49 protein-coding genes and 3 pseudogenes are annotated in these 49,778 nt (G+C 45.1%); 16 read left to right on the top strand and 36 right to left on the bottom strand.

Going from position 1 to position 49,778, the window contains the following annotated elements:
* Nucleotides 1-74 precede the first annotated feature (74 nt).
* Nucleotides 75-1,271: pseudogene (locus DK423_RS09280) on the bottom strand (MFS transporter); the annotation flags it as partial.
* A gap of 350 nt (nt 1,272-1,621) precedes the next feature.
* On the opposite strand from DK423_RS09280, the gene manX reads away from it, so the two are divergent.
* From manX to DK423_RS09265, 3 genes are read left to right on the top strand one after another with little or no spacing between them, the layout of a single operon-like run.
* Nucleotides 1,622-2,620, top strand: coding sequence for a PTS mannose transporter subunit IIAB (manX, locus tag DK423_RS09275; RefSeq protein ID WP_005558264.1), 999 nt, complete (start codon nt 1,622-1,624; stop codon nt 2,618-2,620).
* An 11-nt stretch (nt 2,621-2,631) separates the two neighbouring features.
* On the top strand, nt 2,632-3,435 hold the full coding sequence (locus DK423_RS09270; RefSeq protein ID WP_005558262.1) for a PTS mannose/fructose/sorbose transporter subunit IIC: 804 nt from the start codon (nt 2,632-2,634) through the stop codon (nt 3,433-3,435).
* Between the two features lie 14 nt (nt 3,436-3,449).
* Nucleotides 3,450-4,286: a PTS mannose transporter subunit IID gene (locus tag DK423_RS09265; protein ID WP_005558260.1), complete on the top strand. Its 837-nt coding sequence runs from the start codon at nt 3,450-3,452 to the stop codon at nt 4,284-4,286.
* A gap of 180 nt (nt 4,287-4,466) precedes the next feature.
* Here the strand turns inward: DK423_RS09265 and DK423_RS09260 are convergent.
* The 5 genes and pseudogenes from DK423_RS09260 to DK423_RS11415 form a co-directional block, all read right to left on the bottom strand.
* Nucleotides 4,467-6,067: pseudogene (locus DK423_RS09260) on the bottom strand (HsdM family class I SAM-dependent methyltransferase).
* A 101-nt stretch (nt 6,068-6,168) separates the two neighbouring features.
* The gene (locus tag DK423_RS09255; protein WP_005558251.1) at nt 6,169-7,341 is read right to left on the bottom strand and encodes a restriction endonuclease subunit S; all 1,173 of its coding nucleotides are present in this window, start codon (nt 7,339-7,341) and stop codon (nt 6,169-6,171) included.
* Nucleotides 7,342-7,509: 168 nt separating this feature from the next.
* Nucleotides 7,510-8,019 (bottom strand): hypothetical protein, encoded by a 510-nt coding sequence (locus DK423_RS11420; protein ID WP_005558249.1) that lies wholly within the window; start codon nt 8,017-8,019, stop codon nt 7,510-7,512.
* 36 nt (nt 8,020-8,055) lie between these two features.
* A complete protein-coding gene (locus DK423_RS09250; RefSeq protein WP_231102128.1) occupies nt 8,056-9,981 on the bottom strand; it encodes a DEAD/DEAH box helicase family protein in 1,926 nt (641 codons plus the stop codon).
* 21 nt (nt 9,982-10,002) lie between these two features.
* Complete coding sequence (locus tag DK423_RS11415; protein WP_061885946.1) at nt 10,003-10,512, bottom strand: type I restriction endonuclease; 510 nt, start codon at nt 10,510-10,512, stop codon at nt 10,003-10,005.
* 304 nt (nt 10,513-10,816) lie between these two features.
* Here DK423_RS11415 and DK423_RS09245 point away from each other — a divergent pair, with 304 nt between their 5' ends.
* Nucleotides 10,817-11,863, top strand: a complete 1,047-nt coding sequence (locus DK423_RS09245) for an extracellular solute-binding protein (RefSeq protein ID WP_061886533.1) — start codon at nt 10,817-10,819, stop codon at nt 11,861-11,863.
* Nucleotides 11,864-11,930: 67 nt separating this feature from the next.
* Here DK423_RS09245 and DK423_RS09240 read toward each other — a convergent pair whose 3' ends face one another.
* The 11 genes from DK423_RS09240 to DK423_RS09190 form a co-directional block, all read right to left on the bottom strand.
* Complete coding sequence (locus DK423_RS09240) at nt 11,931-12,359, bottom strand: F0F1 ATP synthase subunit epsilon (RefSeq protein ID WP_005558240.1); 429 nt, start codon at nt 12,357-12,359, stop codon at nt 11,931-11,933.
* A gap of 41 nt (nt 12,360-12,400) precedes the next feature.
* On the bottom strand, nt 12,401-13,774 hold the full coding sequence (atpD, locus tag DK423_RS09235) for a F0F1 ATP synthase subunit beta (protein ID WP_005558238.1): 1,374 nt from the start codon (nt 13,772-13,774) through the stop codon (nt 12,401-12,403).
* A gap of 16 nt (nt 13,775-13,790) precedes the next feature.
* On the bottom strand, nt 13,791-14,660 hold the full coding sequence (gene atpG, locus DK423_RS09230; protein ID WP_005558235.1) for a F0F1 ATP synthase subunit gamma: 870 nt from the start codon (nt 14,658-14,660) through the stop codon (nt 13,791-13,793).
* A gap of 15 nt (nt 14,661-14,675) precedes the next feature.
* The gene (gene atpA, locus DK423_RS09225) at nt 14,676-16,217 is read right to left on the bottom strand and encodes a F0F1 ATP synthase subunit alpha (protein WP_005558233.1); all 1,542 of its coding nucleotides are present in this window, start codon (nt 16,215-16,217) and stop codon (nt 14,676-14,678) included.
* A 12-nt stretch (nt 16,218-16,229) separates the two neighbouring features.
* On the bottom strand, nt 16,230-16,778 hold the full coding sequence (gene atpH / locus DK423_RS09220; protein ID WP_061885983.1) for a F0F1 ATP synthase subunit delta: 549 nt from the start codon (nt 16,776-16,778) through the stop codon (nt 16,230-16,232).
* A 13-nt stretch (nt 16,779-16,791) separates the two neighbouring features.
* The gene (gene atpF / locus DK423_RS09215) at nt 16,792-17,262 is read right to left on the bottom strand and encodes a F0F1 ATP synthase subunit B (protein ID WP_032996784.1); all 471 of its coding nucleotides are present in this window, start codon (nt 17,260-17,262) and stop codon (nt 16,792-16,794) included.
* A 49-nt stretch (nt 17,263-17,311) separates the two neighbouring features.
* Nucleotides 17,312-17,566, bottom strand: coding sequence for a F0F1 ATP synthase subunit C (gene atpE / locus DK423_RS09210; RefSeq protein ID WP_005539567.1), 255 nt, complete (start codon nt 17,564-17,566; stop codon nt 17,312-17,314).
* A gap of 53 nt (nt 17,567-17,619) precedes the next feature.
* Nucleotides 17,620-18,408, bottom strand: coding sequence for a F0F1 ATP synthase subunit A (gene atpB, locus DK423_RS09205; protein WP_109043963.1), 789 nt, complete (start codon nt 18,406-18,408; stop codon nt 17,620-17,622).
* Nucleotides 18,409-18,432: 24 nt separating this feature from the next.
* Nucleotides 18,433-18,810, bottom strand: a complete 378-nt coding sequence (locus DK423_RS09200) for an ATP synthase subunit I (protein ID WP_005558225.1) — start codon at nt 18,808-18,810, stop codon at nt 18,433-18,435.
* 113 nt (nt 18,811-18,923) lie between these two features.
* The gene (gene rsmG, locus DK423_RS09195) at nt 18,924-19,541 is read right to left on the bottom strand and encodes a 16S rRNA (guanine(527)-N(7))-methyltransferase RsmG (protein ID WP_005558223.1); all 618 of its coding nucleotides are present in this window, start codon (nt 19,539-19,541) and stop codon (nt 18,924-18,926) included.
* A gap of 58 nt (nt 19,542-19,599) precedes the next feature.
* Complete coding sequence (locus DK423_RS09190; RefSeq protein ID WP_061886738.1) at nt 19,600-19,962, bottom strand: winged helix-turn-helix transcriptional regulator; 363 nt, start codon at nt 19,960-19,962, stop codon at nt 19,600-19,602.
* A gap of 154 nt (nt 19,963-20,116) precedes the next feature.
* Between DK423_RS09190 and DK423_RS09185 the strand changes: the two genes are divergently transcribed.
* The gene (locus tag DK423_RS09185) at nt 20,117-20,974 is read left to right on the top strand and encodes an SDR family oxidoreductase (protein WP_005558219.1); all 858 of its coding nucleotides are present in this window, start codon (nt 20,117-20,119) and stop codon (nt 20,972-20,974) included.
* Between the two features lie 228 nt (nt 20,975-21,202).
* Here DK423_RS09185 and mnmG read toward each other — a convergent pair whose 3' ends face one another.
* From mnmG to zapB, 3 genes are all read right to left on the bottom strand, one after another.
* A complete protein-coding gene (gene mnmG, locus DK423_RS09180; RefSeq protein ID WP_032996789.1) occupies nt 21,203-23,092 on the bottom strand; it encodes a tRNA uridine-5-carboxymethylaminomethyl(34) synthesis enzyme MnmG in 1,890 nt (629 codons plus the stop codon).
* A gap of 426 nt (nt 23,093-23,518) precedes the next feature.
* Nucleotides 23,519-23,962 carry an FMN-binding protein MioC gene (mioC, locus tag DK423_RS09175; protein ID WP_005558215.1) on the bottom strand — a complete coding sequence of 148 codons (444 nt, stop codon included), beginning with the start codon at nt 23,960-23,962 and terminating at the stop codon, nt 23,519-23,521.
* 57 nt (nt 23,963-24,019) lie between these two features.
* On the bottom strand, nt 24,020-24,238 hold the full coding sequence (gene zapB, locus DK423_RS09170) for a cell division protein ZapB (RefSeq protein ID WP_005558212.1): 219 nt from the start codon (nt 24,236-24,238) through the stop codon (nt 24,020-24,022).
* A 195-nt stretch (nt 24,239-24,433) separates the two neighbouring features.
* On the opposite strand from zapB, the gene glpX reads away from it, so the two are divergent.
* The gene (gene glpX / locus DK423_RS09165) at nt 24,434-25,351 is read left to right on the top strand and encodes a class II fructose-bisphosphatase (RefSeq protein WP_005558210.1); all 918 of its coding nucleotides are present in this window, start codon (nt 24,434-24,436) and stop codon (nt 25,349-25,351) included.
* 37 nt (nt 25,352-25,388) lie between these two features.
* Here the strand turns inward: glpX and DK423_RS09160 are convergent, their stop codons facing one another.
* The 5 genes from DK423_RS09160 to DK423_RS09140 all read right to left on the bottom strand — a co-directional run bounded on the left by DK423_RS09160 (nt 25,389) and on the right by DK423_RS09140 (nt 28,877).
* A complete protein-coding gene (locus tag DK423_RS09160) occupies nt 25,389-25,793 on the bottom strand; it encodes a hypothetical protein (RefSeq protein ID WP_005558209.1) in 405 nt (134 codons plus the stop codon).
* Nucleotides 25,794-26,007: 214 nt separating this feature from the next.
* The gene (gene cysE, locus DK423_RS09155; RefSeq protein ID WP_005558207.1) at nt 26,008-26,805 is read right to left on the bottom strand and encodes a serine O-acetyltransferase; all 798 of its coding nucleotides are present in this window, start codon (nt 26,803-26,805) and stop codon (nt 26,008-26,010) included.
* 2 nt (nt 26,806-26,807) lie between these two features.
* Entirely contained in the window at nt 26,808-27,821 is a 1,014-nt protein-coding gene (gpsA, locus tag DK423_RS09150; RefSeq protein WP_032996783.1) for an NAD(P)H-dependent glycerol-3-phosphate dehydrogenase, read from the bottom strand.
* 87 nt (nt 27,822-27,908) lie between these two features.
* Complete coding sequence (gene secB, locus DK423_RS09145) at nt 27,909-28,421, bottom strand: protein-export chaperone SecB (RefSeq protein WP_005558203.1); 513 nt, start codon at nt 28,419-28,421, stop codon at nt 27,909-27,911.
* A gap of 15 nt (nt 28,422-28,436) precedes the next feature.
* The gene (locus tag DK423_RS09140; protein WP_005539582.1) at nt 28,437-28,877 is read right to left on the bottom strand and encodes a rhodanese-like domain-containing protein; all 441 of its coding nucleotides are present in this window, start codon (nt 28,875-28,877) and stop codon (nt 28,437-28,439) included.
* A 326-nt stretch (nt 28,878-29,203) separates the two neighbouring features.
* Between DK423_RS09140 and DK423_RS09135 the strand changes: the two genes are divergently transcribed.
* The 3 genes from DK423_RS09135 to cydC all read left to right on the top strand — a co-directional run bounded on the left by DK423_RS09135 (nt 29,204) and on the right by cydC (nt 34,095).
* Complete coding sequence (locus DK423_RS09135; protein WP_005558201.1) at nt 29,204-30,526, top strand: anaerobic C4-dicarboxylate transporter; 1,323 nt, start codon at nt 29,204-29,206, stop codon at nt 30,524-30,526.
* Nucleotides 30,527-30,695: 169 nt separating this feature from the next.
* Nucleotides 30,696-32,444, top strand: coding sequence for an ABC transporter ATP-binding protein/permease (locus tag DK423_RS09130; RefSeq protein ID WP_109043962.1), 1,749 nt, complete (start codon nt 30,696-30,698; stop codon nt 32,442-32,444).
* On the top strand, nt 32,437-34,095 hold the full coding sequence (gene cydC / locus DK423_RS09125) for a thiol reductant ABC exporter subunit CydC (protein WP_005558197.1): 1,659 nt from the start codon (nt 32,437-32,439) through the stop codon (nt 34,093-34,095). Before DK423_RS09130 ends, cydC begins: the two co-directional genes overlap by 8 nt.
* A gap of 110 nt (nt 34,096-34,205) precedes the next feature.
* Here cydC and fabR read toward each other — a convergent pair whose 3' ends face one another.
* A complete protein-coding gene (gene fabR, locus DK423_RS09120; RefSeq protein WP_005558195.1) occupies nt 34,206-34,826 on the bottom strand; it encodes an HTH-type transcriptional repressor FabR in 621 nt (206 codons plus the stop codon).
* Between the two features lie 11 nt (nt 34,827-34,837).
* Entirely contained in the window at nt 34,838-35,737 is a 900-nt protein-coding gene (gene oxyR / locus DK423_RS09115; RefSeq protein WP_005539591.1) for a DNA-binding transcriptional regulator OxyR, read from the bottom strand.
* A 158-nt stretch (nt 35,738-35,895) separates the two neighbouring features.
* Here oxyR and pgdx point away from each other — a divergent pair, with 158 nt between their 5' ends.
* Nucleotides 35,896-36,624 (top strand): hybrid peroxiredoxin PGdx, encoded by a 729-nt coding sequence (gene pgdx, locus DK423_RS09110; protein WP_109043961.1) that lies wholly within the window; start codon nt 35,896-35,898, stop codon nt 36,622-36,624.
* Between the two features lie 59 nt (nt 36,625-36,683).
* Here the strand turns inward: pgdx and DK423_RS09105 are convergent, their stop codons facing one another.
* Nucleotides 36,684-36,905, bottom strand: a complete 222-nt coding sequence (locus DK423_RS09105; protein ID WP_032996782.1) for a SlyX family protein — start codon at nt 36,903-36,905, stop codon at nt 36,684-36,686.
* Between the two features lie 88 nt (nt 36,906-36,993).
* Here DK423_RS09105 and DK423_RS09100 point away from each other — a divergent pair, with 88 nt between their 5' ends.
* The 5 genes from DK423_RS09100 (at nt 36,994) to DK423_RS09080 (ending at nt 39,497) form a co-directional block, all read left to right on the top strand.
* A complete protein-coding gene (locus DK423_RS09100) occupies nt 36,994-37,719 on the top strand; it encodes an FKBP-type peptidyl-prolyl cis-trans isomerase (RefSeq protein ID WP_109043960.1) in 726 nt (241 codons plus the stop codon).
* 79 nt (nt 37,720-37,798) lie between these two features.
* Nucleotides 37,799-38,467, top strand: coding sequence for a helix-turn-helix transcriptional regulator (locus tag DK423_RS09095; RefSeq protein WP_005558188.1), 669 nt, complete (start codon nt 37,799-37,801; stop codon nt 38,465-38,467).
* A gap of 3 nt (nt 38,468-38,470) precedes the next feature.
* Nucleotides 38,471-38,848, top strand: coding sequence for a sulfurtransferase complex subunit TusD (gene tusD / locus DK423_RS09090; protein WP_005558187.1), 378 nt, complete (start codon nt 38,471-38,473; stop codon nt 38,846-38,848).
* On the top strand, nt 38,845-39,207 hold the full coding sequence (gene tusC / locus DK423_RS09085) for a sulfurtransferase complex subunit TusC (protein ID WP_005558185.1): 363 nt from the start codon (nt 38,845-38,847) through the stop codon (nt 39,205-39,207). Before tusD ends, tusC begins: the two co-directional genes overlap by 4 nt.
* A gap of 2 nt (nt 39,208-39,209) precedes the next feature.
* Nucleotides 39,210-39,497 carry a DsrH/TusB family sulfur relay protein gene (locus DK423_RS09080; protein ID WP_005558182.1) on the top strand — a complete coding sequence of 96 codons (288 nt, stop codon included), beginning with the start codon at nt 39,210-39,212 and terminating at the stop codon, nt 39,495-39,497.
* Between the two features lie 8 nt (nt 39,498-39,505).
* Here the strand turns inward: DK423_RS09080 and DK423_RS09075 are convergent, their stop codons facing one another.
* The 7 genes from DK423_RS09075 to DK423_RS09045 form a co-directional block, all read right to left on the bottom strand.
* Nucleotides 39,506-40,273 carry an amino acid ABC transporter ATP-binding protein gene (locus tag DK423_RS09075; RefSeq protein ID WP_005558180.1) on the bottom strand — a complete coding sequence of 256 codons (768 nt, stop codon included), beginning with the start codon at nt 40,271-40,273 and terminating at the stop codon, nt 39,506-39,508.
* Between the two features lie 9 nt (nt 40,274-40,282).
* Nucleotides 40,283-41,005, bottom strand: a complete 723-nt coding sequence (locus DK423_RS09070) for an amino acid ABC transporter permease (RefSeq protein WP_005558178.1) — start codon at nt 41,003-41,005, stop codon at nt 40,283-40,285.
* On the bottom strand, nt 40,989-41,765 hold the full coding sequence (locus DK423_RS09065; protein WP_005558176.1) for an amino acid ABC transporter substrate-binding protein: 777 nt from the start codon (nt 41,763-41,765) through the stop codon (nt 40,989-40,991). The genes DK423_RS09070 and DK423_RS09065 overlap by 17 nt, the downstream gene beginning before the upstream one ends.
* 125 nt (nt 41,766-41,890) lie before the next feature.
* Nucleotides 41,891-43,186 carry an NAD(P)/FAD-dependent oxidoreductase gene (locus DK423_RS09060; protein ID WP_005558174.1) on the bottom strand — a complete coding sequence of 432 codons (1,296 nt, stop codon included), beginning with the start codon at nt 43,184-43,186 and terminating at the stop codon, nt 41,891-41,893.
* A gap of 125 nt (nt 43,187-43,311) precedes the next feature.
* Nucleotides 43,312-44,676 (bottom strand): patatin-like phospholipase family protein, encoded by a 1,365-nt coding sequence (locus DK423_RS09055; protein WP_005558172.1) that lies wholly within the window; start codon nt 44,674-44,676, stop codon nt 43,312-43,314.
* Nucleotides 44,677-44,820: 144 nt separating this feature from the next.
* A complete protein-coding gene (murQ, locus tag DK423_RS09050) occupies nt 44,821-45,735 on the bottom strand; it encodes an N-acetylmuramic acid 6-phosphate etherase (protein WP_005558170.1) in 915 nt (304 codons plus the stop codon).
* Complete coding sequence (locus DK423_RS09045; protein WP_005558168.1) at nt 45,732-46,862, bottom strand: anhydro-N-acetylmuramic acid kinase; 1,131 nt, start codon at nt 46,860-46,862, stop codon at nt 45,732-45,734. The genes murQ and DK423_RS09045 overlap by 4 nt, the downstream gene beginning before the upstream one ends.
* A gap of 85 nt (nt 46,863-46,947) precedes the next feature.
* On the opposite strand from DK423_RS09045, the gene glmU reads away from it, so the two are divergent.
* Nucleotides 46,948-48,318, top strand: a complete 1,371-nt coding sequence (gene glmU, locus DK423_RS09040; protein ID WP_005558166.1) for a bifunctional UDP-N-acetylglucosamine diphosphorylase/glucosamine-1-phosphate N-acetyltransferase GlmU — start codon at nt 46,948-46,950, stop codon at nt 48,316-48,318.
* Between the two features lie 168 nt (nt 48,319-48,486).
* Here glmU and DK423_RS09035 read toward each other — a convergent pair.
* Nucleotides 48,487-49,579, bottom strand: a pseudogene (locus DK423_RS09035) (ElyC/SanA/YdcF family protein).
* Nucleotides 49,580-49,778 lie beyond the last annotated feature (199 nt).

The raw sequence follows: 49,778 nt of genomic DNA, 5'->3' as shown, positions 1-49,778 counted from the left end.
AAAACTTTTTACCAACCACAAGTTTGTTTAGCTTAGTGAAAAAACATTTGACTTTGGGGCTGGGAGACAGTATCTACTTGTTGGATGACGCTGAGATAAGTGGAGCCGGTGCTGGCGTTGTGGTCGCTTAAGTCGCTAATGGCGAGGGTGTTGACGGCGGTGAAAATAATCGACATGGAGCAACCGTACCACGCCAGAATCAGCACCAACAGCCAAATCGGGCTTTGCTGATCTAAGAGGCTCATGGCAGCAATGGCGAAAGTCATGGAAAGTGCGGTCAAAATTAACGTCGTTTTGTAGCCGAAGCGCGACAGAATTTTTCCGGCGAAGGATTTGGTCAACACCGAACTCACAGCGATCGGCGCGAGCAGCCAACCGGCAACATCGGCGCCATAATTAAACACCACCTGCAACATGAGTGGCATTAAAAACGGAATGCCGGAACCGCTCAAGCGAATGAACAGATTGGCAACGATGCCTACCCGAAAGGTGCGAACCGCAAATATATTGAGTGACAATAAGGGATATTGCGCCCGTCGGGCATAAACATAATAAATGGAAAAACAACCTATTCCAGCAGCCAGAATCAAAGCGGTCATCCATGGGCTGACACGATCTTCGGACAATAAATCCAACCCGAGGGTCAAGCCCGCCAAGCCGCCAGCAAATAGCACGAACCCCCGCAAATCCAGTTTACCGATATTGTCCGTGCTGTTCGGCATATGTCGTCCGGCAAACCAAATGCCGAGCAAACCGATAGGAATGTTAATCAAGAAAATCCAATGCCATGTGGCGTGCGTCACCAGCCAACCGCCCACAATCGGTCCCAACACCGGGCCAATAAGCCCCGCCATCGCCATGGCGTTCCACGCGGCAACCAGTTGGGTTTTCGGCACGTTGCGAATAATCGCCAAACGCGCCACCGGCATCATCAACGCGCCGCCCAGCCCCTGCAACACACGGGACCAAATCAGCGCATTTAACGAATTGGAGGCGGCACAAGCCACGGAACCGAGTACAAAAATCGCCACCGCCACCCGAAACACATTGAGCGTGCCGTATTTATCCGCAATCCAGCCGGTGAGCGGAATAAACAAGGCAACGGTGAGGGAATAACTGATGATCGTCATTTGCATTTCCAGCGGCGATTCATGCAAATCGGCGGAAATGGCGGGCAGCGCGGTGTTCAAAATGGTGGCATCAAGGGATTGCATAAACAATGCCATGGCGGCAATTAGGGCTAAATTACGGTAATGTTGGCGCTCACTCATCGGATTTTCTCATTCTGCGGAGGCAAAAAACACCATTATTTTTCACCGCACTTTTGCGCCTTCCGTGGTAAGGAAGGTATCGTTGATTAATTTTGCCCCGTATTCTACATGATTCGCGCCGATTGCATGCAATTTAATCCGATTTTATTGTGCCAACGACAAATCGGATGATTGTTTTTTCACACAACGGCATTACGGACACACTAAAGTGCGGTGCTTTTTCTTCGTGTTTTTTATAAAAATGTGATCCTGATCACATAAAATCTACTAAAAAGCACCTAGCTTAAACGAATGAGTTGCCGGTTTTTAGGTAGAATGGTAAACGGTATAATTATCTTCAAGGAGACCAAATGACCATCGCAATTATTATCGCAACACATGGAGTCGCGGCGGAGCAACTGTTAAAAACCACAGAAATGCTCATCGGCGAACAGGAAAATGTGGCGACCATTGATTTTGTGCCCGGTGAAAACGCTGAGACTATCATGGAAAAATATCAGGCGAAACTCAGCGGCGATCTTGCCCACTGTGACCAAGTGCTGTTTTTGGTGGATACCTGGGGCGGTAGTCCGTTTAATGCGGCGAACCGCGTGTCGGAAGGCAAAGACAACATGGATATCGTCACCGGTGTGAACGTGCCGATGCTGGTGGAAGCCTTCATGGCGCGGGATGATGGTCCAAGTTTGGATGAATTGGTGGCAATCGCCTTGGAAACCGGTCGTACCGGCGTACGTGCGCTGCGTTATCAGGAACAGGAAACCGAACCGACTGTGCCGACAGCGGCAGCTCCGGCACAACCCGCCGCGCCTCAAGCAGAACCGCAACCTGCGGTGGTCACACCGAATCAGGAAGGGCATTTGGAAATCGGTTTGGCACGTATTGACGACCGCTTGATTCACGGGCAAGTGGCAACCCGTTGGACGAAAGAAAGCCGCGTATCGCGTATTGTGGTCGTGAGCGATGAGGTGGCGAAAGACACCGTGCGCGCTACCATGCTGAAAAGCGTTGCACCGCCCGGGGTCACCGCCCATGTGGTAAATGTGGACAAAATGGTGCGGGTTTACAACAACCCGGAATATGCCGGCGAGCGCATGATGTTGCTATTTACCAATCCGACGGACGTATTGCGCCTTTCCGACGCGGGCATCGATTTTAAATCCATCAACGTGGGCGGCATGGCGTATCGCGACGGTAAAAAAATGATTACCAGTGCGGTGTCCGTGGACGACAAAGATATTGCCGCATTTAAAGCCCTCGATGCCAAAAATATTGAACTAGATGTACGTAAAGTTTCAAATGACAGCCGCCAGTACATGATGGATTTATTAAAGAAAAATAACTTACTTTAAAGGAAATAATTATGGAAATTACCACTTTACAAATTATTCTGGTGTTTCTGGTCGCCTGTATTTGCGGCGCAGGATCGATTCTTGACGAATGGCAAACACAACGCCCGTTAATTGCCTGTACCTTAGTCGGCTTAGCGTTGGGCGATATTAAAACCGGTATCATTATCGGCGGGACCTTGGAATTATTGGCGTTAGGCTGGATGAACATCGGCGCAGCGGTGGCGCCTGATGCGGCACTGGCTTCCGTGATTTCAACCATTTTGGTTATCGTCGGTAGACAAGAAATCTCTACCGGGATTGCGGTGGCGATTCCGCTTGCCGCCGCCGGTCAGGTGTTGACCTATATCGTGCGCGCCATCACCGTGGGTTTCCAGCATGCCGCGGATAAATCAGTGGAAGACGGCAGCCTGGCGCGTTTGGACTGGCTACATTGCAGCGCGCTAATGTTACAAGCCATGCGTATCGCCATTCCGGCGCTGATCGTCGCCTTAACCGCCGGTACTGATGAAGTTCAAAGAATGCTGAACGCCATTCCTGACGTAGTGACAACCGGGCTTAAAATCGCCGGTGGCTTCATCGCCGTAGTCGGTTACGCCATGGTCATCAACATGATGCGCGCAGGGCATTTAATGCCATTCTTCTACGCGGGCTTCGTCATCGCCGCTTATACCGAATTCAATCTGGTTGCCCTCGGTGTATTAGGCATCGTGATGGCGGTGTTATACATCCAAATGCAGCCAAAATATAACCAAAGCAAACAAGTCGTACAGGTAACAACTGCCGCCGGCAACGACCTGGATAACAGACTGGATTAATAAGGAGCGATAACATGACAACCGAAATAAGAAAAGTAACAAAAAGTGATTTGAATGCCGTCGTAATGCGCTCTAATCTGTTCCAAGGTTCATGGAACTTCGAACGCATGCAGGCGCTGGGCTTTGCCTATTCCATGGTGCCGGTAATTAAACGGCTATACCCGGTACAGGATTCGCAAGAACGCAAAGACGCCATTAAACGCCACCTGGAATTTTTCAACACCCAGCCTTTCGTCGGCGCCCCCGTATTAGGCGTGGCAATTGCCATGGAAGAACAGCGTGCCAATGGCAAACCGGTGGAAGATGCCGCCATCAACGGGATTAAAGTGGGTCTCATGGGTCCCCTTGCCGGTGTAGGTGACCCGATTTATTGGGGGACCGCACGCCCGGTTTTCGCCGCACTCGGCGCAGGCGTGGCATTAAATGGTAGCATTTTAGGGCCGATTCTGTTCTTCGTTTTATTTAACCTCGTGCGTCTCGCCACCCGTTACTACGGCGTAATTTACGGCTACCGTAAAGGGTTGGACGTGGTCAGCGACATGAGCGGCGGCTTATTGCAAAAACTTACCGAAGGCGCGTCAATCCTCGGTTTGTTCATCATGGGCGCCCTGGTGCAAAAATGGACCAGTATTAACGTACCGTTAGTAGTTTCCACCATCACAAAACAAAACGGCACTGTTGAGGTCACCACCGTACAAAGCATCTTAGACAGTCTCATGCCGGGCTTACTGGCGTTGTTGCTCACCTTCGCCTGTATGTGGCTGTTGCGCAATCGGGTAAACGCCCTATGGATTATCGTCGGCTTCTTCGTCATCGGCATCTTCGGCGCCTGGACAGGCACCCTGGCGTAATTGATCAACAAATTAGAGGAACATAAAATCCGCGCTGAATTCGTTTAAATAACGCGCGGGTTTTTATTTGATAAAAGAAAGGTGCGGTGGTTTTTTCCAGTGTTTTTCACATTGAAAAACGCTCTGAAAATAGACCGCACTTTATCATCTCTTCTTTCTACTCAGACGAGAGTTTTATTGCTACTTTTCCCCAAACCTCAACATCTGCAACTTCTCCCCAATTTCCCGCTCCAATTCGACAGACTCCGCAAAAAGCCGGTCCAAATCAGCGGAAAACGCCGCCATTTTCTGCTCGAACTCATCGGCGGAAATATCCACATAATCGATTTTCACCTCGAAATACTGCCCTGCCGAGAGGCTGTAGTTTTTCGCTTGGATTTCATCGTAGCCTACTGCCACGCTGAAATCTTCCACTGCCTGCTTGTCCGTACGTTTGGCAGATTTTTTGTTCTTCTTCGCGGGAAAGTACGGTTTTTTGGTTTTTGCCGTCTTTGATTTTTTCGCCCAAGCCCGACGCGTCGATTAAGACCACTTTGTCTTTATTGGTTTTGTCGATAAACAGGATGGAAACATTGGTTCCCGTGGTGGCGAAAATATTGGAAGGCATGAACACCACGCCGGCGAGCATTTTATTGTCCACCAGATATTCGCGGATTTTTCTGTCTATGCCCGATTGGGCGGTAATAAAGCCCGTCGGCAATACAATCGCCGCCTTGCCGTTTTCTTTCAGGCTGAACAGGATATGTTGGATAAAAAGCTGGTAGATTTCTATCTTATCCGTATCTTTCGCCTTGATTTTCGGAATCCCCGCAAAAAAACGTTCGCGGTTTTCCGCGCTGTCCAATTGGTCGCGGAAATCGCTGAAATCCAATTTAAACGGCGGATTGGAAACGATGAAATCGAATTTTTTCAGACGACCTGTTTTGTCCTTGTGGTAGGGCGACAAAATCGTATTGCCCTGAATCACATTGTTCAGCGAATGCACCAGATTGTTCAAAATCAGATTCAGGCGCAACAGGTTGGACGATTTTTGCGAAATATCCTGCGTATAAATCATACATTTGTCTTCGCCGATGGCGTGCGCCACGTTCATCAGCAATGTTCCCGAACCCGCCGACGGATCGTACACGTCCACGCTGCATCTGACCGCGCAACACCTGCGGCACCAGAATATCCCCCATAATCCGTGCCACTGCGTGCGGCGTGTAATATTCGGCATATTTGCCGCCCGAATTGCTGTTGTAGTCTTTAATCAGGTATTCGAAAATCGTGGCAAAAAAATCGAATTTTTGCGCAAAAATTGTCTCGAAGCTGAAATCCGCCAATTTGGAAATCAGCGCACGGCAAAAATCGTCGCGGCGGTTTTCATCGGCGATATATTGGCCGATGCGCTCGAACAGCACGATTTTCGCCCCGCCCTCGGTTTTCACCGCGAATACCTCTGCATTATGCGCGGCAATGTCGATTAAGGTATCGTCGAACAATTTGGCAAAATCCGCATCGTTTTGCCTTTGCGACAGATAGCGGATGGAATGCTCTGGCTTCAATACCGCCGTTTTGCTCTGAATCTCCATATCGACGAATTCCATCGGCTCGCCGGGCTTTTCTTCGAGGATTTTTTTGACTTCGAAATCGTATTTGTCGTTTAAGAATTTATACAGAAAAGCCTGACTGATGATTTTGAACTCGTTGCCGTCGTTGCCCAAGCCGTAGTGGGCACAGATGGTTTTCAGGCTGTCGATTAAGGTTTTGGTTTGTTCGGTGAAATACAGTTCGGTCATTTTTTTGGTTCGTTTGTTTTTTATTTCGGTTTTAGCTTCACATGGCGGACTGAAAAGCGCGGTCGGATTTGGAAGCCCCAGGCCGGGCATTAATGCCCGAACTACTCTTCCGCCACGGAAACCTGCCCGTTCATCAGCATGGGCAGCAGGAAATCGCGCAATTGGGTCAGGTGGTGGTTTTGTTTTTGCATTATTAGAATTTTTTGAAAAATAGGCTCAATAATTTCTTCCAATCTTTCTAATAGACTATTAGATGGAATACAAATATATGCTTGTTTTAAATGGTCTTGGGTAATATGTCCCATTGTTGTTTTTCTTAAATCAGCTATCATTTTAAAATGTTTTAAGTAATTCAATAATTCAAAATAATAGAAGTATTTTGGGTATACCGCAGAAGTTACTTTGAAAATATGCTGATTTAGCGCACCTTTACCTTGCGACCAAATTTTAATTTCCAAAGTTGCAGACCAAGAAAATAAAATATCTCCGTCATCAATAATTGCTTCTTTTGGGATGTCTGTGCTTGCTCTTTCAGTATTTGAAGAAATACCTTCATTCATTTCTCTGATTTTAATAACTGAAAAAAAATCAGAAAATTCATTCTCAGGGCGATATTTTTGTAAAGCTAATCCATTAAAATATTTTGCTATTTTCCATAAACTCTTCACCTCCCACCCCTTCGGAATCTCCCGTTTCAGGGTTTCGTCAAAGACCATTTCGCCGCCGGAGGATTTGTAGGGTTTGCCGTTCGCGTCGGGGAAGTCGAACTGCACGAACCAGTAGTCGTACAGGGTTTTCGCCATCTCTTCCAAGCGCGCGTTGATTTGTTTGTTCAGGGCGATTTTTTTGTCCAAGGCGGAGAGGACGGCGACGATCGATTGTTGGGTTTTGAGGTCGGTGAACGCTCTGATTTTTAACGGATGCAGATGATTTCGGTTCATGGTTGGAACACCAGAACCAGTTTTATATTCATTTAATTTTAAATTTTTCAATAGGTAATAAATATATTGGACGTTATTACCCTTAAAATCTTTTACATACAATGCTGTATTATGCGGAAAAAAGTTTTTTGTTATTAAATGCGGAATACCGACTGTTCCACTTCTCCCAATCGTGATTCCAGGTGCTTTAACTTTATATTCATTGTGATAACCCAAAATTCCGTTGGAAGATTGAACAGGATATTCGCCTTTTACAAAAGCATCTTTTGGTAAATCATATCCACGTTGGAACTCTACCAAATCACCTAAAATACAATCTTGTAATTCATTCATAAAATTTTATTTCTCTTCAAAGATCATCTGAAAATATTCTCAATATCCAACCGCACTTTTTCAGGATACCTACCATATTGATACTCTGTTATTTTTTCAGGTTCGGCAATATAACGTTCGCCTTTGCCTTGCAGCAGTTGTAACCCTAAAGTTTACAACTGAACCGCCCTATATCTGCCGCCCGCCCTCTTGCAAGTATTCGCGCACCAGCAGGCGGTTGATGGCTTGGATGTCTGCAGGTTGGACGGGGAATTTTTGTTCTGTCCGAAAGCGTTTCAGTACAATGCCCTGCATTTGTTTTTCAAAGTAGGTTTGGTTGTCCAATATCTGTTCCATATCCAGCACTTTTTGGTCGGCATCAGTTTTTACGCCGTTGAGCGCGTCGAAGACTTTTTGTTTGTCGCCGTAGAGGGCAGGGTTTTCCAGCAGGCGTTTGTGGATGCGGGCGTATTTGGCGTCGCCGTGGTATTTGTGCCGCAGTAGGTCGTTTTTGCGGTTGAGCTCTTTGATTTTGGCATAGACGGTTTCGAGTATGCCGATGTTGGTTTTCATGTCGTCTTGTCCGACTTCGGCGAGGTTCTTTTTCTTGAAGATGCGTTCCAGTTCTTCGCGCAGGCTGATGAATTCGGGGTCTACTTGGTCGAAGTTGCCCGCCAGCCCTTCGCGGACTTTGCGCATGATATCTTTTAAATCGTCGGCGAGTTTAAGCTCGGCTTAGCCGGTTTTGACGAAGTGGAACCAGATGTCTTCCAGGGCTTCGTTGAGCAGGTGTGCGGTGTCGCCCTGTTGTAGTTTTTCGAAAAGGTTCAGGGTGTCGATGCGGGCGGCGGTTTCGCGGTATAGGAGGTTGAGTTTGTCGAAATCGAGATGCTCTAGAAATTCATAGTCGCCTTGCAGGCGCAGGATGTTATACAGCTCTTTGGCGGTTTGCAGGGCTTTTTTGAGGGCGAGCAACTGGGTTTTGTCTTTTATTTGGTTGATTTGGCTGAAAAAGACCTCGGCGTTTTCAGTGTCGAAGTCAAACAGAGCGGCTTTGATGTTGGCGATTTCCTGTTCGATTTCTTCGGCGGTTTTGAAAAGTTGGCTGTAGCTGCCGATTTCGTCGCCCAACTCGTTGGTCAGCTCGTCCCAATAGGCGCGGTTGGTTTTGTCGAATTCGCTTTGGATGTCGGCAAAATCGACGACGTAGCCGTAGCGGTAGTTTTTGTAGGTGCGGTTGACGCGGGTGAGGGTCTGTAAAAGGTTGTGGGCTTTGATGAGTCTGCCCAAGTAGAGTTTTTTCAGGCGCGGAGCATCAAAGCCGGTCAGCAGCATGTTGTACACGAAAAGAAGGTCTGTTTTGCCGGCTTTGAAGTCTTTGACCCATTGGTCGCGCTCGTCTTTGCTGCCGACATCGTGCAGTATCAGGGTGGCGGTGAATTTGTGGTCCGAGGTCGTCTGAAAATGGGCGTACATCTGCCGCGCCTGCTCTGCGCTGTCGCAGATAATCATGGCGCCCGTGCTGTCGTCTTGGTTGGTTTTGCGGAATTTGACGAAGTCGTCGAGGATGTAGTCGAGCATCGGGCGAACGAAGTGCGGATGGGCGTAGATGACTTTGCGCTCAAAGCTGCCTTTTTCGATTTCAAGCTGCGCCAATGTTGCCTGCAATTGGGCTTTGTACCGGCAGCTGATGGCTTCGCGGATGAGGCGCAGGGTGTAGCCGTCGGCGATGGAGGCGTTGTAATAGTATTTGTGGATGTAGTCGCCGAAGAGTTCGCGGGTGTTGACGCTGCCTGCAGTTACGCCGATAAGCGGCGTGCCGGTCAGCCCGATTTTGACGGCGTTTACGTCGGACTGGTTGAGGTTGGCTAAAAATGAGCCTTTGGGATTGTAGCTGCGGTGTACTTCGTCGAGGAAATAGACGCGCTGGATGGCGAGGTTGTAGTCGTTTTTAGCGACGACGTCGGGGTCGTCTTTGAATTTTTGGATGTTGACGACGGTGATTTCCGCTTTGCCGGAATGGTTGTGCAGGGTTTGGGCGGATTTGATGTCGGCGGCGAAGGCTTCGCGGCTGTCGATGGTGTGGACGACGAGGTCGCGGGCGGTAAATTCCTGCTGCGCCTGTTTCAAGAGGTCGATCCTGTCCACGATGAAATAGAATTTGGGCACGATGCCCTGTTTGGCGTAATGGCGGGTCAGATAGCGGGTGCTGTAGTAGGCAAGCGCGGTTTTGCCGGAGCCTTGTGTGTGCCAGATGACGCCTTTTCTGCCGCCGTTGGTCAGGTGTTTTTCAGTGGCGTAGGCGGCGAAAAGCTGCGGATAGCGCATGATGTGTTTTTGTATGCCGTTTTGTGTTTCGACGTATGCCAAGCCGTATTGCAGGAGAAAGGCGAGGCGGTCGCGGCACAGCAGAGAGGTCAGGATGCGGTTGGTTGGTGTGTCGGGAGATTTGTTGCTGACAAATTCGGGACTGTGTTTGATGACAGACAGGTTGTTGTCTTGCAGGACGGTGTTTGCAAGGTCGTCTGAAAGGGTGTCTAAAAGCTCGGCAAGGTTGAGTTTGTGTTCTTCGCGGAAGTAGTTGAACGCGGGGCTGCCGTAGGCGGATGAGGCGTAAAACGCGCCCTGCGCCGGCTCGGTTGCGCCGTCGTCGTATTCCATGTTGTTGGAAAAAACCATGAATTAGGTGATGTTGATAAAGCGGCGGAACTTGGGATTTTGCGCGCGCTTTGCCATCCGCTCGCGTTCTGCGCCGATGCCGCCTTTGTTGTTGGGCTTTTTGACTTCGACAAAGATCAGCGGCATACCGTTTACCAGCAGGGTAATGTCGGGGCGGAATTCTTCGTCGCCGTTGATGCAGGGCAGTTCGGTTACGACGTGAAAACGGTTGTTGTCGAAATTTTGGAAATCGATCAGCTTGATGCCGGAGCGGCTTATGAGGCGTTCGTAAAATTGTTGCCCCAAGTCTTCGTTGTCCAGCTCGATGGTGATGTCGGTCAGCAGGCGGCGTGTGTCATCCGGCGATAGGTTGGGATTGATGCGGCACAGGCTCTCGGTGAAGATGTCGGGAAAGATATTGGTCTGCTTGTCCCATGTTACGGTTTTTAGCGAAAGATAGCGGTAGCCCAGCCGCATCAGGTGCAGTACGGTGGGGATTTTTACACGGGAGTTTTCGTTGTGGGTTTGGGACATAGTTTTTCCTGACTGATTACCTTTTTGTTGGCTATTATATAATATTTTTACACAGGCGAAATCATCTATACCTTATCGATCTTTCAGACAACTTTGTTTTAAAAAAGTACAGAGGGAAATTTTAACCACTTCGAAAATCAGAAATAATCAAAAAACCCACCGCACTTTATGGGCAAAACGGCGCAATGCCTTCATAAAACTACGGGACAAGCGTTTAAAATCTGCTATACTGCCCGCCGAGTTTTTACTCAGTTTCCTGATAAAATTTAACCGCTCGCTATTTTTAGCTCCGGAGGACAATAAATTGAAAAATTTGTTTGCAAAAACATTAAAATCCCTTTGTTTAGCCCTAACTTTCCTTTCCACCACCACTTTTGCGCAAGAAAAACTTTACGTTTATAACTGGACCGACTACGTTCCTTCCAATCTCATTGCCGAATTTACTAAAGAGACCGGCATTGAAGTGATTTATTCTACCTTTGAAAGCAACGAGGAAATGTACGCCAAACTTAAACTGATTTCCGACAATGCCGGTTATGACTTGGTTTTCCCGTCCAGCTATTATGTGAACAAAATGGCGCAAGACGGTATGCTGCAAAAATTGGATCATGGCAAGTTAAGCAATTTCAAACAAATTCCGGACAATTTATTGCACAAAGATTTCGACCCGAATAACGACTATTCCCTGCCCTATGTGTACGGTTTAACCGGTATCGCTGTGAACTCGGAAGATATTGACGTCAACAAAATCATCAGCTGGTCAGATTTGTGGAACCCGGAATACAAAGGCAAAGTATTGCTCACTAGTGATGCGCGCGAAGTGTTTCATGTGGCGTTATTGTTAGACGGAAAATCACCGAACACCACCAACGAAGACGAAATCAAAGCCGCTTACGAACGGTTGGAAAAATTATTGCCGAACGTCGCCGTGTTTAACTCCGACTCGCCGGAAGTACCTTATGTGCAGGGCGAAGTGGCGCTGGGCATGATTTGGAACGGTTCCGCCTATATGGCACACCGTGAGAACGAAAATATTCAATTTGTTTATCCGAAAGAAGGCGCCATTTTCTGGATGGATAACTATGCCATTCCGAAAAGCGCGAAAAATGTCGAAAACGCCTATAAATTCATCGACTTCCTGCTACGTCCGGAAAACGCCAAAGTGGTTCTGGAGCGCTTGGGTTATTCCATGCCGAACAACGGCGTAAAACCATTAATCTCGCCGGAAATGGCAAACAACCCGACCTTATTCCCGCCGGAAGAGCAGGTGGAAAAAGGCATTATTCAAGGCGATGTGGGCAACGCCATTGATATTTATGAAAAATATTGGAATAAGTTGAAAACGAATTAATTAGGGATAGTAAAAAAGTGCGGTGGTTTTTCACCGCACTTTTTATTTTTTATGATTACTAATAAAATCAGCGTTTAGATTTCATTAATTGTTCTGTCAGTTCATAAGCACGAAGTTTTGCCAATTCTTTAGAAAGTTTGGACATTAACACTTCGTAATCCGCATCGTGGTGGTGCTGACGAATGTTTTCTTCGGCACGTTTCTTCGCAGCAAGAATGCGTTCGCTGTCAAGTTCTTGACCTCGAATGGCGATATCCGCAAGGACGGTAACCACAGTCGGTTGCACTTCTAAGAAACCACCGGAAACATAGATAACTTCTTCGCTATCATTTTCCAACGTCAGCTTAACAATACCCGGCTTAATCGCCGTTAGTAACGGGGCGTGGCCCGGTAAAACACCGAGCTCGCCTTCAATACCGGTCGCTTGAACGCTTTTCACGTTGCCGGAAAAGATTTGTTGTTCTGCACTTACCACTGTTAAATTAAATGTTGCCATGTTTTTCTCCTTCAAGTTTGATATGCATCAGCTTGAAGTGATTACATATTTTTGGCCTTTTCTAGCGCTTCGTCGATGGAACCGACCATGTAGAACGCCTGTTCCGGAATATGGTCGTACTCACCGCTTAAAATACCTTTAAAGCCGCGAATAGTTTCTTTTAACGGAACATATTTACCCGGTGAACCTGTAAATACTTCAGCAACAAAGAATGGTTGTGATAAGAAACGTTCGATTTTACGCGCGCGCGCTACCACTAATTTATCTTCTTCGGATAATTCGTCCATGCCAAGAATCGCGATGATGTCTTTCAATTCTTTGTAACGTTGTAAGATACCTTGTACGCCACGAGCGACATTATAGTGTTCTTGACCGACAACCAACGGATCCAATTGACGGGATGTAGAGTCTAACGGGTCAACCGCAGGATAAATACCCAAAGATGCAATTTGACGGCTCAATACGACGGTGGAGTCTAAGTGTGCGAAGGTAGTTGCCGGAGACGGGTCGGTTAAGTCATCCGCAGGAACGTAAACCGCTTGTACGGAGGTGATGGAACCGGTTTTGGTTGAAGTGATACGTTCTTGTAACACACCCATTTCTTCCGCAAGGGTCGGTTGATAACCCACCGCTGACGGCATACGACCTAAAAGAGCGGATACTTCGGTACCAGCAAGGGTATAACGATAGATGTTATCCACGAAGAACAATACGTCGCGACCTTCGTCACGGAATTTTTCCGCCATGGTTAAACCGGTTAAAGCAACACGTAAACGGTTACCCGGCGGCTCATTCATTTGACCGTAAACCAGAGATACCTTATCCAATACGTTGGAATCTTTCATTTCGTGGTAGAAGTCATTACCTTCACGGGTACGTTCACCTACACCGGCGAATACGGAATAACCGGAGTGCTCAATAGCAATATTACGGATTAATTCCATCATATTTACGGTCTTACCTACACCCGCACCACCGAACAAACCGACTTTACCCCCTTTTGCGAATGGGCAGATTAAGTCGATAACTTTAATACCGGTTTCTAATAATTCGGTACTGTTTGATTGTTCTTCGTAGCTTGGTGCCGAACGGTGGATTGACCAACGCTCTTCTTCACCGATTGGACCTTGTTCATCGATTGGTTCGCCCAATACGTTCATAATACGACCAAGGGTTTTTGTTCCTACCGGCACTTGAATCGGGTCATTGGTATTTTCTACTTTTAAACTGCGTTTTAAGCCATCGGAGGCACCCAGTGCGATACAACGCACCACACCACCACCTAATTGTTGTTGAACTTCAAGGGTTAAGCCTGTTTCAACTTTTAATGCATCATAAACTTTTGGTACTGCATCTTGTGGAAATTCGACGTCAATCACCGCACCGATGATTTGTACAATTTTACCTGTCGCCATTACCGTTCCTCTTCTATTAAATCGCTGCCGCGCCGGCAACAATTTCATTTAATTCATTTGTGATACTTGCTTGACGAGCTTTGTTATACACCAACCGCAAATCATTAATTAAATTACCTGCGTTATCCGTTGCTGCTTTCATCGCTACCATTCGAGCCGCTTGTTCTGAAGCTAAATTATCTACAACCGCTTGATAAACCTGAGATTCTAAATAACGAACTAAAAGACTGTCTAATAGTACCTTCGGATCAGGTTCGTAAATATAATCCCATGCCTGTTGTCTTTCGCTTAAGTGATCGTTTTCCATTTCCGGTAAAGGAACTAATTGTTGTACAACCGGTTTTTGCGACATCGTATTAATGAATTTATTGTATGCAATATAAATGGCATCAATTTCACCATTACGATAGGCATCAAACATGGCATTCGCCACACCAATTAATTCTTCCAAAGCCGGGTTATCACCCAAACCGGAAAGTTGCCCTTTTACATTAAAACCAAGAGAACGGAAAAAACTAATCCCTTTAGAACCGATTAAACCAAGTTCGGTAGCGGCATTCTGTGCTTTCCAAGCCTTAATTTGGTTAAGCGTGGCTTTAAACAAATTAACGTTTAAACCACCGCACATTCCACGATCGGTAGAAATAACCAAAATGCCGACTTTTTTCACTTCGCGTTCCACTAAGAACGGGTGTTTGTAACCGATACTGGCTTTAGACACATGACTGATAACATTACGGATAGTTTCAGAATACGGACGAGATGCCGCCATACGGTCCTGCGTTTTACGCATTTTCGAGGTTGCAACCATTTCCATTGCCTTGGTTATTTTCTGCGTACTTTGTACGCTGGCAATTTTGGTTTTTATCTCTTTTGCACCTGCCATCTTGTTTCTCCGTTACTACCAAGCACTGTTAGCTTTGAAACTATCTAAAATACCTTTTAACGTATCTTTGATTTCGTCATTATAGTTACCGGTTTTGGTCAGTTCTTGCATAAACTCGGCATAATTACGATTTGCATAATCTAAAAGTGCGGTCTCAAAACTTGCAATTTTTGATAATTCCACATCGTCTAAATAACCGAACTCAACAGCAAATAACACAACGGCTTGTTCTGCAACGGAAAGTGGCGCAAATTGTTTTTGTTTTAGCAATTCGGTTACTTTTTCACCGTGAGAAAGTTGTTTACGGGTTGCATCATCAAGATCGGATGCAAACTGTGCAAACGCTGCCAATTCACGATATTGCGCAAGCGCGGTACGAATACCACCGGCTAATTTTTTGATAACTTTAGTTTGTGCCGAACCACCTACACGGGAAACCGAAATACCCGGGTTTACCGCAGGACGAATACCGGAGTTAAATAGGTTGGATTCCAAGAAAATCTGACCGTCGGTAATCGAAATGACGTTGGTTGGAACGAACGCGGAAACGTCACCCGCTTGTGTTTCGATAATCGGAAGTGCGGTTAAAGAACCGGTTTTACCTTTTACTTCGCCGTTAGTAAATTTTTCTACATATTCTTCATTTACACGGGAAGCACGCTCAAGTAAACGTGAGTGTAAATAGAATACATCACCCGGATAAGCTTCACGACCCGGCGGACGACGTAATAATAAGGAAATTTGACGGTAAGCAACCGCTTGTTTGGAAAGATCGTCGTAAACGATTAACGCATCTTCACCGCGATCACGGAAATATTCACCCATTGCACAACCGGCATAAGGGGCTAAATATTGTAATGCGGCAGATTCGGAAGCAGAAGCGGCAACCACGATAGTGTTGGCTAACGCGCCATGCTCTTCTAATTTACGCACCACGTTAGCAATAGTTGATGCTTTTTGACCGATTGCAACATAGATACATTTAATGCCGGAATTACGTTGGTTGATGATAGCATCGATAGCCAATGCGGTTTTACCGGTTTGACGGTCACCGATAATCAATTCACGTTGTCCACGACCGATTGGCACCATGGAGTCAACGGCTTTATAACCGGTTTGAACAGGTTGATCAACGGATTTACGTTCAATTACACCCGGTGCAATGACTTCAATTGGAGAAAAACCGTCATTTTCAATTTCACCTTTACCATCAATCGGTTGACCAAGCGTGTTTACCACACGGCCCAATAAACCACGACCTACCGGCACTTCAAGAATACGACCGGTACACTGTACTTCCATCCCTTCCGCAAGATCGGCGTAAGGACCCATTACCACTGCACCAACAGAATCTCTTTCTAAGTTTAATGCCATTGCGTAGCGATTTCCCGGTAATGCAATCATCTCACCTTGCATCACTTCACTTAAACCGTGAATACGGATGATACCATCACTGACTGAAACGATTGTTCCCGTATTACGCGCTTCGCTTTCTACATTAAACTGGGCAATGCGTTTTTTTATTAATTCACTAATTTCAGTTGAATTTAGTTGCATCTTCTAATCCTCTTATAATTGCAACTCATTTGCCAGACGGGTAAGTTGCCCGCGACTACTTCCGTCAATCACAAAATCATCTGTACGAATGATAACCCCGGCAATCAGTGAGTTATCAATGTTGCAATTTAACTTAATTTTACGGGCTAATTTTTTTTCCATTGCGGCAGCAATTTTTTCTTGTTGCGCGACACTTAATGGTTGAGCTGAGGTGACCTGAACTTCCGTAATTGCGTTATATTCCTCAACATAATGTTGGAATTCTTTGAATACTGCCGGAAAGACAGTTAAACGCTTATTTTCAGCCATTAACCGAATCAAATTTTGCCCATATTGATCTATTTGTTCACCACAAATTGCGATCACCGTATCCGCCAGTTTCTGTGCGGAAAAAGAGCTTGTTAAGAAATCTTTCATGGTGTCGTTTTCAACCACTTCAGCAAGAAAACCTAACATTTCTCCCCATTTTTCCACCGCACTTTTGTCAACCGAACGCTGTTCTACGGCAAAATCAAATGCTGCTTTAGCATAAGGGCGAGCTATGGTAGTTAATTCTGACATAAGCTCAACCTTCTTATAGTTCTGCAACTAATTTATCAATAATGTCATTGTTTGCCGCTTCATCAATAGAACGACCCACAATTTTTTCTGCACCGGCAACAGCCAAAGACGCCACTTTAATACGCAATTCTTCTTGAACACGTTTACGTTCGGCTTCCACTTCCGCATAGCCTTGTTCAATAATTTTCGCTTTAAGTTCTTCAGCTTCGTTTTTAACTTCGTCCAATACTTCGTTACGACGTTTGTTGGCAGCGTCCAAAATTTCCTGTGCCTGAATTTTGGCTTTAGAAATTTCTTGTTCAACAAGGGTTTTGGCATCTGCTTGTTCTTTTTTTGCCGCTTCCGCCGAAGCTAAAGCATTTGCAATTTGGCTTTGACGCGTTTCAATTGCCTTAATAATTGGCGGCCAAACAAATTTCATACAGAACCATACAAATAGAGCGAATGAAATGAGCTGACCAATTAATGTTGCATTTAAATTCACAACGTCCTCCTTAATCTGCTTGCTTCACGTTGATAAGCAAATAAGGTGATTATTGTAATAAACCGATGAATGGGTTTGCAAAAATGAAAAGTAAAGAAATACCAACTGCAATCATCGCAATCGCATCCAAAAGACCTGCCACGATAAACATTTTAGTTTGTAGGCTTGAAGCAAGTTCCGGCTGGCGGGCTGATGATTCTAAGAATTTACCGCCTAAGATAGCGAAGCCGATTGCCGTACCCAATGCAGCGAATGCAAGAAGGATAGATGCACCGATAATTGTAGCTGTAATTACAGTTTCCATAATGTTCTCCAATAGAAGTTAAGTTTTTAGCCCTAGAGCCGGTTAATAAAAAATTAATGTTCTGCTTTGTTATAAGCAATACTCAAATAAACCACTGTCAACATCATAAAGATGAATGCTTGTAACGTAATAACCAAAATATGGAAAATCGCCCAAGCAAGGTGTAATGGAATCCCTAATGCCGCAATCGCCATATTGGCGGAATACATAACGGCAATAAGAATAAAGATTAATTCGCCCGCATACATGTTACCGAACAAACGGAAACCGAGAGAAATCGGTTTAGCCAATAACGTCACCGTTTCAAGAATAAAGTTTACGGGAATAAACGCCCAGTGATTAAACGGATGCAAGGTATATTCCTTAACTAAACCGCCAGCACCCTTGGATTTTACCGTATAGAAAAGAATCAGGAAGAAGACACAGATAGACATCCCCAACGTGGCACTGATATCTGCCGTAGGAACGGCTCTTAAATAGTGAATACCGAATAAACCGGCAAGTTGCGGAAGGAAATCAACCGGAATTAAGTCGATGGCATTCATAATGAACACCCAACAGAAAATAGTCAGAGCAATCGGCGCAACCACATCGCGCGGGCCATGGAAATTTTCTTTAACGATGCCGTTAACCCAACCTACCAGGATTTCCACCAGACATTGCAATTTTCCCGGCACCCCCGGCGTTGCTTTTTTAGCAACCCGTCTGAAAATAAAAAGGAAAATAACGGCAGACAGAATAGAGAAAAATAAGGTATCAACGTGAATATTCCAGAAACCGTCTCCCGTTTTAAGGAAGAACAAGTGGTGACCGATATATTCTGAAGTTGTTTGTTCAGACATAGTTAACCCTTTGTAAAATAAAACTTAAGACCTGTTCAGCAAAAATGGGATGATATTATTTAGCATTAATGCTGTAAAAAAACCTGTAAAGAAAACAATAAAATATGTTACCGAAAGCCATTTAAACGAAAAAATAATCAATAAAATCGTCAACACAAATTTAATGGCTTCACCGCGATAAAGTGCGGTTAATTTTTTTGATAAATCCTGATTGCGATAAAAAACAACATACACAAAGATAGAAAAAGGTATGAACGCGGCAAAAAATCCTAAGCAGAAATCAACCGCACTTTGGGTATTGGCTAACAACGCAATAATAGAGCTCAAAACAAGACCGACGAAAAATTCAATGTAAATAGATTTTTTATATTTGGTTCGGGCTTGTGCTAAAACTCTGGACATAACTTTTTTAAACCTTAAAACGGAGCAATTATACCCTTGAAAAAATGAGATTCAACTCAAAAGCACTCAAAAAGTGGTAAATGAACTACAACAAAAGATAGTTAACAAAAATTTTACTTTTTAGTCAAAAGTATCAAATGTCGTTCACCGATAAGCGTTGGGACCTCAAGAGGAATCACATTTTCAATCTGAAATTGATCACTTAAATTTTGTACTTCTTCCTGCTGATAAATACCTTTTAACGCATAAAACATACCATCGGATTTGGGTAAATGCCGGCACCATTCGGTCATGTCTTTTAAAGAAGCGAAAGCACGACTTAATACGCTGTCGAATTTTTCTTCCGGTTGATATTCTTCCACACGGCTTAAAACCGGCGTAACGTTTGTTAGTCCCAACTCACGCACCGCATTACGAATAAAGCTGATACGCTTGCCCAGGCTATCCAACAACACAAACCGCTTATCGGGGTTAATGATCGCCAACGGCAAGCCGGGCAAGCCCGGACCGGTACCTACATCAATAAAACGATCTCCTTGTAAATAAGGGCTAACCACGAGGCTATCCAAAATATGTTTCACCAACATGTCTTGCGGATCGCGCACGGAGGTTAAATTATAGGCTTTATTCCATTTGTTTAATAAATTGACGAGATCGATCAACTGCTGTTTTTGTTGATCGCTTGGTTGAATCTTTGCTTGTGCAAGGAGGCTGTCTAATTTAGCTTTCATTGATGAGATACTCTTTTTAAGAATACCGCACATTCTACTTGAAAGTGCGGTCAGTATTCTATGCATTTTTCGCTTGTTGCTGCAAAATCCTGCTCAAATTGCTTTCCAGCCAATCCACCAATTCAAACATTTTACTTGACGCCTCCGAACCAAATTCCGTCAGCGTGTAATCCACCTGCGGCGGCACGGTATTATAGGATTTGCGAACTAACATACCGTCCGATTCCAATTCTTGTAAGGTCTTCGTCAGCATTCGCTCACTCACGCCGTCAATGGCGCGACGCAATTCGCTAAAACGTTTGGTACCGGAATGCAGACTCACCAATACCAACGCGCCCCAACGGCTGGTTAAATGCTGTAATATCTGCCGTGAAGGACAAGCTAAAGCCAAAACATTGCCACGTTCAAAAATATTTTCCATTTTTATTTCCTTAAAAATCAATTAATTATAAATAAATTTAAAAATTTTCCAAAACTTACGTTTATGTAAGTACTTCTCAAAAGTAAGTAATGTAATTATTATAGTTGCCATCGACTAATACGGTCAACCATCCCACTACCAGGAGGAAAACAACATGACAAACAAAATTATCGCCATTACAGGTGCAACAGGTCAATTCGGTGCCATCGCATTAGATTTATTAAAAGCAAAAAACGTCAACGTTATCGCCCTCGTGCGTTCCCCGGAAAAAATTTTAGGTGTGGAAGCACGCAAATTTGACTATTCAAAAGTGGAAGGTCAAGTGGAAGCATTGCAAGGCGTAGATACCTTAATTTTAGTATCAAGCAACGAAATTGGACAACGTTTCGCACAACACAATAATGTTATTGAATCAGCCAAAAAAGCAGGCGTGAAACGTATCATCTATATTAGTTTTATCAACGTTAACAAAGAAAATAATGTACGTTTATTATCAGATGAATACATACAAACCGAAGCCGCATTAAAAGCATCAGGTATTACTTACACCATTTTACGCAACGGCTGGTACACCGAAAACCACACCGCTTTTATTCCTGCAGCATTGGAAAATAACGCTTTCTACGGTTCGGCAAAAGAGGGACGTATTTCATCCGCCAGTCGTGCAGAACTTGCTGAAGCAGCGGTAAATGTGACATTAGGTGAAGGTTATGACAACCAAACTTACGAACTTGCCGGCTCAACCAGTTGGACATTAGCGGATTTAGCTGCAGAAATCAGTAAACAAACAGGCAAAGAGATTCCTTATGTCGATCTTCCTGCCGCAGATTATTCAGCGGCGCTTATAAAAGCAGGCTTGCCTGAAGATTTTGCAAGGTTAACTGCAGAATGTGATGTGGACGCATCAAATGGTGCATTATTTTCAGAGGATAAAACCCTTGAGAAATTACTTGGTCACCCAACCACAAAATTAGATGTGGCAGTGAAACAAGCACTACAACTTTTACCATAACAGGGTTTGATACTTAACCGAGGGTACTCACTATCCTCGGTTTTTAACCTTGGGCTGGCAAAAATGCGTGATAAGCTTAGCCAATCTCATCTCATCGCCCCGCACATTTACTTCTGATAAGGCAACATAACCCGATTAGCCATCAAAATTTGTGTTGCATGAGATCGGGTCAATTATTTATGAAAACGTCTGCTAAACCGACCGCACTTTTTTGTTTTTAGTGAAAGATTATTCCCCGCGCTTTAGCATCCCTTGTTTTTTCAAGTTCACTAAAATGATGGAAATTGCCGCCGGTGTGATGCCGGAAATTCGGCTTGCTTGACCAATAGACACCGGGCGATGTTGTTCTAGCTTCGCGCGCACTTCGTTTGATAAACCGGAAACTTTAGCATAATCAAACTGCGCCGGAATAGCCGTGTTTTCGTGGCGTTTTTGTTTTTCGATTTCTTCTTCTTGGTGCTCAATATAGCCTTGATATTTAATGGCAATTTCCACCTGTTCCACCGCTTCTTTATCTTCCATTGCCGGCTGATAAGGGGTGAGAGAAGTCAAAATTTCATAATTCATTTCCGGACGGCGCAATAAATCTTCGCCGTTAGCTTCGCGCACCAGTGGGCTGCCCAACACTTTATTCGCTTCTTCCAGATATTCCGAACGCGGGTGTAGCCAAATACTGCGTAAGCGTTGGCGTTCAAGCTCAATGTTTTCCATTTTTTGGTTAAAACGCGCCCAACGCGCCTCATCAATCAACCCAAGTTCATGGGCAATCGGCGTTAAACGAATATCGGCGTTATCTTCGCGTAGCAACAAGCGATATTCCGCACGGGAGGTAAACACGCGGTACGGTTCTTTGGTACCAAGGGTGCAGAGGTCGTCCACCAACACACCGATATAAGCCTGATCGCGACGCGGGAACCACGCGTCTTTTTCCTGCACATAAAGCCCGGCGTTAATTCCGGCGAGCAAACCTTGCGCCGCCGCTTCTTCATAACCGGTTGTGCCGTTAATTTGTCCAGCAAAGAATAACCCCTGAATGGATTTGGTTTCCAATGTCGGTTTTAAGTCACGTGGATCAAAATAATCGTATTCAATGGCATAGCCCGGTTTCACAATCCGTGCATTTTCCAAGCCTTTCATGGAATTGACAATGCCCATTTGCACATCAAACGGCAAACTGGTGGAAATACCGTTCGGGTAAATTTCGTTACTGGTTAAGCCTTCCGGTTCCAAATAGATCTGATGAGAATTGCGATCGGCAAAACGCATTACTTTATCTTCAATAGACGGACAATAACGCGGACCAATTCCTTCGATCACGCCTGTGTACATTGGGCTGCGATCCAAATTATTGCGGATCACCTCATGGGTTTTTTCGTTGGTATGGGTAATAAAACACGGAATTTGGCGGGGATGTTGATCGACCGATCCCATGAACGAAAATACCGGCAATTGCACATCGCCATGTTGTTCGGCAAGCACGGAAAAATCAATGGTACGTGCGTCAATACGTGGCGGCGTACCGGTTTTTAAGCGATCCACCCGTAAATTGAGATCACGCAAACGCTGTGCCAATATCACGGAAGCCGGATCACCTGCACGCCCGCCGGTATAATTTTCCAAACCAATATGGATCTTACCGGCGAGAAAAGTGCCAGCAGTGAGAATTACGGCTTTGGCATGAAATTTCAGCCCCATTTTGGTCACTACGCCCGTAGTACGATCTTGTTCAATTAAAATATCCGTGGCTTCTTGTTGAAAAATATCCAAATTCTGTTGATTTTCAAGGGCGATACGCACCGCTTGGCGATATAACACACGGTCTGCCTGTGCACGTGTTGCACGCACCGCCGGGCCTTTACTGCTGTTTAAGGTACGAAATTGAATACCCGCCTTATCCGCCGCGGTTGCCATTAAACCGCCCATGGCATCAATTTCTTTGACCAAATGCCCTTTGCCGATCCCGCCAATCGCCGGATTACAGGACATTTGCCCTAAGGTATCCACATTATGCGTAAGCAACAGGGTTTTTAACCCCATGCGTGCAGGTGCCAATGCGGCTTCGGTTCCTGCATGGCCGCCACCGATCACGATGACATCATAGGTTTCTGTATAAAACATCATTATTTTTTTATCTCTTACATTCTGTGACGGATCCTCTGATCCTTTTAAAAATTGGTTGCTATTCTACTGAAAATCCTGTGAGGATAAAAGGTCAGTTTGTGGGGAACGGAAGACGGGATCCGACGTTAATAAATAATAAGATCTTTATCTATATATAAAGTTTATTATTACTATAATTAGGATCGACGAAAACCTTGGATAAGATCTTTTTTATGTGGTAAATGAAAGAGATGGATCATGTTACAAGTTGTTAAGATCTTACCGATCCACCCTCAAATTTCTTGTGGGTAACTTTGTTATTTATCCACAGTTAGATCTTTTGTAAAATTTATTCATGTTATAAAAACAGATTTTTCACAATTTTATGTGAAGTTATCCACAAGAGTTTTGAGAAAATGATTGATTTTATTTTGAGCAAAAAGATTAAAGATGTTGCACAAAGTTAGGTAGCCAGTCTTCCGCACATTGTTCCTGATCGGCTTCCGTTAAGACATCAATACGCAAAGCGTCGGTAATTTTGACCGCGCTTTTTGTCAGCAAAGTCTGCTCTACTGTATCCACCGCAAAACAGAAGGTATCGTAATCGGAGTTGCCCAAGCCAATGACGGCAAATCGTAAACCCGAAAGATCCGCATCACCGGTCTTGAGTTCGTCAAATAGCGGTTTTAGGTTATCCGGCAATTCGCCAGCGCCGTGGGTGGAGGTGACCACCAACCACAGTTTTTCATTAATGACTTCGTCTAAAGAGGGTCCGTGCAGAAGTGCGGTGCTGAAACCCTGTTGTTGTAATACGCTTTCCAAGTGTTCGGCAACATATTCGGCGCCACCTAATGTGCTGCCGGTAATTAAGCAAATTTTAGGCTGCATTTTCTCTCCTAAAAAAGAAGGCTTAGATAAACTAAACCCTTGTTTAAAAATAAATAGTTAGATGCTGTCGGTGATACCTAAAAGCGAACGTAAACGTTCTTGAATATTTTGGTGTTCGCCTCTTAATTGTTCGTTTTCACCGCGTAGTGCATCATTTTCTTGTTGTGCTCTGCCATTTTTTTCTCTTAATTCATCCACTTCCAATTGAAGCAACTGAATGGTTTCGACAGCTTGTTTAATCTTGTTTTCTAACTGGTCTAGAATTTCTAGTGACATAGTAATTTCCTCTAAAACAAATGGATGTAAAGTGGCCATATTCTACCTTACTTAATCGTCTTTTTTAAAGAAAAGAATCGCATTATCTGCTAATTAATTCTTTTCGCTAAAATTTTCTCTTAAATTTTAGTATGCAATCGTTTGCTTAGTGCTAAAATAAGCCGATTTCACATTTTTGATTTTAAGGGATAGATCATGAACAGAGCATTAGCCATTGAATTTTCAAGAGTTACGGAAGTTGCCGCGTTAGCCGGTTTTGCTTGGTTGGGACGCGGAGATAAAAATGCGGCGGACGATGCGGCGGTGAAAGCCATGCGCTATATGCTGAATTTGATTCATATGGATGCGGAAATCGTGATTGGCGAAGGGGAAATTGATCAGGCGCCGATGTTGTATATCGGTGAAAAAGTCGGTTCCGGCATGGGCGAGTTGGTGTCCATTGCCGTTGATCCTATTGACGGTACACGAATGACGGCAATGGGGCAGTCTAACGCCATTTCCGTGCTGGCGGCAGGGGGTAAAAATACCTTTTTAAAAGCGCCGGATATGTACATGGAAAAACTGATGGTGGGGCCGGAAGTGAAAGGCTTGATTGATTTGAATTTGCCTATTGAACAAAATTTGCGTCGTGTTGCTTCTAAATTAGGCAAATTATTGTCCGATTTAAGTGTCATGGTGTTGGATAAACCCCGTCATAGCACGGTGATTGAAAAAATGCACGAATTGGGCGTACGCGTATTTACCATTCCTGACGGCGATGTTGCCGCTTCCGTTTTATGCTGTTTGCCGGAAGCGGAAGTGGATATGGTTTACGGTATCGGCGGTGCGCCGGAAGGCGTTGTGGCGGCGGAGGAAGTTCGCCGTTGTCAGGAAATGGGCGTAGAAGTGAACACCGTATTGCAACTGGAACAACTGGTGCGTGATGATAATTTGGTGTTTGCCGCAACGGGTATTACCAATAGCGATTTATTAAAAGGTATTCATCGTAAAGGTAATTTGGCAACAACGGAAACCTTATTAATTCGTGGCAAATCCAGAACTATTCGTCGTATTCAATCCACCCATTATTTAGACCGAAAAGACACCGCACTTTATCGTTTAATTAATGCCTAATGATAAAAATAAAGCCGGTAATAACACCGGCTTTTATTTATTTTATTTTGAGTAAATATCGCTTTTTAAATAATTTCGGCGAATAACTCATATTTCCGTAAATACCCCATTGAAGGTCGATGTAAATGTCGCCTTGAAGTTGCGGTTTTCCTTCGATTATCACAAGATTTTGCGCTAAGTCAGCCTGTTTATTGAACAGGTATTTTCCCGTTATTCCCGAGTTTTCCGGCGAAATTGTCATTTTTACCGAGGTTTCAATCGCTTTTCCGTTGGCTAGTTTATCAATATCGATGACATAGCGGTATTCGCTATCCTTTTGTATTTCGCCAAGGTATTCATCTTCTAATTTATCCGTATTATTTCCGCAGGAAATAACAAAAAATAAGCTGATAAAAAAGACAAATAGGTATTTTACATTTGAAAATAATGATTGCTTTTGCATTATAAGTTATCCATCTAAAATTGGTTTTTAAATTTAAAAATAACAAAAAAACTAACCGCACTTTAATGCGTCTAAAGTGCGGTTATAAAATCCAACGGATTTCGAACGTTGGCTTTGCCAACGGCCCTATCGGGACGAATAATCGAACTTGATTCGATTGCGAGTCATTTTTACGGTGTTTTTGATTTAATAGTTTTTGATTTAATAATGGAAATCAGATATTCAGTTCCATACCAAGATCAATAAAGTTTTGGTTCATATCAAATGCCGGTTTGGCATCTTTATCTTTACCAATGATTCGTGCAGGTACACCCGCTGCGGTGGCATATTCCGGCACCGGTTGCAACACTACGGAATTAGAACCAATTTTAGCATATTTTCCCACTTCAATGTTGCCTAAAATTTTTGCACCGGCGCCTATCATCACGCCTTCACGCACTTTTGGATGCCGATTACCGGATTCTTTACCTGTTCCGCCTAAGGTAACCCCTTGTAAAATAGATACATTATTTTCAATGACCGAGGTTTCGCCCACCACAATGCCGGTGGCATGGTCAAACATAATGCCATGCCCGATTTTTGCTGCGGGGTGAATATCCACGTCGAATGCGACGGAAATTTGGTTTTGCAGATAAATCGCCAGGGCTTTGCGGTTTTGTTGCCATAAATAATGGGTGATGCGATAACTTTGTAAAGCGTGAAAGCCTTTTAAATAAAGCAACGGCGTGGATAATAATTCAACCGCCGGGTCACGTTGACGCACAGCCATGATGTCGCAGGCGGCGCATTCGATAATGCCGGGTTTTGCCTGATAGGTTTCTTCGATGATTTCACGTAATGCGATGGCGGGCATAATCGTATTGGCTAATTTATTGGCTAAAATGTAGCTTAATGCACTGCCTAAATTGTGATGTTTTAAGATCGTCGAATGAAAAAAACTGGCAAGCATAGGCTCGTTATCGACGAGCTGTTTCGCTTCCTGACGAATATTTTGCCAAACTTCTAATGACATGATTATTCCCCTTTACGTTCTCTGCCCAGTAAATTCACGGCAGCATCTTTTGCTGCTTTGCCGCAGAACAGTACTTGATAAATTTGCTCGGTGATGGGCATTTCGATGTTGTGCCGTTGCGCCAATAAATGGGCTTCTTTGGTGTTATAAAAGCCTTCCACCACTTGCCCGATATTTTCCATCGCCTCTTGTGCCGAAACGCCTTGCCCGAGCATGATGCCGAAACGGCGGTTGCGTGATTGGTTATCGGTGCAGGTCAATACTAAATCGCCTAAGCCGGACATTCCCATAAAGGTATTCGGATTAGCGCCAAGTGCGGCGCCTAAACGGGATATTTCCGCAATGCCACGGGTAATTAACGCCGTTCTGGCATTGGCACCGAAACCCATGCCGTCGGAAATGCCCGCACCGATGGCAATGACGTTTTTAATCGCACCGCCCAGTTGTACGCCGAGCATATCATTATTGATATAAACCCGAAAATGTTTACTACAGTGAATGCGTGCCTGAAATTGTCGGGCAAAGGCTTCGTTATCGGATGCCAGCGTAATGGCGGTAGGTAAACCGGAAGCCAATTCTTTGGCAAATGTCGGGCCGGAAAGCACCGCCAGCGGGTACTGTTCGCCAAGTTTTTCTTTAATTACCTCTTCCAGTAAACGCCCGGTATCCCTCTCTAAGCCTTTGGTTGCCCATACGATACGATGATCAGCGCGTAAGTGCGGTCGAATTTCAGCGAGAATTTCACCGAAGCAATGGCTCGGCACAGCAAGTAATAAATCCTTTGAGGCTTGAATCGCCTTGCCTAAATCGGCTTCAATAACCAAAGATGACGGAAAAATAATATCGGGTAAAAATGCGTTATTTTGGCGATCTGCCTGAAGTTGCTGCATTTTTGTCGGGTTGTGTCCCCATAGATAGGTGGAATGTCCGTTGCGTGAAAAAGCGATAGCCAATGCCGTACCGAAAGAACCGGCACCCAGCACAGTGATAGGATAATCGGCTATGGTTGTATTCATCATTTACTCCTTATGGCAAAAAAGAGGCAAAAAAACGCTACCGAAAAAATAAACCCACTTTTCAAGACTAAAAAGTGGGTTTTTCAATTAATTTACTGTTGGTTCGCTTTGCTTGCCGGCTTCTTGCGCTTGTTGTTCCTGACGTTGAAAATATTCAACAAATAGTGCGTCAAAATTTACTGGAGAAAGGTTTAATGCCGGGAAAGTACCGCGGTTCACTAAGTTGGAAACCAATTCACGGGCATACGGGAATAACATATTCGGGCATTGTGAGGTTAAGCAATGCGCCATTTGCATTTCTTCCAAACCATTGATGGTAAACACGCCCGCTTGTTTCACTTCACAGATGAATGCCACATCACCGGAATCTTCCAATGTGGTTTCCACTGAAATATTTAAGCAGACTTCATATAAATCATCGCCTAATTTGGCGGTTTCGGTAGATAAATCAAAACTTAAACGCGGTTTCCATTCTTGGTTGAAAATGTGCGGTAGGTTTGGTGCTTCAAAAGAAACGTCTTTCACATAAATGCGTTGAATTTGCAACACCGCTTGAACTTCTTGTTCTTGGTTTGCCACTTCTTTGTTTTCTTCGGTCATTTTCGAATCCTTATTTTATTTTTTAACTAAAGGTAAATTTGCTGCACGCCAGCCGCCGATGCCTTCTCTTAGCACATAAACATGATTGAAACCTTGTTTTGCCAGAATTTCACCGGAAGAACGGGAAGAAACGAAATCGGCACAGGCTAAAATTACCGGAATGTCTTTGTGCTGTTCAATTTTTCCGATATTGTTGTTTTTAATTTCGGAAGGCAGGATGTTTAAACTGTTTATGATATGGCCTTTGTTAAACTCATCAATGGAGCGTAAGTCGATAACCACGGCATTTTGGTTGTTCATTAAGGAAATCGCTTCCGCATTATCAATAAGTTTGGTTTTACTGGTGGCGGATTTTACGAAGTTATAGATCACCATCAAAAAGACAGCTACCCAAGCGACGACGATCAAGGTATGATTTTTGGCAAAAGCGGTTGCCATGGGTATAAATTCTTGCATTTTTTTCTCAATAATCAGGTTTAAAAATAAGGGCTCAAGTATAACTTTACTTGAGTCATTTATCAAAAATTATTGTCTCTGCAGGTTCTATTAATTTTGTTGAAATAACAATCAATTATTTATTTAAAATGTGATATAGATCATAATTTAATCAGAACGTCCAAAATCCGCCATACTCACCATTACAACATTCTTATATAATTAAGGTGAATTTTGAAGTTAACTAAATCCCGATTGCCTTTGTATAAGGCATTTCTCTCAAAATCTCATTGAGTATAATCTCTTATACATTAAACAATTTTTTATTTTTATTCTAAGGAGGCAGTATGTCTGCTATGTTTTTATTTCAGTTCGCCATTGTGCTGCTCTGCATTTTAATCGGTGCGCGTGTTGGCGGAATCGGTTTAGGTGTATTTGGTGGCTTGGGGCTTACAATTTTGTCCTTTGGGTTCGGTTTAAAACCTGCCGGCTTGCCAATTGATGTGATGTTTATGATTATGGCGGTAGTTGCAGCAGCAGCGGCAATGCAGGCTGCCGGTGGGTTAGATTACATGATCAAAATTGCCACTAATATTTTACGTCGTAATCCGAAATACATTACTTTCATGGCACCTGCGGTAACTTGGACATTTACGCTGTTAGCAGGAACCGGACACGTGGCTTACTCCGTATTACCGGTTATCGCTGAAGTGAGCCGTCAAAATAGTATTCGCCCGGAGCGTCCGTTATCCATGGCGGTTATCGCATCACAATTTGCTATTGTTGCAAGCCCGATTGCGGCGGCGGTGGTAGCCGTGGTTGCCTACCTTGAACCGCAGGGTATTCACCTGGGGGATGTCCTGATTGTTACCATTCCTTCTACGATAGTCGGTCTTTTCCTTGCTTGTATCTTTGTGAACAAAATGGGCAAAGAATTAAAAGATGATCCGGAATATCAACATCGTTTAAACGATCCTAAATATGCGGAAGTTTTCAATTCAACCACTAGCAGTAAAGAACTTGAAATTAGCAAAACCGCAAAAATTTCCGTCTCACTTTTCTTATTCGGTGCATTACTTGTGGTTTTAATGGGGGCAATGCCTTCATTACGTCCGGTATTCGACGGCAAACCGATGGGTATGGCACACACCATTGAAATTATTATGTTAACCATCGGTGCATTAATTATCTTAACCTGTAAACCGGACGGTACGGAAATTACCAAGGGTTCGGTATTCCATGCCGGTATGCGTGCAGTTATCGCCATTTTCGGTATCGCATGGTTAGGTGATACGTTAATGCAGGCGCATCTTGAAGAAGTGAAAGGTATGGTGAGGGGGTTGGTAGAAACTGCGCCTTGGACATTTGCAATCGCCTTATTTATCCTGTCTGTATTGGTAAACAGCCAAGGGGCAACGGTGGCAACATTATTCCCGCTTGGTATTGCCCTTGGCATTCCGCCGGCAGTATTAGTTGGTGTGTTTGTGGCAGTAAACGGTTATTTCTTCATTCCGAACTACGGTCCGATCATTGCCTCTATCGACTTTGACACTACGGGCACCACACGCATCGGTAAATACATTTTCAATCACAGCTTCATGTTGCCGGGCTTATTGAGTATGGCATTCAGCTTAGCCTTAGGCTTATTATTTGCAAATATTTTCCTATAACACGATTTTGCTTAGGGGAATAATAGCGTCTTATTTCAGGCGCTATTTTTTTATTTAACCGTTAAACACGAAATACATTATTTTTACGAATAAAATTAATTATCATTTGTCATGTAAATGTTATGATATAGCACTTTCATTGAGGTGATTTTAAGGACAAATAAACATTATGATGATTGATAAACGGCTGATAAATACGGTCGCCAACAGCAAAAAATGGATTGCGATTAATGTATTGTGGAACTGGGTTGTATTAATTGGCGGCATTATTAGCGCAGTGGTGTTTGCCGTTTGTTTGCAATGGGCGTTTGAGCGTTCGCTTACCCTCCAAAGTGCGGTTATTTTTACCGTCGTTTTAATTGCCTGTTTGGCACTACGTGCCTGGGCGGGCAAAATGGCAGTGAAAGCGTCCTATAAAGCCAGTACGCAGGTGAAACACAAATTACGCACGCTGATTTATCAAAAACTGTCTTCCATGCCGCTTAATCAAGTAAATCAACAATCAACCTCTTCCGTAATTCAAGTGGCTTCCGAAGGGGTAGAACAGCTGGAAATTTATTTCGGGCGTTATCTCCCGCAGCTTTTTTACAGCCTGCTTGCGCCACTCACGTTGTTTATTTTTTTGTTTTTTTTCAACGCGCCAACGTCCCTCATTCTGTTGGTTTGCGTACCGTTAATTCCTATGTCCATTATTGCCGTGAATAAAATCGCCAAACGTTTATTAGCGAAATATTGGTCCATTTATGTAGGCTTAGGTAGCAGTTTTTTGGATAACCTGCAAGGCTTGATTACTTTAAAAATCTATCAGGACGACGATTACAAAGCCAAACAAATGGACATTGAAGCGGAAAATTTCCGCACCATTACCATGAAAGTGCTCACCATGCAGCTGAACTCCGTTTCGCTAATGGATTTATTGGCTTATGGCGGCGCTGCGCTGGGTATTTTGACCGCACTTTTACAATTCCAGGACGGCAATTTACCCGTTTTCGGCGTGGTGTTGTTTATTTTACTGGCTTCCGAATTTTTCATTCCATTGCGCTTGCTTGGTTCCTTCTTCCATGTGGCGATGAACGGCAAAGCTGCTTCGGAAAAAATCTTTACGCTGTTGGATACGCCGGTGGAAGAAAATAAAAGTGCGGTGGATTTTCCGGTTAAAAATGAAGTCACCGTGCAAATTAACGATTTGCATTTTGCCTATTCCGAGGAAAAACTCGCCATTAACGGCTTAACTCTCAGCATCCAGCCGAAACAGTTAACGGTTTTCGTGGGCAAAAGCGGTTGTGGCAAATCGACCTTGGTATCTTTACTAATGGGATTCTATCAGGCGCAACAAGGCGAAATTTTGTTTAACGGAATCGATATTAAACAGATTAACCGCCATTCCTTATATCACCACGTTTCGCTGGTAAGTCACAGCAGTTACATTTTTAAAGGTAGCCTGCGGGAAAATATGTTAATGGCGTTATCGAATGCTTCCGATAACGCCATTTATCAATGTTTGGAACAAGTGAATCTGGCGAATTTCGTGCGGGAAAACGGCGGTTTGGAGATGCCGTTGCTCAGTCGCGGAAGCAATTTGTCCGGCGGGCAAATTCAACGTTTGGCGCTTGCCCGCGCCCTTTTGCATAACGCTGATGTCTATGTTTTTGATGAAGCCACCAGCAACATTGATGTGGAAAGCGAAGAAATTATTCTTCAATTTATTCAACAGTTTAAACACAGCAAAACCATTGTGATGATTTCTCATCGGTTGGCAAACGCGGTGAACGCAGATCAGATTTATGTGTTACAAAGCAGTCGCTTGGCGGAATCCGGCGATCATGCCTCTTTAATGGAGGAAAACGGAATTTATGCAGAAATGTTCAATCAACAAAAGAATTTAGAAAATATCAGAATGGGGGCAAATCATGCGTAAGAACGGATTTGTCGTCATGTGGCAGCTTATGAAATTAGTCACGCCGTTAGCCCACATCATGAGTTTCACCATCATTATGGGCACCCTTGGTTTCCTCAGCGCGATTTTCATTATGGTGCTGGGCGCCATGGGCTTGGCGGAACTGCTTAATTTCCACGTTCACTTAAATTTATCGCAAATTTTGACCGCACTTATCGTGTTAGCGGCGGCACGCGGCATTTTGCGTTATCTGGAACAAATGTCCGGGCATTACATCGCTTTCAAATTATTGGCATTATTGCGCGATAAAGTGTTCGGCGCATTGCGTCGCCTGGCGTTCGTTAAATTGCAGGATAAACAATCCGGGCAATTGCTCTCTTTAGTCACCAACGACATTGAATTGTTGGAAGTGTTCTATGCGCATACCGTCGCCCCCATCGCTATTGCCTTTCTCACTTCCGCCATTTTATTGGCGGTATTCGCTCACATTTCCTGGTGGTTCGTGTTGGTGGCGTTGTTGGCGTATGTCACCATCGGCATTATTCTGCCTATCGTCACTACCCAAATGGCGCGCGAAGACGGGCGCAAATACCGCGAGCTGGTGGGCGAAATGAACGATTTCTTCCTCGACAGCATTCGTGGCATGAAAGAAATTCAGTTATTCGGCAACGAACAGCAACGCCTACAGGAAATTCACCAACGCAGCGAAAAAATCGATCAGGCATTCTTAAAAATCAAACAACAGGAAGGCAATGTGCGTTCCTTTACGGAAATCGCCGTGTCATTTTTCAATATCGTGATTTTACTGGTGGGCTTAACGTTATTTGCTTATGATAAAATTGATTTTGTCGGCTTGTTAGTGGCGGTGATTTTGCTTATGTCCGGCTACGGACCGGTGATTGCCTTAAGTAATCTCTCCAATAACCTGCTGCAAACCCTTGCCAGCGGCGAGCGGGTATTGGCGTTGCTGGCGGAACAGCCTGAATTGAAAGACGTGGAAAATGGAGTAAGTATCACCGATGTGCAGCAAATTAAGGTAGAAAATGTCAGTTTTGCTTATGCGCAGGAACAAATTTTATCCGGTGTGAATTTACACATAAACAAAGGTGAAATTCTCGGCATTCACGGACGCAGCGGCAGCGGAAAAAGCACGCTGTTAAAATTGATTATGCGTTTTTACGATCCGCAACAAGGCAGCATCTGTATTAACGATACCGACTTAAAACACATTAACACGGTGAATTTGCGCGATAATATTGCGTATATCACACAACAAACCTATATTTTCAACGAAACCATTTATGAAAATATTTTGTTGGCGAACCGCAATGCGACCAAAGAACAAGTGATTGAAGCGGCGAAAAAAGCGTCTATTCATGAATTTATCATGAGCCTGCGGGAAGGCTATGACACCAAAATTACCGAAATGGGGAACAACCTTTCTGACGGCGAAAAACAACGCATCGGCATTGCCCGCGCTTTCTTGCACAACGCGCCGATTATTTTGCTGGACGAACCTACCAGCAATCTGGACAGCTTAAACGAAGCCATGATTTTGCAATCTTTATTGAATGTAAAAGCGGAAAAATTAATCATCCTCGTCAGCCATCGCGCCTCCACCATGGCGATTTGCGATCAGGTGATCCCGATTGCCAACGGCCGAATGTCATAGTTGTTCCTACAAAGTCCGGTTAGTTTAACTATTTGAGGGGTATAAAACCTAACGATCTGTTTTTGGCATGAAATGTAAAATAAGCAGAGCTAAATTGAACCGGTTAAAAATTAGCCAGGCTTGTATTTATCCCTGGTTTCATATTTAGCACCTTTTGCCAACATTCTGAGTTGTAAAATCAACCGCTCTTTTAACTGCTCCCGTTCCGTTTTACTCATGTCTAAGGCACTGGCGCCAGTGGTAAATACAATGGTGACCATCCCTTCGGCCTGTACATAAGCGATATATTGGGAATAGTGGTTTTTGTGGGCGATGTATTCTGACAGTTCGTCTATAAAATGCTTTATCTCACGGGCGGCGGCAGTGCGGAAAGCCTGTGATGTGCCTGAACTTTCACGCAATAGTAGGCGGAATATGTTTGGACTGTTGTTGATAAACTCAAAGAAGGTTTCCACTGAGATGACGATAACGCTTCCACCGTTGGCAATGCGTTTACGTGCTTGACGCATGAGTTGACGTAGGATTAAACCTGCTTCATCCACCATGGTGAGACCAAGCTCATTCATATCGCGAAAATGGCGATAAAATGAGGTCGGAGCAATACCGGCCTCGCGGGAGACTTCCCGCAAACTCAAATTGGAAAAACTCTTTTCTGCCGTCAGCTGGTTAAAAGCCGCATCAATTAAGGCACGACGGGTTTTTTCTTTTTGCTGCGCCCGAATTCCGACCATAGCTTACCCCATTAAGAAGATAAGATAGATTTAACCGATTGACTCACCGTATTTGCTACTCGCTCATAACGTGCACGTAATGGTGAACCCGGGCGATAAACCAAGGTAATGTCGCGGGATGGTTCTGGTTCATCACAAGGCAGGTATTTTACGCCACTACGATTGCCTTCACTGAGCACAGCAAGCTGTGGCATTAAAGTGACGCCGGTATTGGCAGCGACCATGTTGCGTAGAGTTTCTAAGCTGGTTGCCTGAAAATGGGCGTTTTCCCGTGCGCCGGCAGTGAAGCAATAACCTAATGCTTGGTTGCGTAAGCAATGCCCATCGTCCAACATTAATATTTCACAGTCTTTTAGTAAGGACATTGAGACTGAATTTTCATTAGCCCATGGGTGCTGCTCAGCAACAGCAAGAAGCATTTTTTCATTAAATAGTTGGACTTCAATAAAGGCTTCAGTTTCCGGTACGGACGCTACAATAGCGCAATCCAATCGGCCGGTTTCCAGTTGTTCTAACAACCTATAGGTTTGTGCTTCATAAAGGAATAATTCCAGATCAGGGAAATTTTGCTGTAAGGTCGGTACGATATGAGGCATTAGATAAGGTCCTACAGTAGGAATAATGCCTATATGTAGCGGACCGGTCATATCTTTGCCTTGGTTGCTTGCCATTTCTTTTAATAACTTTACTTCGCGCAAGACGGTTTTAGCCTGATCCACCAATAATAAACCCGATTGGGTAAACAATACTTTACGGCTGGTACGTTCCAACAGAATAATACCCAACTCATCTTCCAGTTTACGAATTTGTCCGCTTAATGTCGGTTGGCTTACATGACAAGAATCCGCCGCACGACGAAAGTGCTTGTGTTCGGCAAGCGCTACAAGGTATTCTAAATCACGAATATTCATAGATCCTCAATTATAGAAGGTAGCAATTAAAAAAATAGAATTAATTGATTGCGACTATATCATAATTTTACCTATAATTCACCTCATGTTTAGATATTGCTTAGGCTTTTAACGGCGGTTTCTAAATGTGTTCTGCAAATTTTAATAGGAGAAAAATCATGTCTAATATGGAAGGTAAAAAAGTTCCTCAAGTGACATTCCGTACGCGTCAAGGCGACCAATGGATTGATGTCACTACATCCGAATTATTTGATAATAAAACCGTTATCGTTTTCTCTTTACCGGGTGCATTCACCCCGACTTGTTCTTCTTCCCATTTACCACGTTATAACGAATTAGCGCCGGTATTCAAAAAATACGGTGTTGATGATATTCTTGTAATTTCCGTGAATGATACATTCGTGATGAATGCATGGAAAGAAGATGAAAAATCCGACAACATTACTTTCATTCCGGACGGTAATGGCGAGTTCACCGAAGGCATGGGCATGTTGGTAGGAAAAGAAGATTTAGGTTTTGGCAAACGTTCATGGCGTTATTCTATGCTGGTGAAAAATGGCGTAGTAGAAAAAATGTTTATCGAACCAAACGAACCGGGTGATCCGTTCAAAGTGTCCGATGCCGACACCATGTTGAAGTACCTTGCACCGCAACACCAAGTTCAAGAATCTATTACGATCTTCACTAAACCGGGTTGTCCGTTCTGTGCAAAAGCAAAACAAATGTTACACGAAAAAGGCTTGAGCTTTGAGGAAATCGTGTTAGGTCACGATGCGACTATCGTGAGCGTACGTGCGATTTCCGGTCGTGCGACTGTGCCACAAGTCTTCATCGGTGGTAAACACATCGGTGGGAGTGATGATTTAGAAGCGTATTTCGCGAAATAATCAACATTATAAAATAAATGAGGACGCCGGTTCGGCGCCCTTTTTTATTTTCTTTAACTTTAATAATGCGGTGGCGGGGTTTCTTCTGCTTGGCTGGCGATATTGGAAGGCTGTATATTTTGTATTTTATTCGCCAGATAACGTAACTGGAGCTGAATTTTATCCAGAATAAATTGTTGTTCAACCAATGCCTGATTCAATTCTTCAATGACAGTTTCCTGAAAGGTTGTTTTCATCTCCAATTCGGTGATACGCTGCGCTAAATTTTGTTGTATCGACATAATATTTCCTAAATAACTGTTGTGAATTTGTTGAATCCGTTTTACCCTATTCAACGCATTTTTTACTTATTATAAAGGATAGAACCCAATGTTAAAAATGAAGAAAATTTCAGTGCCGGTGCTGATTTTAAGTGCGGTCATTTCTAGCGGTGTTTTGGCGGAAAGCAAAAATGATGCAAAATTCACCGATGATTCCTCTTACGCGGTGGGCGTATTATTCGGTTCCGATTTACAAGGCTTAATTAACGCACAAAAAGGCATGATTGATTACAACAATGCGAAAGTGATTGCCGGGATTTCTGACGTGTTAAACGGCAAAGTAAAATTGGAAGGCAACAAAGAAATCGCCTCTGCTTTGCAAGGCATTAATGCCAAGTTAAAAGCGGAAAATGAAAAACGTGTTGCCGCCATGGTGAAAAAAGCGGAAGAAGAAGGCAAAAAATTCACGGTAGAATTTGCTAAGAAAGATGGCGTGAAGAAAACTGCCTCCGGCTTGTTATATCGTGTGGAAAAAGAAGGGTCCGGTGATGTCATTAAAGCCACCGATATGGTTAAAGTTCACTATACCGGTAAATTGCCGGATGGCACTGTATTCGACAGCTCCCGCGAGCGCGGTACGCCTGCCGAATTCCCGTTAAATCAAGTGATTAAAGGTTGGACCGAAGGCTTGCAATTAATCAAAAAAGGCGGACAAATCGAGTTGGTCATTCCGGCGGATTTGGCATACGGTGAAGACGGCGCGGGCGATAAAATTCCACCGCATTCCACACTTCACTTTGATGTGGAAGTGTTGGATGTCACCCCGGCGAAATAACCTGAAAAACGACCGCACTTTTCCGACAAGCGAAAGTGCGGTTATTTCTAGTGGCTTATAACAATAAACACGTTCTTTCATGTTAGCGGATAAACGACCTTTTACTGACGAAGATCGCACCATTTTAAATTCTTATATTGCCGTGGTTGACGGCGTGAGTGCGCTTATCGGGCAACATTGCGAAATCGTTTTACATTCCTTTGAGGATTTAGAACATTCCGCCATTTATATCGCCAACGGGCATAATACCAACTGTCAGGTGGGTTCGCCTATAACGAATTTTGCTTTGCGTTCATTGCACGAGATGAAATCGGACAGCGTCAGTAAACCTTATTTTATCAATGAGGAGAAAAATAGTGGCTTGATGAAGTCGGTAACCATCGCTATTCGCAACAGTACAAAGCGTATCATCGGCTTGCTTTGTATCAACATTAATTTAGACGTGCCGGTGTCGCAATTTCTGCAAAATTTTATCCCAACCCCCGATCACCGAGAAACCTCAGCGGTGAATTTTGCCAGCTCGGTAGAAGAACTGGTAGTGCAAACTGTGGGGAAAACCATTGAGGAGATCACTGCCGATCGCATGGTGGCGAATAATAACAAAAACCGTCAAATTGTCGTTTCTCTATATGAAAAAGGCATTTTCGACATTAAAGATGCCATCAATTTAGTGGCGGAACGTCTCAATATTTCCCGTCATACCGTGTATTTATATATTCGTCAAATTAAACAGGATCAGGATGAATAAGCCATGGATTATGTGTTGGTGGTGAAACAACCGGCTTACGGCAGCCAAAGTGCGTTTTTGGCATACCAACTGGCACAGCTGTTGGTGCAAAAACATCAGATCCGCCAAATCTTTTTTTATCAGGACGGCGTGAACAACGGCAACGCCTTGGTTTATCCCGCCAACGACGAATTCAATTTAGTCCAAGCCTGGCAGGTATTTTCCCGTCAATTTAACGTGCCGCTGCATTTATGCGTTGCCGCGGCTCAACGACGCGGTGTGGTGGATAGTGATTCTGCCGCCGATAAAAGTGCGGTTAACCTGGCGGACGTTTTTCAACTTGCCGGCTTGGGTGAATTCAGCCAAGCCCTGTTACAAGCCGATCGAGTGCTCACTCTATGATTAAACTTGCCTTTATTTTTCGTCATGCGCCTTATGGCACGGCAAATACACGGGAAGGATTAGATGCGTTGCTTGCCGCCACGGCATTTTGTACGGAAGAGGACATCGCGGTGTTTTTCTTGGATGACGGTGTGTTGAATTTGCAAAAACATCAACAGGCGGAATTGATTTTGCAAAAAGACACGGCAAGTGCATTAAAATTATTAGATTTATACGACATTGAACGGCGTTATGTTTGTGCCGATTCCCTGCAACAATTTCAACTTCATGCGCAGGATTTATCGTTAAATTGCGCGGTGTTGCCGCGCAAACAGCTGATAAATATTCTGCAACAAAGTGAAAAAATTCTGACTTTCTGATTATGCTTTATACCTTTTCCCAAGCCCATTATTCCCCGTCCGAACTGGAACGTTATTTGCTGAATGCCACCGCACAGGATGCGGTCGTGCTGTGGCAGGACGGCGTGTTATTGGCGTTAAAACAAGCGGATTTATTGGCGCGCTGTAAGGCGCAATGCATAGTGCTGCAGGAAGATATTTTGGCGAGAAATTTAACCGCACTTTTGCCGTCATCAACAAAAGTGCGGTCGATTTCTTTAGCGGATTTTGTGGCAATCAGCGAACAATATTATCCGCAAATCGCCCTTTAAGTGACGGGTTAAATCTCATATTCCACACAGATCGGAATTTTTGCCTGCAACAAAAATTGTTTGGTGCGTTCCTGTTGCGGGTTTTCAAAAAATTCGCGTGCGCTGTTTTGTTCCACCACGTTGCCGTCCGCCATTAAAATCACCCGATCCGCCACATCGCGGGCAAACTGCAATTCATGGGTAACGATAATCATCGTCCAGCCTTCCTGCGCCAGTAATTTCAAGGTTTGCAGCACTTCGCCGACCAATTCCGGATCCAGCGCCGAGGTGGGTTCGTCCAGCAGAATAATGTCCGGCTGCACCGCCAACGCGCGTGCAATGCCGACACGTTGTTGCTGCCCGCCGGACAGTTGGGACGGATATAAATGTATTTTGTCTTTTAAGCCTACTTTGGTGAGCAATTCAACGGCGCGCTGTTCCGCTTCCGCCTTGCTTTTCTTTTGCACCACAAGCATGCCTTCCATCACGTTCTCAAGTGCGGTGCGATGAGGAAATAAATTATATTGCTGGAACACCATGGAAGAGCGGCGACGCAGTTTTAATTCGTCGGCTTTGCTGATTTTTTTGGCGAAATCCAGCGCCAGGCTGCCGTCGGTGAAGCGCAACGTACCCTGTTCGGCGCGTTCCAGTAAATTTAAACAGCGTAAAAACGTGGTTTTGCCGGAACCGGAAGGACCGAGAATTGCCACCACTTCGCCTTTTTGAATCTGAAAATCGATCCCTTTCAGTACTTGATTGCTATTGAATGTTTTATGAATGTTATGAACGTCTAACATAGGCTTTCCTTAGGCTTGTAAGTGGCGGGACAGGCGTTTTTCCAGGCGTTCCTGCGAAAATGACAAGACCAGGCAAATACACCAGTAAATTAATGCCGCTTCGCTATAAATCATAATAAATTCATAGTTTTCCGCTGTGATGTTTTGCGCCACGCGGAACATCTCAGTCACCAGCACCAAAGACGCTAATGATGTGTCTTTCACGTTGCTGATGAAGGTGTTGGACAGCGGCGGCACGGACACGCGCAAGGCTTGCGGCATGATGGTGCGGGTGAAGGTTTGGAAATAGTTCATGCCGATAGAATAGGAGGCTTCCCATTGTCCTTTCGGAATAGACAAAATCGCCGCGCGAATGGTTTCCGAAGCGTAGGCGCCGATATTAATGGAAAAGGCGATAATCGCCGTCGGAAAGGGATCCAGTTTAATGCCCACTTCCGGCAAGCCGTAGAAAATAATGAAAATCTGCACCAACATCGGTGTGCCGCGAATGGTGGAGACATAAATGCGGCAAAGCAGTTGCAACACACGCAAACCGATGCCGCTTTTCGGCATGGTACGAATCACCGCCACGCCCAACGCAATCACTAAACCGGCAAAGAAGGAAATAATTGCCAGCGGAATGGTTTTATCAATTGCCGCTTCCAACATAGGCCAAAAAGAGCTGATGACTTCATCAGCTCTTTCTGCGTTCATAAAGGGAAGGGAGGCGAGAAAATTATTGAGTAATGTCATCACCGAACCATTTAATTGAGATTTGCTTCAAGGTGCCGTCTTTTCGTAATTCTTCCAGCGCCTGATTGATTTTTTCCACCAACGGCTCTTCACCTTTTAACACGGCGAAACCGGAAGGCACTTTTTCATCGCGTTTTACCGCGATTTTTAAGCCGGCATTCGGTTGTTTTTTGAAGTAATCCAACACGGCTAATTGGTCGTTTACTACGGTTTGTGCGCGATCTTGTGTGATGAGTTTCAAGGCTTGCGCCAAACCCTCCACTACAATCAATTCCGCGCCGTTGGCTTTGGCGATTTTACCGTAGTTACTGGTTAAGGATTGCGCCACTTTTTTGCCTTTTAAATCTTCAAAGGTTTTGATGCTGTCATCGCTCTCTTTGGTCACGATAACTGCTGTGGAGTAGTTATAAGGCGCGGTGTAAAGGTATTTTTTCAAGCGTTCCGGGCTTGGGCTGGTTTGGTTGGCGATTAAGTCGAAACGTTTGGCGTTTAACCCGGCGTACATGGAATCCCATTGGGTTTCGTTAAATTGAATTTTTAAGCCTAAACGTTGCGCCACAGATTCGATAACTTCCACGTCAAAACCGGTTAATTTGCCGCTGTCATCGTGGAAGGTGAACGGGGCGTAGGTGCCTTCCGTACCCACTAATAAGGTTTTGGTTTTTTCTACGCGATCGGAAATTTCGCCTGCCGCCTGCGTGGCGATGCCGAGGGCTAAACCGGCTAACAGTAATGCTTTTGCTAAAATGGATTTTTTCATAATTCGTTCCTTTATTTTACTTAATAACAGGAAAAGTGCGGTGGATTATTACAGTAAATCTGCGCCGAATAAAATAATCATTTTCTCTATCGTATAACTAAAAGAAATAAAATTTGTCTACAAAATCAACGATATTTATCTAAGAAACGATAATAATTGATGCCTATTTTTAATGCCAGATTCTTCACTAATTTGCCTCCGAACACGGAAGGCACTTTTAATTGACTGAAAATCATTAAACGCTCGTCGTTGCCTAAAATGGCTTCCGCCACAATGCGCCCCGCCAAACCGGTGAGCGCAACGCCGTGTCCGGAATAGCCTTGCGCGAAATAAATATGCGGCGAAATGCGCCCGAAATGCGGGTTGGAATTGATGGTCATGTCGATAGGCCCGCCCCAGCCGTAATCAATTTTGACCTGTTCCAACTGCGGAAAAACGTGCAACATATTGCCGCGCATGACTTCGATCATATCTTTTTCCGAACTGGAGTCGCTGCCGAACAGCAAGCGGTTATCGGCGCTTAAACGATAATAATCCAGTAAATAATTGCTGTCGCACACGGACATTCCGTTGTTAATCACCGAATCGGCGGTGGCTTGATCCAACGGTTCGGTGGCGATAATAAAACTTTCCACCGGCAAAATTTTGCGCGCAATGCCGTGGTGAATGCTTTTCGGCAGGGCGTCAATATAGGCGTTGGTCGCTAACACCACATCTTTGGCGATGACCGAACTTTGATCGGTGAACACTTCAATTTCCGTGGCTTTTTCCTGTAAATCCACTACCGGCGACTGCTCATAAATGCGCACGCCCAGATCCAAACAGGCTTTCGCCAAACCGAGGCAATAATTGAGCGGGTGTAAATGCCCGGAATTGCTGTCGTACAACGCGCCGTAATAAATTTTGCTGCCCAGATGTTGTTCCAGCTTGGCTTTATCCCACAGCTGCATATTTTGATAGCCGAAAATCTCATGGCTGGCTTTTTCGATAGCGATGAGATCCTCCATGCGGCGTTCATTTAACGCCAAGGTGGCATAGCCTTTCTTCCAATCGCATTGAATGCCGTATTTGGCAATGCGCTCATCAATAATCTCAATGGCTTCCAGCGACATCTGCCAGAGCTTGCGGGCGGTTTCCAAACCCACCTGCGCAATATATTCGTCGATGCCGTCTTCAAACCCGTTAATCGCCTGTCCGCCGCTACGACCCGAAGCGCCGAAGCCTATCCGTGCGCCTTCCAGCACAATGACGCTTTTGCCCTGCTCGGCAAGCTCCAGCGCGGTGGATAAACCGAAAAAGCCCGCGCCCACCACGCAAACGTCGGCGGATGCTTTTTGACTTAACGGCGGCAACTCAAAATGTTGGTTACGGGTGACGGAATAGTAGGATTCAATATGTTCCTGATGTGAAAACGCTAGCATAAAAAAAGTCTGTAATGGAAAGTGGGAGCATATTACTACGCAAAGGGGAGAAGTCAATATTTGTGCGACAGGCAAGCAAAAGTGCGGTCATAAAAAAATGTATTTTTACACCGCACCTATCAAGATTATTGCAATGCCTTCAGCGCTTCTTGATATTCCTTCGATTGCTCTAACAAAATCTTAGCGGCTTCGCGCAGTTTATCCACATCAGATTCAGGCAAATAGAAAGACGTGCCGATATGTAACACATCGGTTTTTAACTGTCCTTCAGGCAGCTTCCGCAAGCTCAAATTCACAAAATAAATCTTAATTTTCACGTCTTTTTTGCGCTTAGTGTAAGCATTCCATTGGTCGGCAAATTTTTGTGAATATTGCAATGTGGATTCCGTCGCCTTATCAATGGGCACACTGATAACTGTATTAACCACTTCTTTCACGCCCGGCACATCTGCCGATTTATCTATCTGACTGGTATTTTCGTTTTGTGCATTCACATTCACCACGACAATATTGCGCAAATTGGACTTTTTCAATTCTGTATATAACTCATGCATACTCAATAAATTCGACATATCCAATAAACTCGCCAATCCCAAATTGTCTGTCAAACCGCCGTCTACCAAATGTAAATAGGTTTTTTCGGGATTATTTTGATAGCGGGCAAAACGTTTTTCCATGGCATTAAAATTATTCAGCAGGAGCCAATAACCCGGCTGTTCGGTCAACATCGCTTTTTTGCTATGGATATGACAAGATCCGCCATGATTATTGAGCGTCACCGGGGAAAAAATTAACGGCACGGCACTGGATGCCGCCACCGCGCGGGCAATTTCAATATCGTTTAAATTCAGACAAAGCCAATCAAAGAAATCTTGGGTAAAGGATATTTTTTGCCCCATGGTCATGTCCGTGGCATTGATCACCGCAAAAGGCCCTTTTCGATGTTGGGCGAGGTCGGCAAATTTTTTCCCTTTATACAATGCAAGATTCAACTGCTCCTGCAACAAATCGCTCCGTCCGAATTGCGGCGAGGTCAGCCGAGGCACGTTGCTCATGGAAAACACTTCGTTAATCACTTTCTTTTGAAAGTCTTTTTTCAAAAAGGATTCGTTAAATTTCGGGATCACATCCTGCCCTTCCAGCGCAAAATACGCCGCCAACACCGAACCGCCCGACACGCCGTACACCACATCAATATTTTGTAACAGAGTATCGCCTTTTTCCGTAGGACGCACCATGGCGTTTTTAAATTGCTCCAACACACCGTAGCCCAAAGATGCCGCCCGCGAACCGCCGCCGGAAAAGGTCATTATCACCAGATTCTCTTTTTGCAGCGCTTGTTGCATGGTGTTTTCCAAACGATAACCGCGTTGCAGATCGATTTGTTCAATGGTTTTGGTGGGTTGATAAATAATGGAATGGCAAGCCGCAAGCAACGTGACTACGCTTGTCAGCAACGTTAATCGGAAAGGAAAATTCGCGCGCTTCATAACAATATCCCGTTGACGAATTTAGATAAAATTTATTCTACAACGCTTACACAAAAGGGAAAAGTGCGGTGCATTTTTTCGGTGTTTTTATTTTGAAAGTGTGATCAGTGTGGCAAAAGTGCGGTCATTTTCCCCGGCGTTTTTTTACCCCGCCAAGGCGTCCTGCAATCTCCCCTGGTTTTGTGCTAACAGCGCTTCCGCCTGTGTTTTATCCAATCCGCTTAACAACATCATGATCGCCGTTTTGGCGTTGCCGTTGGTGATTTGTAGGGTTTGTTCGGCGGTGGCGGCGTTGCAGTCGGTGGCTTGCATGACAATGCGGATGGCGCGGGCTTTGAGTTTTTGGTTGGTGGCTTGCACGTCCACCATGAGGTTTTGGTAGCATTTGCCGAGGCGAATCATGGCGGCGGTGGTGAGCATATTCAGCACCATTTTTTGTGCCGTGCCGGATTTTAAGCGGCTGGAGCCGGTGAGGGCTTCAGGTCCGACGGCGGTGGTGATGGCGATGTCTGCGATGTCGCTCATGACGGCGTTCGGGTTGCTGACCAACGATACCGTGGTCGCGCCGAGCTGTTTGGCGTAGTTCAAGGCGCCAATCACATACGGTGTACGCCCGCTGGCGGCGATACCCACCAGCACGTCTTTGGCGCTGAAATTGATGCGACGTAAATCCTGTTCGCCCGCTTCGCGGTTGTCTTCCGCGCCTTCCACCGCGTTACGCAATGCTGTGTCCCCGCCGGCAATTAACCCCACTACCATGCCGGACGGCACGCCGAAGGTGGGCGGGCATTCGGAGGCATCCAGTACGCCAAGGCGACCGCTGGTGCCCGCGCCCACGTAAACCAAGCGTCCGCCCGCCTGAAATGCCGCCACAATGCGTTCTACCGCCTGTGCGATTTGCGGCAGTTTTTTTTCCACCGCCAACGCCACCAATTTGTCTTCCTTATTTAATAAGGTGACGACCTCCAACGGCTCTAGGGAGTCAATGTGCATGGTGTTCGGATTGCGCTGTTCGCTTAACATGTTTTCGAGGCTGTTTACTAAATTTTGTTCGCTCATGAGATCTTCTCCGCAGGAAAAATGGCGCCCAAACTGACCGCACTTTTGGCGCCGGTTACGCTGGGCAAATTGGATGGCAGGTTGTTAATGCGGCGATAAGCAAGCCAGGCGAAGGCGGCGGCTTCCACATAATCCACATCTAAGCCCGCGTCGTTGGTCGGAAGATATTGCCAATTTGGCAGCAGCGCTTGCAGGCGTTCCATCAGCAAGCCGTTTTTCGCGCCGCCGCCACACACCAACAAACGGCGCGGCAGTTCGGTTTCAAGCCGATTTAAGGCAAGGGCAATGCTTTGCGCGGTGAATTCCAGTAACGTGGCTTGCACGTCTTGCGGCGGGATTTCGCCCAAAAGTGCGGTCGTTTTTGCCAGTGTTTTTTCAAGCCACGCAAGGTTGAACAATTCGCGCCCGGTGCTTTTCGGCGGCGGCAGTTGGAAATAAGGTTCCTTCAGCATTTCCGCCAATAATTCCAACCGCACTTTCCCGCTGCGCGCCCACTGCCCGTCGGCGTCGTAGGATTTGCCCAGATGGCGCTCAATCCAGCCGTCCATTAAGGCGTTGCCCGTGCCGGTGTCGTAGCCGATAATCGGCTGATGGGGAAGCAGCACGGAAATATTGCTGATGCCGCCGATGTTCAGCACCACTGTCGCCCAACGTTCATCATAAAACAGCGCTTGATGAAAGGCGGGCACCAGCGGTGCCCCTTGCCCGCCGAACGCCATATCCTTACGCCGAAAATCGCCCACCACGTCAATGTCGGTGCGCGCGGCAAGCAGATGCATGTCGCCGATTTGCAGGGTAAACGGAAAATCCCCCTGTGGCGCGTGCCACACGGTTTGTCCGTGGCAGCCGATGGCACGGATATGTTGCGACGGCAGGTTGTGGGTGGTGAGGAAGCGATTGACGGCGTCAGCATATAACAGGGCTAAACGCTGATCCAGCTCGCCCAGTTGCTGTAATGTGGTGGTGCCGTGAGAAACTAATTGCAATAAATCTTGTCGTAAATGCGTCGGCATTGACGTGAACTGCCCGGCAATGAATTGCGGTTGTTCGGTGAATGCCATCAGGGCGACATCCACACCGTCCAAACTGGTGCCGGACATGATGCCGAGATAATATTCCTGTTGCATATTGCGGCGTATCCTTAACTTAACTCGAAATTGCAAGAATGATATACTAGCGCGCAATTTTTAGCGAACAAAAGAGACATTCTTTATGACAACTCAAGCACTCAGCGTAGTAATTCTGGCTGCCGGCAAAGGCACCCGTATGTATTCCGATTTGCCGAAAGTGTTGCACCCCATTGCGGGCAAACCGATGGTGAAACACGTGATCGACACCGCCAAACAGCTCGGCGCGCGCAATATTCATTTGGTTTACGGACACGGCGGCGATTTAATGCAACAGCGCCTGGCGGGCGAGCCGGTGAATTGGGTGTTGCAAACGGAACAGCTCGGCACGGGTCACGCCATGCAACAGGCGGCGCCGTTTTTTGCCGATGACGAAAACATTTTAATGCTCTATGGCGATGCGCCGCTGATCACCAAAGACACCTTGGAAAAACTCATCGCTGCCAAGCCGGATAACGGTATTGCCTTGTTAACGGTCGTGTTGGATAACCCGACGGGATATGGTCGTATTTTGCGCGAAAACGGCAACGTTGTCGGCATTGTGGAACAAAAAGATGCCGGCGCGGAACAGCTCAACATTCAGGAAGTGAACACCGGCGTGATGGTGTCCGACGGTGCTTCTTTCAAAAAATGGCTAGCGCAGTTGGATAACAACAACGCGCAAGGCGAATACTACATGACCGATGTTATCGCCTTGGCAAATCGTGACGGTTGCCAAGTGGCGGCGGTGCAAGCGGTAGATTTAATGGAAGTGGAAGGCGCGAATAATCGCCTGCAACTGACCGCGCTTGAGCAATATTTCCAACAAAAACAGGCAGGCGAATTATTGCTGGCGGGAGTGATGTTATTGGATCCGAACAGCTTCAAACTGCGCGGTGAATTGACCCACGGCAAAGACGTGGAAATCGACATGAACGTGATTTTAAACGGCAAAGTGCGGTTAGGAAATCGGGTGAAAATCGGTGCGGGCTGTGTATTAACCAACTGTGACATCGGTGATGACGTGGAAATCAAACCGTATTCCGTGCTGGAAGAGGCTTCCGTGGGCGCCAATGCCGCCATCGGACCGTTCTCCCGCTTACGCCCGGGCGTCGATTTGGCAGAAAATACCCATGTGGGCAATTTCGTGGAAATCAAAAAAGCACACATCGGCAAAGGCTCCAAAGTGAACCACTTAACCTATGTGGGCGACGCGGAAATCGGCAAAGATTGTAACATCGGCGCAGGCGTGATCACCTGTAACTACGACGGCGCCAACAAATTCAAAACCACCATCGGCGACAACGTGTTCGTCGGCTCCGACAGCCAACTCGTCGCTCCGGTCACCATAGAAAGCGGCGCTACCATCGGCGCAGGTTCCACCATCCGCTACGACGTCAAACGCGACGAACTGGTCACCACCCGCGTTCCGCAAAAACACGTCCAAGGCTGGGAAAGGCCGACGAAGAAAAAATAATCTATTGATTTGCATGAAAAAGAGCAACATGGCTTGGCTATGTTGCTCTTTTTTTTTAGGAAAATAAGATTTCGTCGGACATAAAAAGTGCGGTGAAAATTCACAGCGTTTTTCAACCGCACTTTGGATCGGAGTGGGCTCGGGATGCGACCCAATTGCATTGCAAGATTAATCTTGTAATGCGCCGCTATTAAACATTGGCAAGCCCATGGTTTTCAGGCCGTCACGATAGATTCCCAGTAAATCTTTTTCACTCACTTTTTGTAATTCGTCCAACGGTTTGTCTAATGCTGCCACCGTTTCGATGGTGATGCCTTGCGGACCGGATTCTAAGGTGGCGATTTCAAACAACGCGCGACCGCGACGCACATGGCTGCCGGAACTGATCAGGGCGGCGTGTTTGATGTGGTGTTTCGCTAAGGCGTAACGGGAGAACAAGGCATTTTCCACCGTTGAACGGGCGTAGTTGTCGGCGTAAATGCGTTTGGCGTCGATGCCTTTGTCAATCAGCCATTGCTTCATTAAGGCGCCTTCCGTACGATTATTTTGTGGCACGCCACCGGTGACGATAATCAACGCGTCGGGATTTTTTTTTGGCGATTTCTACGGTTTTTTCCAAACGCTGAATCAAAATATCGTGCATACTGCCGTCCGGATTTAACGCATAACCCAAAGTGATAATGGCGGAATCCGCCGGCAGTTTTTGTGTCAATTTATCGCTAATCGGCTGACTTGCAGCGTTATCAATAATCTTAAATACATTTTCCAATTCCGCGGCTTTTTGCGGCGCCAGCGCTTTTAAACGGGTGAAGTATTTGTCGGTTTCCCCTTGGTTTTGTTTAAAACGATTCCACGCGGTTAAATAAATATGCGCTTTCACATCATCGGGCGCCACCGTTAATACCTTTTGATAAAGCTCGAGGGCTTTTTCCGTATTGCCGTTATAAATATTGGCATTGGCTGCGCCGAACAGAAAATCAACGCGATAAGGCTCCAATTCATAGGCTTCCAATAAAATCGCAGCAATACGTTCCATGTTGCTTGGCAATTTTGCGGTAAAGCCCGCATTGGACACCCGCGCCGGTGAATTTTGGATTTTCACCGCCTGCGCGATTAAATCATCCACTACCTGCCGTTGGGTGAGCAACTGTTGATAGTTTACCTGCGGTTCCAACACGGCTAACGGTTGTGTATTTGCCGTGGCGTTAAAAGCTAACGCAGAAATCATGGCAAACAATGAAATTTTTAAGGTTTTATTCATCCTATTCTCCTTGGATTGATGTTTATAGGGATAGTGTATTGCAATTGCATTTAAAAACTGCGATTTAGATCACATTTTGAGGTTTTTCTGTCTTAAATTGTCAAACCAAGTGCAACAATTTCTTAAAGTAAACCTCATAAGGTGTTTTCCGGCCTAAACACTTTCGTGGTCTTAGATTGAGTTTATCTACGACAGACTG

This window comes from Aggregatibacter actinomycetemcomitans (assembly GCF_003130205.1).
Taxonomy (GTDB): Bacteria; Pseudomonadota; Gammaproteobacteria; order Enterobacterales; family Pasteurellaceae; genus Aggregatibacter; species Aggregatibacter actinomycetemcomitans_A.
This window is presented reverse-complemented; position numbering and strand designations above follow the sequence as displayed.

Coding starts and splice junctions, on each gene's coding strand:
- manX (WP_005558264.1), top strand. CDS start 1,622: ATGACCATCGCAATTATTATCGCAACACATGGAGTCGCGGCGGAGCAA.
- DK423_RS09270 (WP_005558262.1), top strand. CDS start 2,632: ATGGAAATTACCACTTTACAAATTATTCTGGTGTTTCTGGTCGCCTGT.
- DK423_RS09265 (WP_005558260.1), top strand. CDS start 3,450: ATGACAACCGAAATAAGAAAAGTAACAAAAAGTGATTTGAATGCCGTC.
- DK423_RS09255 (WP_005558251.1), bottom strand. CDS start 7,341: ATGAATGAATTACAAGATTGTATTTTAGGTGATTTGGTAGAGTTCCAA.
- DK423_RS11420 (WP_005558249.1), bottom strand. CDS start 8,019: ATGCGCAAAGTCCGCGAAGGGCTGGCGGGCAACTTCGACCAAGTAGAC.
- DK423_RS09250 (WP_231102128.1), bottom strand. CDS start 9,981: ATGGAATACGACGACGGCGCAACCGAGCCGGCGCAGGGCGCGTTTTAC.
- DK423_RS11415 (WP_061885946.1), bottom strand. CDS start 10,512: ATGTCCCAAACCCACAACGAAAACTCCCGTGTAAAAATCCCCACCGTA.
- DK423_RS09240 (WP_005558240.1), bottom strand. CDS start 12,359: ATGGCAACATTTAATTTAACAGTGGTAAGTGCAGAACAACAAATCTTT.
- atpD (WP_005558238.1), bottom strand. CDS start 13,774: ATGGCGACAGGTAAAATTGTACAAATCATCGGTGCGGTGATTGACGTC.
- atpG (WP_005558235.1), bottom strand. CDS start 14,660: ATGGCAGGTGCAAAAGAGATAAAAACCAAAATTGCCAGCGTACAAAGT.
- atpA (WP_005558233.1), bottom strand. CDS start 16,217: ATGCAACTAAATTCAACTGAAATTAGTGAATTAATAAAAAAACGCATT.
- atpH (WP_061885983.1), bottom strand. CDS start 16,778: ATGTCAGAATTAACTACCATAGCTCGCCCTTATGCTAAAGCAGCATTT.
- atpE (WP_005539567.1), bottom strand. CDS start 17,566: ATGGAAACTGTAATTACAGCTACAATTATCGGTGCATCTATCCTTCTT.
- atpB (WP_109043963.1), bottom strand. CDS start 18,408: ATGTCTGAACAAACAACTTCAGAATATATCGGTCACCACTTGTTCTTC.
- DK423_RS09200 (WP_005558225.1), bottom strand. CDS start 18,810: ATGTCCAGAGTTTTAGCACAAGCCCGAACCAAATATAAAAAATCTATT.
- rsmG (WP_005558223.1), bottom strand. CDS start 19,541: ATGAAAGCTAAATTAGACAGCCTCCTTGCACAAGCAAAGATTCAACCA.
- DK423_RS09190 (WP_061886738.1), bottom strand. CDS start 19,962: ATGGAAAATATTTTTGAACGTGGCAATGTTTTGGCTTTAGCTTGTCCT.
- DK423_RS09185 (WP_005558219.1), top strand. CDS start 20,117: ATGACAAACAAAATTATCGCCATTACAGGTGCAACAGGTCAATTCGGT.
- mnmG (WP_032996789.1), bottom strand. CDS start 23,092: ATGTTTTATACAGAAACCTATGATGTCATCGTGATCGGTGGCGGCCAT.
- mioC (WP_005558215.1), bottom strand. CDS start 23,962: ATGCAGCCTAAAATTTGCTTAATTACCGGCAGCACATTAGGTGGCGCC.
- zapB (WP_005558212.1), bottom strand. CDS start 24,238: ATGTCACTAGAAATTCTAGACCAGTTAGAAAACAAGATTAAACAAGCT.
- glpX (WP_005558210.1), top strand. CDS start 24,434: ATGAACAGAGCATTAGCCATTGAATTTTCAAGAGTTACGGAAGTTGCC.
- DK423_RS09160 (WP_005558209.1), bottom strand. CDS start 25,793: ATGCAAAAGCAATCATTATTTTCAAATGTAAAATACCTATTTGTCTTT.
- cysE (WP_005558207.1), bottom strand. CDS start 26,805: ATGTCATTAGAAGTTTGGCAAAATATTCGTCAGGAAGCGAAACAGCTC.
- gpsA (WP_032996783.1), bottom strand. CDS start 27,821: ATGAATACAACCATAGCCGATTATCCTATCACTGTGCTGGGTGCCGGT.
- secB (WP_005558203.1), bottom strand. CDS start 28,421: ATGACCGAAGAAAACAAAGAAGTGGCAAACCAAGAACAAGAAGTTCAA.
- DK423_RS09140 (WP_005539582.1), bottom strand. CDS start 28,877: ATGCAAGAATTTATACCCATGGCAACCGCTTTTGCCAAAAATCATACC.
- DK423_RS09135 (WP_005558201.1), top strand. CDS start 29,204: ATGTCTGCTATGTTTTTATTTCAGTTCGCCATTGTGCTGCTCTGCATT.
- DK423_RS09130 (WP_109043962.1), top strand. CDS start 30,696: ATGATGATTGATAAACGGCTGATAAATACGGTCGCCAACAGCAAAAAA.
- cydC (WP_005558197.1), top strand. CDS start 32,437: ATGCGTAAGAACGGATTTGTCGTCATGTGGCAGCTTATGAAATTAGTC.
- fabR (WP_005558195.1), bottom strand. CDS start 34,826: ATGGTCGGAATTCGGGCGCAGCAAAAAGAAAAAACCCGTCGTGCCTTA.
- oxyR (WP_005539591.1), bottom strand. CDS start 35,737: ATGAATATTCGTGATTTAGAATACCTTGTAGCGCTTGCCGAACACAAG.
- pgdx (WP_109043961.1), top strand. CDS start 35,896: ATGTCTAATATGGAAGGTAAAAAAGTTCCTCAAGTGACATTCCGTACG.
- DK423_RS09105 (WP_032996782.1), bottom strand. CDS start 36,905: ATGTCGATACAACAAAATTTAGCGCAGCGTATCACCGAATTGGAGATG.
- DK423_RS09100 (WP_109043960.1), top strand. CDS start 36,994: ATGTTAAAAATGAAGAAAATTTCAGTGCCGGTGCTGATTTTAAGTGCG.
- DK423_RS09095 (WP_005558188.1), top strand. CDS start 37,799: ATGTTAGCGGATAAACGACCTTTTACTGACGAAGATCGCACCATTTTA.
- tusD (WP_005558187.1), top strand. CDS start 38,471: ATGGATTATGTGTTGGTGGTGAAACAACCGGCTTACGGCAGCCAAAGT.
- tusC (WP_005558185.1), top strand. CDS start 38,845: ATGATTAAACTTGCCTTTATTTTTCGTCATGCGCCTTATGGCACGGCA.
- DK423_RS09080 (WP_005558182.1), top strand. CDS start 39,210: ATGCTTTATACCTTTTCCCAAGCCCATTATTCCCCGTCCGAACTGGAA.
- DK423_RS09075 (WP_005558180.1), bottom strand. CDS start 40,273: ATGTTAGACGTTCATAACATTCATAAAACATTCAATAGCAATCAAGTA.
- DK423_RS09070 (WP_005558178.1), bottom strand. CDS start 41,005: ATGACATTACTCAATAATTTTCTCGCCTCCCTTCCCTTTATGAACGCA.
- DK423_RS09065 (WP_005558176.1), bottom strand. CDS start 41,765: ATGAAAAAATCCATTTTAGCAAAAGCATTACTGTTAGCCGGTTTAGCC.
- DK423_RS09060 (WP_005558174.1), bottom strand. CDS start 43,186: ATGCTAGCGTTTTCACATCAGGAACATATTGAATCCTACTATTCCGTC.
- DK423_RS09055 (WP_005558172.1), bottom strand. CDS start 44,676: ATGAAGCGCGCGAATTTTCCTTTCCGATTAACGTTGCTGACAAGCGTA.
- murQ (WP_005558170.1), bottom strand. CDS start 45,735: ATGAGCGAACAAAATTTAGTAAACAGCCTCGAAAACATGTTAAGCGAA.
- DK423_RS09045 (WP_005558168.1), bottom strand. CDS start 46,862: ATGCAACAGGAATATTATCTCGGCATCATGTCCGGCACCAGTTTGGAC.
- glmU (WP_005558166.1), top strand. CDS start 46,948: ATGACAACTCAAGCACTCAGCGTAGTAATTCTGGCTGCCGGCAAAGGC.